The sequence below is a fragment of the Psychromonas sp. SP041 genome (genome assembly GCF_000470315.2).
Lineage (GTDB): Bacteria > Pseudomonadota > Gammaproteobacteria > Enterobacterales > Psychromonadaceae > Psychromonas.
In genome coordinates this window covers 1-53,386 of record NZ_CBRF02000032.1, presented here as the reverse complement: position 1 = coordinate 53,386, position 53,386 = coordinate 1, and the positions used below count along the sequence as shown (strand labels likewise).

43 protein-coding genes and 1 pseudogene are annotated in these 53,386 nt (G+C 36.7%); 22 read left to right on the top strand and 22 right to left on the bottom strand.

Features of this window, described 5'->3' with window-relative positions:
* Positions 1-706: 706 nt before the first annotated feature.
* The gene (locus tag SP041_RS16005) at positions 707-1,219 is read right to left on the bottom strand and encodes a hypothetical protein (RefSeq protein ID WP_025563626.1); all 513 of its coding nucleotides are present in this window, start codon (positions 1,217-1,219) and stop codon (positions 707-709) included.
* 442 nt (positions 1,220-1,661) lie between these two features.
* On the opposite strand from SP041_RS16005, the gene SP041_RS16000 reads away from it, so the two are divergent.
* Positions 1,662-2,048, top strand: a complete 387-nt coding sequence (locus SP041_RS16000) for a hypothetical protein (protein WP_025563627.1) — start codon at positions 1,662-1,664, stop codon at positions 2,046-2,048.
* Between the two features lie 298 nt (positions 2,049-2,346).
* Here SP041_RS16000 and SP041_RS15990 read toward each other — a convergent pair whose 3' ends face one another.
* From SP041_RS15990 to SP041_RS15965, 6 genes and pseudogenes are all read right to left on the bottom strand, one after another.
* Positions 2,347-2,946: a DUF3157 family protein gene (locus tag SP041_RS15990; protein ID WP_025563628.1), complete on the bottom strand. Its 600-nt coding sequence runs from the start codon at positions 2,944-2,946 to the stop codon at positions 2,347-2,349.
* A gap of 247 nt (positions 2,947-3,193) precedes the next feature.
* Positions 3,194-3,442 carry a hypothetical protein gene (locus tag SP041_RS15985; protein WP_025563629.1) on the bottom strand — a complete coding sequence of 83 codons (249 nt, stop codon included), beginning with the start codon at positions 3,440-3,442 and terminating at the stop codon, positions 3,194-3,196.
* A gap of 478 nt (positions 3,443-3,920) precedes the next feature.
* Positions 3,921-4,196: a chlorhexidine efflux transporter gene (locus SP041_RS15980; RefSeq protein ID WP_025563630.1), complete on the bottom strand. Its 276-nt coding sequence runs from the start codon at positions 4,194-4,196 to the stop codon at positions 3,921-3,923.
* 105 nt (positions 4,197-4,301) lie between these two features.
* Positions 4,302-4,940: an SDR family oxidoreductase gene (locus SP041_RS15975; protein ID WP_025563631.1), complete on the bottom strand. Its 639-nt coding sequence runs from the start codon at positions 4,938-4,940 to the stop codon at positions 4,302-4,304.
* A 122-nt stretch (positions 4,941-5,062) separates the two neighbouring features.
* Positions 5,063-5,376 (bottom strand): annotated as a pseudogene (locus SP041_RS21230) (MAPEG family protein).
* A gap of 462 nt (positions 5,377-5,838) precedes the next feature.
* Positions 5,839-7,866: a TonB-dependent receptor gene (locus SP041_RS15965; protein WP_025563633.1), complete on the bottom strand. Its 2,028-nt coding sequence runs from the start codon at positions 7,864-7,866 to the stop codon at positions 5,839-5,841.
* A 135-nt stretch (positions 7,867-8,001) separates the two neighbouring features.
* Here SP041_RS15965 and SP041_RS15960 point away from each other — a divergent pair, with 135 nt between their 5' ends.
* Together SP041_RS15960 and fes are read left to right on the top strand one after the other, a co-directional pair.
* Complete coding sequence (locus SP041_RS15960; protein ID WP_025563634.1) at positions 8,002-9,030, top strand: AraC family transcriptional regulator; 1,029 nt, start codon at positions 8,002-8,004, stop codon at positions 9,028-9,030.
* Positions 9,031-9,108: 78 nt separating this feature from the next.
* Positions 9,109-10,422 carry an enterochelin esterase gene (gene fes, locus SP041_RS15955; protein WP_025563635.1) on the top strand — a complete coding sequence of 438 codons (1,314 nt, stop codon included), beginning with the start codon at positions 9,109-9,111 and terminating at the stop codon, positions 10,420-10,422.
* Between the two features lie 78 nt (positions 10,423-10,500).
* Here fes and SP041_RS15950 read toward each other — a convergent pair whose 3' ends face one another.
* The 6 genes from SP041_RS15950 to SP041_RS15925 form a co-directional block, all read right to left on the bottom strand.
* On the bottom strand, positions 10,501-11,355 hold the full coding sequence (locus SP041_RS15950; protein ID WP_081695360.1) for an ABC transporter ATP-binding protein: 855 nt from the start codon (positions 11,353-11,355) through the stop codon (positions 10,501-10,503).
* Positions 11,355-12,395 carry an iron chelate uptake ABC transporter family permease subunit gene (locus tag SP041_RS15945; protein WP_025563637.1) on the bottom strand — a complete coding sequence of 347 codons (1,041 nt, stop codon included), beginning with the start codon at positions 12,393-12,395 and terminating at the stop codon, positions 11,355-11,357. Before SP041_RS15945 ends, SP041_RS15950 begins: the two co-directional genes overlap by 1 nt.
* Entirely contained in the window at positions 12,392-13,441 is a 1,050-nt protein-coding gene (locus tag SP041_RS15940; RefSeq protein WP_025563638.1) for a Fe(3+)-siderophore ABC transporter permease, read from the bottom strand. Before SP041_RS15940 ends, SP041_RS15945 begins: the two co-directional genes overlap by 4 nt.
* Positions 13,434-14,450, bottom strand: coding sequence for a Fe2+-enterobactin ABC transporter substrate-binding protein (gene fepB, locus SP041_RS15935; protein ID WP_025563639.1), 1,017 nt, complete (start codon positions 14,448-14,450; stop codon positions 13,434-13,436). Before fepB ends, SP041_RS15940 begins: the two co-directional genes overlap by 8 nt.
* Before the next feature lie 446 nt (positions 14,451-14,896).
* Positions 14,897-15,397 (bottom strand): N-acetyltransferase, encoded by a 501-nt coding sequence (locus tag SP041_RS15930; protein WP_240791484.1) that lies wholly within the window; start codon positions 15,395-15,397, stop codon positions 14,897-14,899.
* Between the two features lie 173 nt (positions 15,398-15,570).
* On the bottom strand, positions 15,571-16,068 hold the full coding sequence (locus tag SP041_RS15925; RefSeq protein WP_025563642.1) for a GNAT family N-acetyltransferase: 498 nt from the start codon (positions 16,066-16,068) through the stop codon (positions 15,571-15,573).
* 193 nt (positions 16,069-16,261) lie between these two features.
* Between SP041_RS15925 and SP041_RS15920 the strand changes: the two genes are divergently transcribed.
* The 5 genes from SP041_RS15920 (at position 16,262) to SP041_RS15900 (ending at position 19,066) form a co-directional block, all read left to right on the top strand.
* A complete protein-coding gene (locus SP041_RS15920; protein WP_025563643.1) occupies positions 16,262-16,642 on the top strand; it encodes a VOC family protein in 381 nt (126 codons plus the stop codon).
* 98 nt (positions 16,643-16,740) lie between these two features.
* Positions 16,741-17,163, top strand: coding sequence for a BLUF domain-containing protein (locus SP041_RS15915; protein WP_025563644.1), 423 nt, complete (start codon positions 16,741-16,743; stop codon positions 17,161-17,163).
* 212 nt (positions 17,164-17,375) lie between these two features.
* Positions 17,376-17,672 carry a hypothetical protein gene (locus SP041_RS15910; protein WP_025563645.1) on the top strand — a complete coding sequence of 99 codons (297 nt, stop codon included), beginning with the start codon at positions 17,376-17,378 and terminating at the stop codon, positions 17,670-17,672.
* A 102-nt stretch (positions 17,673-17,774) separates the two neighbouring features.
* Positions 17,775-18,173: a tRNA-binding protein gene (locus tag SP041_RS15905; RefSeq protein ID WP_025563646.1), complete on the top strand. Its 399-nt coding sequence runs from the start codon at positions 17,775-17,777 to the stop codon at positions 18,171-18,173.
* A 554-nt stretch (positions 18,174-18,727) separates the two neighbouring features.
* Positions 18,728-19,066, top strand: coding sequence for a YkvA family protein (locus SP041_RS15900; RefSeq protein ID WP_025563647.1), 339 nt, complete (start codon positions 18,728-18,730; stop codon positions 19,064-19,066).
* A gap of 135 nt (positions 19,067-19,201) precedes the next feature.
* On the opposite strand, the gene SP041_RS15895 is transcribed toward SP041_RS15900, so the two are convergent.
* Positions 19,202-20,431: a multidrug effflux MFS transporter gene (locus SP041_RS15895; RefSeq protein ID WP_025563648.1), complete on the bottom strand. Its 1,230-nt coding sequence runs from the start codon at positions 20,429-20,431 to the stop codon at positions 19,202-19,204.
* Between the two features lie 145 nt (positions 20,432-20,576).
* On the opposite strand from SP041_RS15895, the gene SP041_RS15890 reads away from it, so the two are divergent.
* The 6 genes from SP041_RS15890 (at position 20,577) to SP041_RS15865 (ending at position 30,877) form a co-directional block, all read left to right on the top strand.
* A complete protein-coding gene (locus SP041_RS15890) occupies positions 20,577-21,074 on the top strand; it encodes a MarR family transcriptional regulator (protein WP_025563649.1) in 498 nt (165 codons plus the stop codon).
* 568 nt (positions 21,075-21,642) lie between these two features.
* A complete protein-coding gene (locus tag SP041_RS15885) occupies positions 21,643-23,547 on the top strand; it encodes an ATP-dependent DNA helicase RecQ (protein ID WP_025563650.1) in 1,905 nt (634 codons plus the stop codon).
* A gap of 557 nt (positions 23,548-24,104) precedes the next feature.
* Complete coding sequence (gene yidA / locus SP041_RS15880) at positions 24,105-24,914, top strand: sugar-phosphatase (RefSeq protein WP_025563651.1); 810 nt, start codon at positions 24,105-24,107, stop codon at positions 24,912-24,914.
* Between the two features lie 263 nt (positions 24,915-25,177).
* On the top strand, positions 25,178-25,840 hold the full coding sequence (locus SP041_RS15875; RefSeq protein WP_025564612.1) for an NAD(P)H-dependent oxidoreductase: 663 nt from the start codon (positions 25,178-25,180) through the stop codon (positions 25,838-25,840).
* Between the two features lie 516 nt (positions 25,841-26,356).
* Positions 26,357-27,085, top strand: coding sequence for an isoprenylcysteine carboxylmethyltransferase family protein (locus tag SP041_RS15870; protein ID WP_025564611.1), 729 nt, complete (start codon positions 26,357-26,359; stop codon positions 27,083-27,085).
* Between the two features lie 1,461 nt (positions 27,086-28,546).
* Positions 28,547-30,877 carry an Ig-like domain-containing protein gene (locus SP041_RS15865; RefSeq protein WP_170968565.1) on the top strand — a complete coding sequence of 777 codons (2,331 nt, stop codon included), beginning with the start codon at positions 28,547-28,549 and terminating at the stop codon, positions 30,875-30,877.
* Between the two features lie 81 nt (positions 30,878-30,958).
* Here the strand turns inward: SP041_RS15865 and SP041_RS15860 are convergent, their stop codons facing one another.
* The gene (locus SP041_RS15860; RefSeq protein WP_025565202.1) at positions 30,959-31,738 is read right to left on the bottom strand and encodes a phytanoyl-CoA dioxygenase family protein; all 780 of its coding nucleotides are present in this window, start codon (positions 31,736-31,738) and stop codon (positions 30,959-30,961) included.
* 332 nt (positions 31,739-32,070) lie between these two features.
* Positions 32,071-33,486 (bottom strand): PLP-dependent aminotransferase family protein, encoded by a 1,416-nt coding sequence (locus SP041_RS15855; RefSeq protein WP_025565204.1) that lies wholly within the window; start codon positions 33,484-33,486, stop codon positions 32,071-32,073.
* Positions 33,487-33,793: 307 nt separating this feature from the next.
* Between SP041_RS15855 and SP041_RS15850 the strand changes: the two genes are divergently transcribed.
* The 3 genes from SP041_RS15850 to SP041_RS15840 all read left to right on the top strand — a co-directional run bounded on the left by SP041_RS15850 (position 33,794) and on the right by SP041_RS15840 (position 35,243).
* Positions 33,794-34,054, top strand: coding sequence for a hypothetical protein (locus tag SP041_RS15850; RefSeq protein WP_025565205.1), 261 nt, complete (start codon positions 33,794-33,796; stop codon positions 34,052-34,054).
* A gap of 1 nt (position 34,055) precedes the next feature.
* The gene (locus tag SP041_RS15845; protein WP_025565207.1) at positions 34,056-34,664 is read left to right on the top strand and encodes a LysE family translocator; all 609 of its coding nucleotides are present in this window, start codon (positions 34,056-34,058) and stop codon (positions 34,662-34,664) included.
* Between the two features lie 285 nt (positions 34,665-34,949).
* Complete coding sequence (locus tag SP041_RS15840; RefSeq protein WP_025565208.1) at positions 34,950-35,243, top strand: antibiotic biosynthesis monooxygenase family protein; 294 nt, start codon at positions 34,950-34,952, stop codon at positions 35,241-35,243.
* A 142-nt stretch (positions 35,244-35,385) separates the two neighbouring features.
* On the opposite strand, the gene SP041_RS15835 is transcribed toward SP041_RS15840, so the two are convergent.
* Positions 35,386-35,871 carry a peptide-methionine (S)-S-oxide reductase gene (locus tag SP041_RS15835; RefSeq protein ID WP_025565209.1) on the bottom strand — a complete coding sequence of 162 codons (486 nt, stop codon included), beginning with the start codon at positions 35,869-35,871 and terminating at the stop codon, positions 35,386-35,388.
* Between the two features lie 512 nt (positions 35,872-36,383).
* On the opposite strand from SP041_RS15835, the gene SP041_RS15830 reads away from it, so the two are divergent.
* Complete coding sequence (locus SP041_RS15830; protein ID WP_025565210.1) at positions 36,384-39,185, top strand: bifunctional aconitate hydratase 2/2-methylisocitrate dehydratase; 2,802 nt, start codon at positions 36,384-36,386, stop codon at positions 39,183-39,185.
* A 596-nt stretch (positions 39,186-39,781) separates the two neighbouring features.
* Here the strand turns inward: SP041_RS15830 and SP041_RS15825 are convergent.
* The 4 genes from SP041_RS15825 to SP041_RS15810 form a co-directional block, all read right to left on the bottom strand.
* Positions 39,782-40,456, bottom strand: a complete 675-nt coding sequence (locus SP041_RS15825; protein ID WP_025565636.1) for a haloacid dehalogenase type II — start codon at positions 40,454-40,456, stop codon at positions 39,782-39,784.
* A 60-nt stretch (positions 40,457-40,516) separates the two neighbouring features.
* Entirely contained in the window at positions 40,517-41,701 is a 1,185-nt protein-coding gene (locus tag SP041_RS15820; protein ID WP_025565637.1) for an MFS transporter, read from the bottom strand.
* Between the two features lie 151 nt (positions 41,702-41,852).
* Complete coding sequence (locus SP041_RS15815; protein WP_025565638.1) at positions 41,853-42,425, bottom strand: TetR/AcrR family transcriptional regulator; 573 nt, start codon at positions 42,423-42,425, stop codon at positions 41,853-41,855.
* 277 nt (positions 42,426-42,702) lie between these two features.
* Positions 42,703-43,716, bottom strand: a complete 1,014-nt coding sequence (locus tag SP041_RS15810) for an NADP-dependent oxidoreductase (protein ID WP_025565639.1) — start codon at positions 43,714-43,716, stop codon at positions 42,703-42,705.
* Positions 43,717-43,884: 168 nt separating this feature from the next.
* On the opposite strand from SP041_RS15810, the gene SP041_RS15805 reads away from it, so the two are divergent.
* Entirely contained in the window at positions 43,885-44,793 is a 909-nt protein-coding gene (locus SP041_RS15805) for a LysR family transcriptional regulator (RefSeq protein ID WP_025565640.1), read from the top strand.
* Between the two features lie 51 nt (positions 44,794-44,844).
* A complete protein-coding gene (locus SP041_RS15800) occupies positions 44,845-45,717 on the top strand; it encodes a hypothetical protein (RefSeq protein ID WP_025565642.1) in 873 nt (290 codons plus the stop codon).
* Between the two features lie 164 nt (positions 45,718-45,881).
* Here SP041_RS15800 and SP041_RS15795 read toward each other — a convergent pair whose 3' ends face one another.
* Complete coding sequence (locus SP041_RS15795; RefSeq protein WP_025565644.1) at positions 45,882-47,225, bottom strand: MATE family efflux transporter; 1,344 nt, start codon at positions 47,223-47,225, stop codon at positions 45,882-45,884.
* Positions 47,226-47,399: 174 nt separating this feature from the next.
* Here SP041_RS15795 and SP041_RS15790 point away from each other — a divergent pair, with 174 nt between their 5' ends.
* Positions 47,400-50,117: a bifunctional acetate--CoA ligase family protein/GNAT family N-acetyltransferase gene (locus SP041_RS15790; RefSeq protein ID WP_025565645.1), complete on the top strand. Its 2,718-nt coding sequence runs from the start codon at positions 47,400-47,402 to the stop codon at positions 50,115-50,117.
* A gap of 231 nt (positions 50,118-50,348) precedes the next feature.
* The gene (pepN, locus tag SP041_RS15785) at positions 50,349-52,994 is read left to right on the top strand and encodes an aminopeptidase N (RefSeq protein WP_137297926.1); all 2,646 of its coding nucleotides are present in this window, start codon (positions 50,349-50,351) and stop codon (positions 52,992-52,994) included.
* Positions 52,995-53,386 lie beyond the last annotated feature (392 nt).

Sequence of the window (53,386 nt, the reverse complement as noted above, 5' to 3'; positions counted from 1 at the left end):
GTGTTGTTGTTCTGAAGTGTTCATCGCTTATACTCCTATTATTCATCACGAGGACGTGATGTGGATAATAAGTATGAACGTTATTGGTCTTTTGTTTTTCTGCCGCACAGCGGCTTCGTTCAACAAGTTGCTTAAACGGAATAAAAACAGTTGGCCACCGCTTCGCGATTATAGCCAACCATTTTTATCCGCTTAGCAAGGCGTTGAGGCTGTAGAATTTCTCCGAAAAGAACGTTTTCACGTTCTTTTTTTATAATCTCTCATTGTACAAAAAACAACCTTTATTGAGCTGGTCGTCTGTGATCTAACGTAAAGTATTGAAAGTATTGGACACCCACTAGTTCAACGTAATAAAATCAAAGCTTTAGGATGTAAAGTCGATGGGTATCCAGCACTTTTCCTTATTAGTTTTGATTATAAAAGTAAATTTGGTATTTGCCCTGGTGAAGCAATTAGAATAATACCTAGTAACTGAAGAATAGCGACCATGAGACCAATTAATGCCAGAGAAAACATGCTGAAAATTAATATTTTCATGTAACTACCATATCCTTTCATAATGAAAGGTATGAATGCAGCAATAATAAAATAAATGACTGATAAAAAATGAGGATGTAGCATATTGTTTACAATACACGAGCCTCCCATATAAAAAAGTATCAAATAGGTTAATACAACATAAAAAAATGTAGCTTTATTAATCTTGTTATTCTGGATCATAACGATACACAACTTGTGGTTTGAAAATGCTTTTATTACCATACATTTTCAGATTGACGTTTTGTAAATTGTAAATATCTCTTGCCCAAGGATCACAAATTACGCAATCATCGCCCCATTCGAGTGGGTTATCTAATGGGCTATCTGCTAGGCGCCCAATAACTACAAAAGAATGATCAGCTTGTGTTCGATTGATGTATTCTAATGGGCCTATTTTTCTGTCATATAAATAAAAGAATGCAATAGCAGTTTGCTCTCCGCAGTTCCCACACCCAGATTTTTCAGCTTGTCTGGCGGCTTGTCGTAATCTTGAAAGTCTAGGGCCTTGGTATTTCTGCTCTCTATTTTGAGCAACACAGTCATGTGCACTTTGAGCGCTAAATAAAGTGATAAAATTATTCCATGGTTTATTATCTGCACCAATAGTCATCTTTAGATCAACATATTTAATTGCTTGTTTTGCAAAACCTAAGTTTATTGCTTTTGTTGTTTCAGACATCAAACGAACCTTTTTATTGTTATTATTATCAGATAAATGATACTTAAAATAACTTATTAATCAATTAAACATTTATTTAAAGTGAGGTTTATGTAATGAGTAAATTATTGGATATCCACTAGTTCAACGTAATAAAATTAAAGTTTTAGGATGTAAAGTCGATGGATGTCCTGCACTTTCACAGCTCTTTAATGTACTGTCTCGTTCATAATATAGAGAAGTTAAGGAATAGTTTACATTAACGGAAGGGCTTAGCCCTTTAGCCTGAATAATACAGCCTAATAAGCCTCATAAACGTCTTTACAACTCAATTTAATCAATCATTTATTGGAAACTCAATAATCTATTTGAATCTCAAGTAAATATAAAATACTGTGTTTTTATAATTAAAGTTTGGGCTGAGAGTGAGAAATTCTACAGCCTCGTTATGGTGTTTCGAAATATGTCTAATAATCTATGTAAAAATTTGATTACTGCGATGATTAGTCCTTTGATTACATTACCTGTACTTGGTTTTTGCTATTTTTATGCGGGTATAGAAAACTATACTTCTGTGAGAGTATTAATTTCAGACGTTAGTTTTGGTGTATCAATAGGAATGGGAAGTTTATTTTATTTCTATCCTTTAATGTTTATTTACGGATTACCTATTAGCTTATTACTTCAAAAGTTAAATTTATTTAAACTACCGATAGTTTTAATCTTAAGTATACTTCCTGTCTTCTTATTCAGCCTACTTGGTGAATTTAATCGTGCAATATTGGTTCTTCATTTATTAGTACTTTCAATAGGTTTAACTAGCTGGTTTATATATGATAAATTGAGATAACAGCATAACAAGCCTTTGCCCAGAATGAATAACGAACTGAAAAGCTAGTCCACTCAATAAATTCTTTTCTTAAAAAAGCAGGGAAACTATGCCGCCAATGCGTCCAAAATTTCTTGCCACTACGTTCAATAACAGACGCTATCTCTGCATATTTTTATAGCTCTGATGCATCATGATAACGCGATCTATTACTGTCAAAAGTGACTCATAAACGAGGCGGAAGTTGTGGGCCTGCACCTGGTAAACTATCAAAGATATTTTTATATATAAAAACTAATATGACTTTTTGATAGGGCTCTTAACGAGTTTCAACTTCAACTACCTTCAAACTCAGTAATTTATTGGTCCAATTAGCTTTGTTGATTCCATCAATCCAAACAACTCGACTATTTTTGGGCTCCCCTTTACGTAAGTAGGTATCAGGTAATCTATAGCTTGCTTGCCAAACATTGATGGTTTTTTCAGTTATTTTATTGGCATTATCATCATAAAAACTGACCGCTACCTTAACAATAACAACGCCATCAGAATTATTACTGGATAATTTGAACTTTAAGCCAAGCGCCTGATCCTGCCAAACAGAATCACTATAAGTTACTTTCACGCCATATTTAACCGCAGTATTTAATAACCCAGAGCGTAAAAGTGAGGCTTGCTCGGAATTAGAAGGGGTTACCATGTTCGAATCAGTGATCTCTGATGGAATAGTCTTATTCGTTTCTTTTGCTTCATTCAAAGCATCAGTATTAATGGCGATATATTCCCAAGTGTGATCATCATGCAGTAAAACGGTAGCGCCATTATCAAGCGTAACCGTACCAATGTTAGCAGCGGACAACCCTAAAGTAACAGAGCCGAGTAATAAAAAGAGTGTGTATTGTCGGTAATGAAAAGGCATAAATTTCAACTTTTATAATTTGATTTGATATGAAGCATACAGGATATTTATATAATCAATCAAAGTCTTAGAGAGCAAAATGGGAATCGGAATGTCTTAGGCATCAAACCACTTGATACATTTATCATTCATAAAAATAATGTTAGTAACCCATAACCCATAACCCATAACCCATAAAAAAGACTTTGGAAATAGAGCTAAGCCAGTTGACAGAGCGCCATTAAATTACCCAGAAACGTTACTCGACTTACTCATTATTAATAGATAACTCGATTTGCTCTACGTAGTTTTTTGTTGATAACAATGGTAATGGGCGACCCAAATTAAAGAAAGCATTTACATGTTTGATAGCAGGTATCTTTCCACTTTCTCTAAATACTGCTGTTGTTGTCACTTTAAGCTCAACTAAATCAATGCGATGTTCAGCACCGAACGTTTCAACTGGTTTATATGTCGTTTTTTGTGACAAAATATTTGCGAAATCACTGTATCCCATTTTTATCCCCTTAAATCTCATTATTATTTTTGATTGTTGCGTTAACTCATCTTAATAAGCAAACTTACAAAAAGTAAGCCTGCTAAAACGCCTCGAATTTTGAGACGAGATATTAACAGATTTCCAATTGTTACGTTACTTTTTGAAATACTAAAAACCAATCTGCAGTGATGAAGTGGGGCGTAAATTGTCTTGTTTATTCGACACCATTACATAATGGCTGGCTCAGTTAGTGGTTTAGCTTTTAAACTTGAGACTTAGATACTTAGATACTTAGATACTTAGATACTTAGAGACTTAGAGACTTAGAGATTTAGTGAGTTAGTCAGTGGTCGATGATTGAAATTTATTTGAAAGTGATTTAATCGTTACTTAAAAGTGCCTTTAATAAATTACCTCTTGGATTCAAATAATAAGCTCACATTTTATAAACCGCATCATATTGTCAGTTCCCTTATGATGTTATGTAAATCATTCACTATGCACAGATAATACGTGCTCGGATCACGTCATAACACCAATGGTAAATGATTGCGTATATTAAGAAGAAAATGATTACAAGGAGGTCCATCATCAATGCAGACCAGAAATCTAATTGTAGAAACCACGTAATAATGGGAAGGGTGACACCAATTAGACCCAATTCAAACCCTAGCCCATGCGCTACACGCATTTTAAATGAACGCTTAATTTGATTGTGTCCGAATTTTTTCTCAAAACATAAATATTCTGTTGTATAAGTCTTAATTGTCATTGTGAGAGAGCCTTAATATAGCGACTCTCTCAAATACCATTCTGTTTTACCTTTGCCTGCTATTGACTAAATAATACATATTTACCCATTACAGGCATGGAAACCTTACGAAGGTAAAACGTCATCAACACTTTGACTACCGTTAAATATTTCGGTGATAGTGCTTTTCTTAGGCGGATTTGTCACTGCAAATAACAGTGCTTTCGCCACGTCATCACGCGTGATCGTCGCTTGTTCTTTTTGCTCTGGTCGCTGATTGGTAAACTTGTTTTTACCTGTTTCATTGGTGAGCGAACCTGGGCGAATAATTGAATAATGCAAGCCACTACGTATGAGATGTTCATCTGCCATGTGTTTGGCCACTAAATAGGGTTGCATGTTTTCAGGCCCCTCTGATGGTGCGTCGGCACCAATCGAACTGACCATAATAAAATGCTTCACATCGTTATTTTTTGCATAATCGGCTGCTCTACAGGCTGCCCATAAATCTATCAATATGGTTTTATCTGCGCTAGTGTGGCCGCCAGAGCCTGCCGCAAAAACAACATTTTCACAGTGATTAAAGGCGTGTCCAAAATCTTTGTTAAGATCCTCTTCAACAATGGTTAATTTGTCATCATGAAGATCTGATAGTTTACTTTTATCACGTACAAGCGCGACCACATGCTGATTGTTATCTAGCATCAATTGGGTGAGTTTTTTACCAATTTGACCACTTGCGCCAATAATTAATGTCTGTTTCATTTTATCTCCTGCTAGGTTTTTAAGATTAGGTTTATATCATTAGAAATACTTATTAATTTGGTTATTGTTCACTGGTGACTTATTTTTCTTCTAGTCACGTATATTACTCCTAGTCATTGTGGCTAGATAAGCCCTAGGCCCAATATCACCAACATAACTACATTTGTCGCTACACCAATCAAAAAGAAGTAAGTGCGTGGACTCGAATTTTTCTCGGTTGCAATGGCATAGTACAAAGCCATATACAAATAGCGTACTGTTTTCTAAGGCATTATAAAAGTACGATGTTTTTTTTAAAAAAACTATCCTGAGACAGGTTTTCATCAACTTTCCCAGGGACTGCATTGGGTTTAAAAGTGGCAACTACCTGCTGAATGAGTAACATCACTAAACATAAATAAAAGGCTATATATCCTGTGTAGGCAACGTTGTTCATCTTTATTTTCTTTTTCATCAATTCAGTGACATGAGAGGTGCAACTATTGTTCCATTTTTAACTTATTGATATAAAAGTGTAAAATAATTTTTTACTATAAGGCGCATGTAATAAGTACAGGGGGGTGTAAGATTTACATAGGTAATTTGTTGTTTGCTAATACAAATATTCTATGTAATGGAAAGCACTCTAGAAAATGGATGTTGAAGTTTTAGTTATGCTAATTTTTCATAAGATGGGTCAGCAAACAAACACTTTATAAGGGTATTTATTTAACGGGGATATTGGTATCTGCACAACAAGAATACAAGAAGGTGCATTGTGTATTTGAGTACAAATGAAAGACCTGATGATTTATGGTCATATTGTTTATCGTTATCTTGTTTATGGCTACATTAGTAAAAAGGTGAATCATTGTTGATTCACCTTTAGTCGTTAATGTTATGGGCTGAAAAAGTCGGATTACATGCGGTAAGTTAAGTTTAAACCGACAGTACGGCTTTGACCTACTGATGCTCGGTAACCACCGTTGATTAAGTACACTACATCTTCATCTGTTAAGTTAGTGATGTAACCACTGATTAATAGATCGCCGATAGCGTAATCAACATTTGCCCCTACAATTGCATAATCTCCTGCTTTGTAATCTTCTGTATTATCAAGATCTGAGTAATATTCATTTACATAGGTCACATCAGCGCCGAGTGTTAGGTTTTCACCAATGTATTGAGTTAAAGCCAATGAAGCATTTAGATCCGGTGCATTTGATAGTTCATTGCCACCAAAGGTGTCGTCATTATCAACTTTAGTCTTCAGTAAACCAATAGATGGGCGTACTTCTAAAGTGTCAGTTAACCAGTGCGCTAATTCTACTTCTAAGCCCATGGTATGTGCTTCATCTACGTTAGTTATTTTGTAGTCTGAAATACCTTGGTAGTCTTTGTAATCATTGTAGAATATAGCAGCGTTGATGGTGGTACTTTGGTTAAACGCTGTTTTAGCACTAAATTCATAGGCTGTAACTGACTCACTTTCATAAGTATAAACCTCAGAAGCACCCCCGTAGTTATAGTAACCAAGACCACCTGAGTTATAACCTTGACGTACAGAAAGTCCAAACGTTGTGTTTTCAACCGGGCTGTAAGTGAAAGCTAATTTAGGTAAAAGGTAAGTGTCTTGTATGTCATTATCTATTTCATTAGTCACATAGCTAGCAGAGAATTCTCTATGTTGTTTTTCGCGTTGTACACGCGCGCCTGCAGTAACAGTGAACTGATCATTAATGTAATAGTTCATTTCACCGAAGACACCTAGACGCGTTTCTTCCGTTTTACCTTCAGTAGAGTAACTTTCACTTGATACCGTGTTTTCTCTATCTGCTGCCATGATACCAACAAAGCCATCAACTTTTGAATGGGTTGGCGTGAAGGTCAATTGACTCTCAATTTTGCTGGTTTTATCTTTGAAGTTATAAGTTTGCTCGGTAGGGTACTGGTCAAATATGTTAGTTTGGCTATTAAACGATAGTAGGGTGCTACTTGCAACTTGGCTATTAAATTTATATTTAATTTCAGAAGATATATTATAAACATCAGAATCTTGAATACGGGTATTGTAACTGTAATTACGACCAAGATATTCGTTATAGTTACTACCCAGCGTTAACGTTTCGTCTTCGTAACCTGTTCCGCCATCCCAGTTTGCCCAGTTTAAGTAGTTACCATCGGCTTTACGATAATTACCAGTCAATTTCACTGATAATTTTTCATTGAATGCTGGCGTCCAAAGTAATTTACCGCGAAAGTTTAGGTTTGTTGAATCTTCTGGATCAACGGGGATACTATCGCCATCATAAGTAATATAACTCTGACCATCAGTTCCATCAAATGCAAAACGATATGCTAACTCTTCAGTAATTGGGCCAGATGCCATTAAGGCAACGTTTTTCATTACATTGCCATTTTCATAAATTTCAGCTCCTCCACGGATGGCATATTCTGGTGTAAAAGTAGGGTCGTTTGTTTTAACTGAAACAGCACCACCAATTGAGTTTTCACCCTGTGTTGTTGATTGTGGACCACGTAGTACTTCTATTTGCTGGACATCCCATACACCTGAACCACTAAAGTTATAACCAGTAAATGCATCGGAAACGCCATCGACATTAGTATCAACACGCTGACGAGCACCGCTTCGGATTGCGTAGAATCCGGTGGCAGCACCACTACCGTTAACACCACGGATATTGACACTACCAAAGCCTGATGTCACCACATTAGGGGCTTGGGTGACCACATCATTAATTGTTTTTTCGCCCGTCTTATCGATATCTTCACCCTGTATTACGGTGACCGCAGTGGTGGTTTCTTTGATGTCTCTATCCATCTTCTCACCTGTCACAATCATGACTGCTGTGTGTGAAGGTTCTTCTGCCATGACTTGACCGCTTAACGCGATCATAATGCCTGCATATATTTTGCAATGCTTCATATTACTAGTTCCATTATTATGTTTTTATATTGGTTGGTAATGATATTTATTCGTATTAATGGTAATGTAAATACTATTAAGATCACAGCATAATAGGTTATGCGAAATAGCTATTTGGTTATGGAAAAAAATAATATGAAGTTTAAAGGAAAGTTAAAACAGACTTTACCTAAAGGTACTCTTATCCGAACAATTGGAGGGTTAAAGCAAAAAACTATTTTTTCTGACAGTCATTCTAACGCCAATAATGCAGATAAAAACAAGCCAAGTTTAGCGTTAATAGAAGGCGACCTTATCTCTTATCAAGTGGACAACAGCTTTATTTTATATGGTGGAAAGACTAAAGAGTTAGTGGATTTCCAGGTGTTGACCACTGCCAAAAAATCGCTTTGTATCACCATATTGTTAGCGGGTAAATTAGACTTTGGTTATGATGATTTAAACTTTTTATATGATGCAGAAGAGCAGCAACGCGGTGTTATTGTTAGTTTGACGAGAGCGGTGAGTTTTCGTCGTACGCTATATAAAGGCAACCAAGTTGCTAAACTTAACATTATATTACCCCATCAATGGATCGAAGATCGTATTCGTTGTAATGATAATTTTAGTCAATTTATTAGCCAACATTTAGCTAACTTTGAGTTGAAACTAACGACTGAGGTACTCGCTTTAACAACCGATATTATAAAGTCCAGTGCACCCAGTACGGTAATTGAGCAGATGAACCTTGAGTCATTAACGCAGCAATTATTGATTCAAGTTTTTATGCAACTTAATGATGCCACTAGTGTTATAAATCAACTTGAAAGTACTCGTTTAGTCAATGAATCAACAGAGTACGATCCTGTTTTAAACACCTTGATGTCTTATATTGAAGCTAACTTAAGTCAGGAATTGTCTGTGAGCCATTTGGCAAAGTTTTCTGCAATGAGTGTTTCTAGTTTGCAGCATAAATTTAAAAACTCACTGGGTATCAGTGTATTAAGTTACATTCGTCGTCGGCGCTTAAATATTGCCAAAAAGCAATTAGAGGCGGGTTTAATCACTATTTCTGAAGCCGCATATAATGCGGGGTATCGTCATCCTTCTAATTTCACCAGTGCATTTAAAAAAGTGTTCGGCATACCACCACAGGATCTCATTCTAAAAGCCGATCAGGTATAGTCGCTTTACAATGACGGTTTATTAGATTCTTTATCAATATGTTGACTAACATTTTTTCTAAAAATAAAAAGGTTATTAATGAACAACCCATTACCATTAGACAGTTTATTAACGTATTTTGATCTCTCAAAAAATGCTATTGGTTCTTCTCAATGGTGGAGTAATCTAGCTAAATGTGAAGCTCCTTTTATCAAGGTACAACAGAATGGCATTTGTAGAGTATTATTTATATGGCAAGATCCTGAAGGCGATAAGCACTCATCAACAACCTGCTCGGTTATCTTAAATGTTAACGGATTGACCAACCACAACACATGGCAACCTAACTGTTTAAACAGATATAACAACAGCGATCTATGGTTTGCTTGTTTGGATATTAATGACAAATGGCGCGGCAGTTATTCTTTTATTCCGATTCAAGCTAATCAGTTACCACAACTTGTCAAACAAGGCGACGAAAGTCGAAATGCACAACGCCGCTGGTGGTTAGAAATGGTAAAGCAGCAAGTGCTAGACTCATTGAATAGCGGCGCGTCGATTGCGTCTGGTTGGGGACTGAACTCCTCATTACATTTACCGAATGCGCCACGTGAGTTAGGTTGGCAAGAATGGGATCAAGACAAGCTTACGAACTTGTTTATCGCGGAAAATATAAATTTCACATGGTTGGCGGAACAGCTAGATAATCAACGCCAATGTACGATTTTTTCTACGGCGACGGGTAAAGCACCTTTAGTTATTTTATTAGATGGAGAAAAGTGGGGAGCAGATTCCGGGATGCTATCTGTGCTGCAATACTTAACTAATATTAACAAACTAACACCCGCTCATTACCTGTTAATTCCCTCTATTGACGGGAAAACTCGTTGGCAGGAACTGAGTTGTTCTCAATTATTTTGGCAAGCGATCACTGAACAGTTGTTACCTAAAGTTGCAGATAAGCTGTTGCAATCAGATCAATCAATCTCAGAGGTCATCGTAGCAGGGCAAAGTTTGGGCGGATTATCTGCTGTCTACGCAGGGATACATTTTCCGACGTATTTTACTAAGGTGATCTCATTATCTGGTTCGTTTTGGTGGCCGGAGATTGAAAGGATGCAAGATCCTGATGCTTATAAATCAGAGCATCCAGATTGGAATAAAATAGTACCCAAAAATAGTTTAGCTGACCGGGTATCAAATGGTGAGATGAGCGTTGCTGGTTTACATATTTATCAAACCGTTGGTAATGCTGAAACACAATTAAGCGTTTATAACGATTTACATTATGAAATATTCAAACAACATGGCGCGAAAATTACCTATCAAAAAGTGGATGGTGGCCACGATTGGTTATCATGGCGATCCTCTTTGATAAACGGTTTAGTGTCACTTTTACCCAGTCAGGTTTAGCTTTTTTAGTGTTTAGGTTAGTTTGGATTTAATCTAATCTAATCTAATCTAATTTAGTTTTAGTTTCGTTTAATTGCGTTAACTGGTGGCTGTTGAGGCTCTGCCACGCGGTATAATTAAAGGCGTATTCGAAATAGGATCAGGAAAAATTAAACAGGACAACCCAAATACCTCTTCAATAAGTGTTTCGGTGATGATGTCATTTGGTGAGCCGGTGGCAATTATTTCACCTGATTTTATCATGATCAAATGGTCCGCATAACGACAAGCATGATTAAGGTCATGCAATACCGCGACTAATGTATGACCTTGAATCCGATTGAGATCTTGAAATAGATCCATCAGTTCGATTTGGTGGGCAATATCTAAATAAGTGGTGGGTTCGTCCAATAACAATAAGGATGTTTCTTGTGCTAATGCCATCGCAACCCAGACTCGTTGACGTTGACCGCCAGATAACTGGTCGACATTGAGCTGCGCAAAATCCATTATGCCTGTCGCTTGCATGGCTAACTCCACGGCTTTTTGATCGGCTTCAGACCAAGGTTGAAACCATTTTTGATGCGGGAATCGGCCACGTGATACTAAATCGATTACCTTAATGCCGTCAGGCGCAATGGCAGATTGCGGTAACAAGCCTAATTTTTTAGCCACTTCCCGTGTAGATTGACTGTGTATGTTCTCTCCATTTAATAAAATCTCACCTGATTTAGGCACCAGTAAACGACTTAATGAACGTAATAGGGTCGATTTGCCACAGCCGTTTGGTCCGACTATAACCGTGAATTTACCGTGAGGAATCTCCACTGAGAGGTCTTTGGCAATCACATTGTGTTCGTAGGCTAGGGTTACTGATTTTGTTTCCAGTGCTGCTTGTTCAGTCATTGTTTCTGATGTGCTGACACAACGTGCCTTAAATGATGATTGTGTCATTATTTACCTTCTCGAATAATCAAATAAACTAGATAGAGGCCACCTAAGCTAATGGTGACAAGTCCTACTGGCAAGGTGGTGTTTTGCCAACCGTGTTGAGCAATAAAGTCAGCACTGGTGAGCAACAATGCACCCACTAGCGCAGAGCCAAACAGGGTAATATGGCGTTGTGGATGTAGTCGACGTGCTATTTGTGGGGCGGCCAATGAAATAAAAGAGATTGGGCCGGTGATAGCCGTCGTCACTGCGGTTAGCGACACGCCAACTAACATTAATACCAAGCGTGTTTTATTGACTGAAATACCTAATGCTGCCGCGGTGTCATCGCCCATTTCTAATAATTTCATACGGGTGTTTAATAGCATTGATAGACCGATTAACACCAATATTAATAGGGTCGCTGGCATGATGCGTGACCAAGTCATGCCATTTAATGATCCCGCACTCCATAAAGCTGCAGTCATTGCGGTTTCTAATGAAACGGTTAGTGACAACCATTGATTAAACGCGGTTAACGTGGCACTGATGGCAATACCAACAATAATTAACCTGAAGCCTGAGTGCCCATCACGATAAGCAAAGAGATAAACTAAAACCGCCGCAGCTAAACCACCGATTAATGCACCAATTACACTGTACCAATACAAGTTACCAAATAGGGCGATAGCAATGAGTACGCCAGTGAAAGCACCGACATTGAAGCCTGTAATGTCTGGGCTACCAAGTGGGTTTCTGACCAATGACTGGAAAACGGCACCACTAATGCCTAATGCGGCACCAATGATGAGGGCGCCGAACAACCTTGACGCTCGCCACTGCCACACGACAATCGATTGATATTTATCTGCTTCACCGATGATTAACTGCCAAATACCTTGTAGGTTGTTGGCAATACCATCACCAATACCATTGCCAATAAATAGGGTAAAAAAGATTAAGGCCAAGGCTAAAGTAAACACAAAAGCTCGGCCTAAAATAGAGCGTGTAGGTTTAGGTTTAGGTGTAGGCGTGCGTGAAGAATGGCTGCTATTAGCGATCATAAACTACTCGCACCTTTTCTACGTACCAGATAAATCAGAATAGGTGCCCCGATAAAAGCGGTGACAATAGAGACTCTTAATTCACCAACCACTAAAACTCGGCCAATAATGTCAGCAATAAGTAATAAACAAGGCGTGAGAATAAAACTGAATGGAATGATCCATCGTTGATCAGGGCCAACCATCCAACGCGCAATATGCGGCATCATTAAACTAACAAACCCTATTGGGCCGGCGGCGGCGGTTGCTGCTCCGCATAATAAGGTAATAGTAATTAAACCAATAATTTGCACTCGAATAGGGTTACTGCCCAGCGAAGCCGCTAATGCATCCCCTAAACCAAACGCGTTTAATGCAGGTGTAATGCTTAAGGCTAATAAACATCCGGCAATAACAACAGGCGCGATATATAAAGGGACCGACAGGGTGCGAATATCCAAACTACCTACTGTCCAAAATCGTACTTGGTCAAAGGCCAGAGGATTAAATAGAATTAATGCAGAACTAAGGCCTGCAAATACTGCCCCTAATGCTATACCTGCTAAGGTTAATTTAAGCGGGTCTACTTTACCGGCACTGAGACTGCCAATAGCAAATATCAATAAGCTCGCTACTAATGAACCTAGCGCGGCATAAATGAAAAAGTCACTAAACTGTGTAGCGCCTAAAAACACCACTGCAATGGCGACTGCCAAGCTAGCGCCTAAATTGATGCCGAGTATGCCTGGGTCTGCCAACGGGTTTCGGGTGATTGCTTGTATTAAGGCACCTGAAGTACCTAAGGCCATGCCTACAAATAATCCATTTAATGTTCTTGGTAAACGACCTTCAAAGATAATTGTGCTGGTTAATCCGGGTTGGTCGGAAAATAGAACATGGTAAATATCACTGATGGGTAATGATTTAGCACCAATACATAGGCTGGCGACCATGATCAAGGCCAACAATAATATGCAAAGCATCAGCCATTGAAAACGACTTAATACTAAGCTACGTAAGGATTGATAGCGACTTGTTGAACCGTTATGAGTTTGACCATTAATCATTGTTGCTGTCACCAAACAACGACTGTAATCGTGTTAGCAGGTTGGTTGCGCTGTAATAGTCGAGCCTGAAAGTATCGTTACCAACGGCATACACTTGGTTATTTTGAACTGCTTTATTGTTTTGTAAAAAACTATTGTCGAGTACTAGTTTCTCTGACGCTTGTTCAGTAGCAAATAACAGAATGGATTGACCGGTCACTGCATCTGGGAATCGCTCACCTTTAGCGATAATAATGTCATCGCGAACGCCCATACTAATATCGCCTTTAATTGAATCTGGGATGGTGGCCAGCGTAAAACCTAACTCTTCTAGTAAACGCCCTTGAGCTGATTGGCTTGTCCAAATGCTGGCGCCACTGCCATCAGGGTTATAAACCATCGCAGTAGTCGGTTGTGCAGGCAATGTGATGCTTTTTTTGGTTTGTATGGCTTGTTGTTTGAATGAATCAATGACTGATTTCGCTTGTGCTTCTAACCCAAACAGGTCACCAAATATCTGTGCCAATTGCAGCCAGCTTTTATCATCGTAACGAATGACAAGAGTCGGGGCGATATCTTTAAGTTGATCATACAAACGCATTGCCGAGTCAGCGCCAGTGGTTGAAATGATAATAATATCGGGTTGCGCTTTAATAATAGCTTCGGCATTAGGCTCACTTTGATACAAGGCTTGTACATCTCGTTGCTCTGCAATACTGTCCCATTGACGCATAAAGCCTTTTTCTGAGGCGACGTTGGTGTTTGGCATGGTGGCGCCAGAAGCCACTAAAGGCGCATCTATCGCGAGCAATGTGCCAGATAAAGTCACACTGGTAGACACGATACGTTGAGGTGGTTTATCTAGTGTTAATAGTCCCTGTGAAGTCATGATGCTTCTTGGCCAACCTGAAGGATCTTTTTCTATTTGATCGATTGCTAATGTTGAATTAGTATTTTGTGCATCGCCACAACTTGCTAATAAAAACCCAGTAAAGAGTATTAAGAAAGGGCGGACAAGTAATCGAATCATGTGTAACACCTTGAATAGAAATAAAAATGATTATATCGTTAAACTCACCTTCTTTACACTAATGATAATCATTAATATTAAGGTGTTTGTTTAATCACTTAATAAGGTGAGTACTAATTGTTTGGTAAAACTACAGAGGTAAATAAATTGAACATATATATTCCTTAAAAGTCTAAAAAATTATTGGAATAAATCTTAATGAGAGGAAAGCAGTCAACGGTTTACTATCCTTTTTAATAAAACATTATTTCAGATTATTTATCATGATTTGGTCAAATTATTAAGGGTTCTTAACCCCTTGAATATAAATTCGTTTAGACACTTTATTACTATCATTAACATCAATAAACCCTGCATCTGAATGTAAAAGACTATTGCTGTTCAAAAAGTGATTCATTTTGGAGACGAATAGAACATCTCCAACCATGGTGAACCCATTTATAACGTTATGCACTAACATTTCGGGCAATCATTAATACTTCATCTGCAGAATAAAGGTTCGAAATGGTCGTTTCAACTTCTGCGCCTAATGTCTCTTTGTAAAGTTGCTGAACAACGTTATCTGATCTTGTTGTTACCATGATATGTTTTAAAATTGAGTCGTTATCGGCAAGTTGCTTTTTTACTAATAAAAGCGATTCATTAATTAATTTACGAGCAATTCCTTGCCCTTGAAAATGAGGATGAACAGCTAATTGCTCTAGCTCTATTACTGCTTCGGAGCGAAATCCACTTTTTTGAACCCAAATGATATAACCAACAATATGATGATTAACTACCACTACAAAATTAAGAAAGCGAGGAGTTGCATTTAAATTACATTGCAACCATTCAAGTGAGTTGGGTTGTCTCGGAAAGGTGAGTTGATGTATTTGAGCAGCACTTTTCAGATCAGCTGAATCCATAAAACGTATTATCATTTTTACCTCTGATTTGGAAATAATCATAATACGCCTTAGAAAAACAATACTAGACGGACATTATGTTTGAGTTATTACGTTAGATTTTTGTCATTAGCCATTTTTAAGTGAAAGATATTCAGTTTAAATTCACTTAATTAGTATAAGAATACTGGCATTATGCTAATTAATACATATTCGAAATATGACCACTAATTAGGTCATATATTATATTGTGCCATGATAGTTATATCTTGATATTTGTTTTCAAAAAGGCGAGCGGATTTTTTTATGCCTTCGACTTTAAAATCGCATTTTTTGTATAATTGAATTGCTGCTTCATTGTCAGAAAATACTTCTAACTCTAAACGTGTTAATTTTTGATTCCAAGCGTGCTCCATTGCTTTGTTTAACAATTTAGTCCCAATGCCTAACCCTCTAAATTCAGATAAAACACCCATACCGAGGTGTCCAACATGTGTCATAGTATTTCGTTCTAGTGGAATAATATCAACCCAACCTATTACTTTATCTTTTTGTACGGCAACATATTGAGCATTATTCTTGTCAATATTATTAAGGACAAAATACTGCTTTTTTTCATAAGCTGGTGGGGTTGTTGTTAGTAAATAAATACCTTCACTTGCTACACTACATAAAGCGTCATAGAAACCACGAATGTCTTTATCTGTGATTAGTCTAATGTCAATATCATTCATGTTGGCTCCTTCGATTTGTCGCATATTAAAAATAATTTATGTGTTTTTTAGTTGATTTTTTAGAGTCATGTCTCATTTTAATTTGATATCACAGTAACAAATTACACTTATTATGTGAATCTAGGCGTCGTTATTTTTACATTAGTAATAGTAAATCACTGCCTTTAATAAAACTGACTCTGTAGGATATAAAATGCTTAAATCAATTCATCATGCCGCCATTATTTGCTCTGATTATGTCGTTTCAAAACACTTTTATACTTCAATTTTAAAGTTACAGGTTATTGCTGAAAACTATCAAACACCTCGTGATGCTTATAAGCTTGATCTTGAATTACCTAATGGAGGGCAAATAGAATTGTTCTCTTTTAAAAATGCACCTGAACGTCCAAGTTATCCAGAAGCATTAGGATTGAGGCACTTAGCCTTTAGTGTCGATTCTGTTGAAGTGGTTACTGCTTATCTATTAACAATGGGTGTTAACGTTGAGCCGATCAGAATAGATCCATATACCAATAGGAAATATACCTTTTTTAGTGACCCAGATGGACTTCCATTAGAAATTTATGAATAAATTTTGTTAATTTAAATACTACTTTTTATATATTATTGTTTTAACAAGCTATAGTTAAATTAATTATCTAATAACTTTATCAATGGGTTAAATTAACTATGTTTGAATTGCTTTATACCAGTGTTGCACCTCAACGTTTATCAGAAGATGAGCTAATGGATATTTTAACGAAGGCTCGAATTAAAAATAAGGAGCTCGGGGTCACTGGTTTGTTGATTTATCATGATAGGGAGATTATGCAAATATTGGAAGGCGATAAAAATGTCGTTAAAGCGTTATACCAAACTATTTGTGAAGATTTACGTCATACCAGTATCGGTGTTTTCTATGAAGGCAATATTAAACAACGTGCGTTCTCTGATTGGTCTATGGCATTCCAATCTTTAGATGAAGCGGCATTGAAAGAAATTACACTTGGTTATGAAGGTTTTAATAAAGAGCTATCACCTATCCATATGCTTAAAGAAAGTAACAACCGAGGCAAAAAAGTATTTTTTTCGTTATCGAGTAATTTTAAATAACGCCTATTTATTTAAAATTATATGCACTTTAAGTAATATGCATTTTAAGTAATATCTAAACACTTTAAACGAATACCTTAAGAATATATGTTCTTATACTTAGGTATTGGTTTAGAGTGTTAGCTTCATTCTTTATTAACTTGCTTATTAATGAGTTCTTCGCTGTTAATGGCATATTCTTTAATACATTCTATCCCCCAGAAAGGAAGTCCATGAGTCTTTGTTATGAAGTCGCTATATTTAAAGTAGAAAAACACAATATTTCAAGAGTGATTGAATTGAGTCTTTTAATTTTTAATGAAATTAATGCACATGAAAAGGTGATTACGTCTTACGATATACTGCAAAAAACAGGTGTTGAAGATGAAATCTGCTGGCAGCTGACTTGGGCCGATGAGCAAGCGGTGAAGTCAACGGCGGTAAAATGGCCAACATTTCCAAGTACTAAAGAATTAGAATCACTTGTTGGTGAAAAGATCTATTACGGCCATTTTTTGAGTTCAATTTAATAAGGTCATCGGTACCTTTAGTTAATACAAAAGACATCAAGCATCAATTTTTTAAGATAAAATACTTTAATAACAAATGGCTTAGTAATAAAAGGTTTAAGTATGGATGATTTAAACAGTAAGGGTGTAAACAGCAATACTGCAAAGCAGAATAATTTAAGCGATAACGATTTAGAGTGGAATGAGTTTCAGCGAGTAGAGATGCGTGTTGGTACTATTATTCGCGTTGAAGATTTCCCTAAAGCGAGAAACCCTGCGTACATTTTACATATCGATTTTGGGTCTGAATTAGGCATCAAAAAATCTAGTGCCCAAATTACAGTGTTATATACAAAAAAGTCGTTATTAGGTAAAAAGATCATGGCAGTGACTAATTTTCCTGTAAAGCAAATTGGTCCGATTATGTCTGAGTGTTTAGTCACTGGCTTTCATAGAGAGGATGGTGCTGTCGTCTTAGCAACGCCAGATCTTGATGCGCCAAATGGAACACGACTCGCATAATTCATTAGTGTCATATCCGTTACTGTCCAAGGTGTTTTGTTCAGTCGTTAGCTTGGACTCCAAATCATGGCGTAACATGATGGCAATGGCGAGTCGTTATCGAAGGTTACAACGCAGAGTTAGTTTTTGCTCGCAGGACAAGTCGTGAAACAACCGCCTTCGCTGTTAGAAAGTGTCGATTTAACCCGTTAGATCTTCCTCTTCCTGCCTAGCATCTGTGCACTTCACCGTATGCTGAATGTTACACCTTGAATGATAACGGGTATATATGCAAAGTAGGAGCTGCTTGACACTAACGTTGGGTTTTATGAAGCTGACTGTTATACCAATCACACTAATTAACTGATCTATTTTACTTGTTAAAATAACTTATTTCTTCGTTGTAAATTTCGTAAAGGGAACACCATTTAGCTCGATTTACGCCTTAAACTAAGTCATTTTTCCTGCGTAAAATTTAGATCACTTATTTAATGTAATCGGTATTATATTAATGACGCTAAAAACAGAAAACTTATTTTTTCATTAGTGCTAATAAGAAATCACGAGGTGTTGATATGTCCGATAATATTTATGAAAACGAGTTTACCGAAGATAGCTTTTGGACTAAAACTAAAAAGTTTGCAAAGATAGCCGGTGAAGTGGTTTTAGAGCCTGCCTTAAAACTTTATTATGCAGGCAAAGATAGTGATACGCCTACTTGGGCTAAAACAACTGTTTATAGTGCACTTGGATACTTTATTTCACCGTTAGATGCGATTCCAGACTTTACCCCAATTGTTGGTTATTCAGATGACCTTGGGGTGTTAGTTGCTGCCACTGCTGCGGTGATCACTTACGTTAAACAAGAACATAAAGATAAAGCAAAAGAAACACTTAAACAGTGGTTTGAATGAACTAAGGTTTGAATGATCTAACTTTGCTTTATTTTTAGCCTTTTCTTTTATTACTCACTTTATTATTAACTCAGTCTCACGCTTTCTTTCATTCCTATTCACTCATGAATATCAATCAATTTTGGTGTGCATTTTCTATATTTTTGCTTCTAATTCATCGGCTAAGCGTGCTTGTTTATTACTATGAATAACGGCTGTTAGTGCGATGCTTGATGATATCAACATGATGATTGCCACCGGTTGTAAGTAACCCATACTAATAAAAGCAGCGGATGCACTAATGGTAGCGCCCATTGCACATTGAAAAGCACCTAATACGGCTGAGGCTGTCCCTGCATCTTTTCCAAAATACTTGAGGAAACACGCATTCGAGTTTGCCATCACACCACCATTAGCACTGATCATGATGATAAAACCGATAACAGTAAGTGTTAAACTTTTAGGCTCTAAGAAGCTCGAAAATACTAATAATAAGCCCCCTATGAATTGCATGGTTAAGAAGCAACGTAATAAAAGGGAAGGTTCAAAACTGTTTAATAACACGGTATTTAACCGGTTAATAATAATGATACCAGCAATATTAGCTGCGAATAATATAGAGAACGTGTCAGTACTGACTTTAAAAATTTCCATGTAAATCATTGATGAATTAGTCACAAATGTCATTAATACAGCAAAAGCAAAGGCTTGTGCAATCAAGTAACCTATCGCTTGTTTATGTTTAAATACATCTATAAATTTAATGCCTTTTCGGCGCTCTATGGTTATCGCTAATTCTTTCTTTTGTTTAGAAGATTGGTGTGGAATAAATATTTTTGCCATCAAAATTGCTAAACATGAAAATGCAGCCATAAAGTAAAAGATCCAATCCCAACTATGAATGGATAAAATAAAGTTACCGATAGTTGGTGCAATAGAAGGGGCAATCATCATGATCAAGGAAACTAAGGCAAACAATTTGGCTGCTTCTTTTCCATCTGCATTGTCTCGTATAGTGGCTGGTACACCAACGATCGCAATCCCCCCGCCAATAGCTTGCAATAACCTCCATGACCATAACACGCTAATGTGTGAGCTTGTGGTGAGTAGGACACTCGCAAATGCAAAAATGCCGAGGCCTAACATCATGATCGGTAAACGACCATGTCTATCGGATAAGGGACCACCAATGAGTTGTCCAATCGCAAGACCAAAAATGTATAAGCTAACTGTTACCGATAGCATTGATATATCAACCTGCATTTCATTGGCTATTAATGGCAGAGCAGGTAAATAACTGTCGATTGCAAATGGAGAAACAGCGTATATCGATGATAGTGTCACAATTAAACGCTTACTGACTTTATTTTTACTAGTTTGTGTCATCTTGACCTCTTGTTTATCTTTCGAGTAAGATAATAGGTGGATTTTATCTTACTGGCAAGATATGTTCTTGCGAGAAACAGTGAGAAAGTGTCAGAAGAATATGGCGCCCATGATCAAGCAAAAATTTGACTAAGAGTGAAAGAGAATGAGTGTAAAAAATAGTATGAGAGAAATGCAGCGTGAAGTTCGAGAGAACTGGCCTGAATGTGCTGACACTATCTCATTTTCTTTATTAAAAATGACTCGTATCCATGATTTATTCAAACATGAAATTGAACGTTGTGTAGAGCAATATCAATTGCAACATGCTGATTTTAGTGTGTTAGCCACGTTACGCAGAAATCCTGTTCCTTATTGTCTATCGCCTACCGCTTTATATCGCAGCATGTTTTTCAGCTCAGGCGGTTTAACAAAAATATTAGGCCGTTTAGCTAATGCAGGGTTAATTGTTCGTATAGATAATCCACAAGATAAACGCAGTAAGTTAGTGCAGTTAAATCAAAAAGGTAAACAGTTAGTAGAGACGATCATGCCGGAGTTACATAAACAGAGTAGTTCTTTACTTGAAGTATTATCTGAAGAGGAAATAGCGCAACTAGAAATGTTGCTGCAGAAAGTATTAGATCATAATGAAAAAAACTAACAAGGTTGCTTAGTTTAAATAATTAACACCGAAATTCTACAAGCTGAAAACAGGACTCGCAGTGCTCTTTCGCTCATAACACTAGATTTTTTTATTTGCCTACGACCAGAAATATCAACACATTAACAAACAATACGCACCAAGGTTATTTATTGGTTTTGGGGCGCTGGCTTCAGCCTGCAGTTTTTTTGTGTTGTTTATGCTTTGCATGAAGAGTTGATAAAGTTAAATATTCGTAAGCTGTAGAGTGTGGTAAAGGACAAAACATAAAAGGATTAACACAAATACTGGTAAGTTAGAGAGTGACCGTTAAGTCAAAAGGCTAATCGTATAAATATGTTTGATTTTTTAAGGTTTTGGGGCGCTGGCTTCAGCCTGCAGTTTTTTGTGTGTTAGTAATCAAAACATAAAATAATTAATACAAATAACGGTAGATGTAAAAACAAAACGAACTAAACCATATACAAGATGAAAGTAGAAGTGGCATTCATACAAATACTCTCAACTATACTTCAACTATATTTTAACTATGCTATAAATAAGCATTAACCCTTTTTTAGGTCTTTTTATGTATTCTACCTTACAGCAATATTTTGGATTCGATCAATTCAGACCCGGCCAAGAGCCGGTGATTCAAGCGTTGCTTGATGGCCATAGCGCTGCGGCTATTTTCCCTACTGGTTCAGGGAAGTCTCTTTGTTATCAACTCCCTGCATTACATTTACCGCATCTGACTTTAGTGGTTTCTCCACTGCTCGCGCTGATACAAGACCAACTAGAATTCTTACAAAGTAAGGGGATTAAAGCGGCGAGTATTCAGTCTATGCAAAGCCCTGCGGAGTCTGCACAAGTTTATAAAAGTGTTGCTAATGGTGAGATCAAGATTTTATTTATCTCGGTAGAACGTCTTAATAGCGAACGCTTTAGGGCCTTTTTGAAGAAAGTACCCATTTCATTATTAGTGGTTGATGAAGCCCATTGTATTAGTGAATGGGGGCATAATTTCCGTCCTGATTATTTAAAGTTAGCAAGTTATCGAGAAGAGTTTGCTATCCAGCAAGTGCTTTTATTAACCGCGACGGCCACTTCAAAAGTTATTCACGATATGGCGGCTAAATTCCATATTGATATTAACAACATTACGTTGACAGGATCTTATCGTAGCAACTTAAATTTATCCGTTGTTGGTGTCGATGAAGCTAACAAATTACCCACCTTGCTGCCTTGGTTAAAAGACAGACAGCATAGCGCTGGCATTATTTATGTGACGCTACAGAAAACGGCAGAGCAAGTGGCGGAGTCTTTATTACGACAAGGTGTACAAGCTACAGCTTACCATGCAGGTTTAGATTCTGAAGTAAGACAAGGTATCCAACAACAATTTATGAGTGGGAAGATCCCGTTAATTGTTGCCACTATTGCCTTTGGTATGGGCATTGATAAAAGCGATATCCGTTTTGTTGTACATTATGATTTACCAAAATCCATTGAAAACTATGCGCAAGAAATTGGTAGAGCCGGGCGCGATGGTCAATCGTCAGATTGTTTAGTGTTAGCAAACAAAAACAACTTAAATGTATTAGAAAATTTTGTGTATGCCGATACACCGGAAGGTTCTGCTATTGATTTCATCATTAATGAAATCTACCAAACCCAAGGGCATTGGGAAGTGGTAATGAATAGCCTTTCCACTCAATCTAATATTCGTTTATTAGCCTTAAAAACCTTATTGGTTTATTTAGAATTAGAGCAAGTGATTGAACCTGCTTATAGCTACTACGCGGAATATAAATATAAGTTGTTAGTCCCTGAAAATGAGTTGGTTTCACGTTTTCATGGCGAACGTGCGCAGTTTGTACAAACTATACTCGCCACATCGGACAGAGCACGTACTTGGAGTACGTTAAATTTTGAAAAAATGCAGCAAACTTACCAATGTGAAAGAAGTCGTGTATTAACGGCTATCGATTATTTAGATCTGCAAGGTTTGATTGAACTACAAACAAAGCAAATGACACAAGTCTATAAAGTAGATAAATCTCAGATTACAGGGAATTTATTGGGTGAGCTAACACAACGATTTTCACAGAAAGAAAGTAGTGAAATTCAACGAATTCATCATCTTTTAGCTTTCTTTGCGAGTGAACAATGCCTTAATTTACAATTAGCACAGTATTTTTCAGACGCTAATTTACAAGGTGCTTGTGGGCATTGCTCTGTTTGTGCAGGGCATCCTGCGGTCATGCCTGTCGTTGCTAGTTTACGACCATTACAACAATACGATGCAGCACAACAGTGTATTGAAATCTCGGAAAAGTTAGGTGCGCATGATAGTACAGTGTTAAGAGCGCGCTTTTTTTGTGGATTAACAACGCCTATTTTTACGCGTTTAAAGGTTCGTCAATTAACAGGTTTTGCATCACTGGAAAATTATCGCTTTTCAGATGTGTTAGCGTGGATAGAAGGGCGATAGTTTAAATTTAACTTAACATTGATATATGTTGTGCAACATATTGTAACTTAATGTAAATCGTTGCAACTTGTAGTATTTACATTGTTGAAATAAAGTAAGATCAGGCAATGCAAAATAAACAATGTGTAAAATGAATAATGTACAAAATAAACGATGTATAAAATGAACAATGTTGCGATGCTACTGGGTACGACTCAGAGGGCAAGCTGTGAAGTAAATACCTTCGTTGTTAGAAGTGTCGATTTAACCCGTTAGATCTTCCTCTTCTTGCCTAGAGTCTGTTCACTTCATCGCTTGCTGAATTTTGCACCTTGAATGGTAACGGGTATATCTTGTTATTTAGAAAAGCTATCTGCATATTAACCGTTATATTAATTGAAATGTCACTTAGTGTTGCCGCACAGTGATTTGGTCTTTCTTATAATAGTCAATCGATAATAATTGACTAAGTGATATGTATTAAAAACTTGAATTTGCCAGTATTAAAAGAGATTAATACCAAACCCTTAAAAAACCAAAAGTATGCAATGCACCTTAATTAAAACAGTGGAGTCGGTATGTACAAACTAATTGCCTTAGATATAGATGGCACATTACTTAATTCAGATAAAAAAATGTCGAATGAAAATAAAGATGCAATTGCAGCTGCTCGTGCAAAAGGTGTACGAGTTGTATTGGTGTCAGGACGCCCTACAAGTGGTATGAGACCGTCATTAAAAGAATTAGGAATGGACTCAGATGATGATTATGTTTTAAGTTTCAATGCTTCTGTAGTCCAAAAAGTAAAAAGTGAAACAATCATTCGTAGTCAAATTTTAACGGGCGTAGATGCAAAGAAGTTGGCTAAAGTGGCTCAACAATATGATGTTGATATTCATGCTTTCTCACATGAAAAAGGATTGATTACGCCTGCGCATAATGAATATACTGATCTTGAATCTAGAGTGAATGGTGAGCCCATTACTTTGATTGATTTTGAAACGCTAGAGGATGATGAACTGATATTAAAAGTGATGTTAGTTGATAAACCAGAGAAGCTGACCGCTGCTATTAAACAGCTACCTGCTAGCTTGCATGAAGAGTTTACTATTATGCAAAGTGCTCCTTTTTTCTTAGAATTTTTGAATCTAAACAGTAATAAGGGAATTGGCGTTAAAGCGCTTGCTGAGCATCTATCAATTCCTATGGAACAAGTTATTTGCATGGGCGATGCTGGCAATGATTATCACATGATAAAATACGCAGGTTTAGGTGTCGCAATGGGCAATGCAACCGATGATATAAAAGCCATCGCAGACTATATTACAGCGAGTAATAATGAACATGGTGTTGCAAAAGCCATTCAAAAATTTGTATTAGATGTTTAGTTATACCAATGGAATTAAATAAGTGATCAGAGATTGCGCAGGAAAAATTAACACTAATAAGGCGTGAGTTGTAGGAGATAGTTGTTCTCACTTCAAAACTCACAACGCAGTTAGGGGTGATTTTAACCAGCAAGAATGATCACCTTATTAATTCTTTTGGTATTAACCAAAGGCTTTATTTAGGCTTTAGGTTGCCTATTGTAAGTTTAATTATTGAAGGGCCTGATTTTTATATATGTAATGTCCATTATGGAGGGTTATTAATGAAGTTTTTAGTATTTTTAGGAACAGTTCGCGATAGCACTCCACCGAGACCTGCACGTCTTGGTGAACGAGTAGCTAAAGCGTGTATTGAATGTTTAACTGATCGCTTTGGTGATAATGAATTTGAATTGGTTGATGCTTTAGATTATCCATTAGACACTGTTTTTAAACCGCATTTTTCCTATTCAAAAAGCCAAGTGCCCGTCGCATTAGATCAACTAGCTAAGAAAATTCAAGAGAGCGATGGTTATATCATGATTAGCCCAGAATATAATCACTCGATGAGTCCTGCTTTAACCAACTTATTAAACCATTTTGGTAGTTCTTTATTTTCCTATAAACCGAGTGCGATTGTTACTTACTCTGCTGGTCAATGGGGTGGCATGAAGGCTGCAGTTGGGTTGCGGACTTTTCTTTCCGAGTTAGGTTGTTTGTCGGTTTCATCGATGATTCATATCCCTAAGGCACAGGATGTTTTTACTGAAGCGGGTGAAATGAAAGAAGGGCAAGTAGAAAGTGCTTGGTTTGATTATTTCTCTCAAACATTTAGCCAATTAGTTTGGTGGGCTGAAGCAACTCATCAACATAGAGTGAAGGTAGATCCACAAACAATGACTAAAACCTTTAACACAACACCTGCAGAGAGAAATGCTCCCTCATAATTGTTTCCTACCTTTATCATTTTAAGAGAGTCTATCCCGTTACCGTTCAAGGTGCTTTGTTCAGCCGTTAGCTTGGACTGCAAATCAAGGCGTAACATGACGGCAATGGGGAGTCGTTATCGAAGGTTGCAACGCTGAGTTGGTTTTCAATCTCACTCTCCCAGAGGGAAAGCGGTGATGTAAACACCTTGAATAGTCACGGGGATATATTGTTGCTCTAGTGTATTCACTTTCTTGGACAACTTTTAACTATATTAGAGTCATGGTAAGAGGATTGTTTATTAACATTGATCTGCTCTCTCTGAAAAGGCTGCTTAAATATCATAAAATCATTATAGAAACTCCATAAAAACTGCCTAGTCGATTCGGATTATCATCGTCTTTATACTATAATCAAAATCATACAACTGTTTGATTAAAATACTGCTTTTCATGTAGGGTTTTATTGCCACTTTAAAATAAAGAGGTAAATATTCAAAACAGGTTTAAATGAATAAGCGTGGTTAATAGGGCAATATGACATTTTACGATAGCCAATTAGATATAACAGAATTTACACGCTTTTACTTAGCGGCTTTTTATACCTTTGTGGCTGTTTTTTACACCGTTAAAGTTCTTGTTAATAAGCACCAGAACAATAGGCCGTCTAGCAATCAGGCTGGTATTCAACTTAGTACTCGACATGACAGTCAACTTAACACTCAACATGGCACTCAACATAACCGTCTACGTGAAAATCAAAAAGAGTTAATATTTACCGGAGAGCGTTTTTGTTCTACATGGTGGAATCACATGACATTTCGTGTGTTTAGAGCCACTATCTGGATGATATGTTTAGCTAGATTATTTTTTCCTAGCGTTGATAATTATTTAGGTATGTTATTGCTTTCAGAGTCTTTCTATATCGTACTTTTAGGTAATATATTGCTCACACTAGGGTTCATGATAACTGTTATTATTCATTTTAAAATGGGTAAACAATGGCGTTCAGGTATCGACCCATCTGGTCCTAAAAAACTTATTACTGATGGCTTTTATAAGTTTTCACGTAATCCCATGTTTTTGAGTATCGCACTCTCTCAGTTTGCTTTCTTTCTTGCACTACCTTCTTTATTCTCATTACTTTGTTTGATCATCGGAGTAGTGGTGTTGTATCGACAAATTCTGTCTGAAGAAACGCACTTGCTACAGCAGTTTCCAGAACAATATAATATATATTCAACAAAAGTACGTAGATGGCTGTAAGGCTCTTTAAGGTTTAGGAAAGGTGAGTCTGCGTCGCTCTGTGTGGTTTTATACTACGAAGAACATAATTAATGAGTGTCAGTATTTGGGTCGCTGGCTTTAGCCTGCAGTTTTTTTGTGTATTTGTCTTTTTATGTTTTGAGGTGAAAAAGTTAGATTGAGTCAAAGGTTAAACTAAAAAAGAACTAACACAGAAAACCTGCAAGCTGAAAACAGGACTCGCAGAGCTCTTCCGCTCATAACACTGGGCTTTGCCTAATTAGTCATGCACTTTGAGGTCAAAACATAAAAGCAATTAACGCTGAAATGGATAAGTTCGAAAGTGGCTGGTAAGTTAAGAAAGTTAGCTGTGTAATAGTGTTTAAGATTTTGGGGCGCTAGCTTTAGCCTGCAGTTTTTTTGTGTATTTGTATTTTTATGTTTTGAGGTGAAAAAGTTAGATTGAGTCAAAGGTTAAACTAAAAAAGAACTAACACAGAAAACCTGCAAGCTGAAAACAGGACTCGCAGAGCTCTTCCGCTCATAACACTAGGCTTCGCCTAATTAGTCATGCACTTCGAGGTCAAAACATAAAAGCAATTAACGCTGAAATGGATAAGTTCGAAAGTGGCTGGTAAGTTAAGAAAGTTAGCTGTGTAATAGTGTTTAAGATTTTGGGGCGCTGGCTTTAGCCTGCAGTTTTTTGTGTGTATGTGTATTTTGTGTTTTTAGGCGAAAAGTTAATATTTTCAGTTTGTTTAAACTGGGGATTGAGTGCAAGTCTAAAAGACTTAACACAAAACTCTTCAAGCTAAAGTATGAGCCCCGAAGTCAAAATATAAAAATTAACACTCACTAAGTGACTTCAGTTTTAAATAAAGTGTATTTTTGAATATGATTGGATTGGTTATCTGTTTTAACATCACTTTATTTGGTAAACAGTCATCATCTATATAATAGACAAAGTCACCTGTTGAATCATCTCGGCTGAGGATATTAATAAATTGCCTGCTTTTAATGGAATATTTTTACTTGTCGATAATTTGTCATCACTGATTTTTTATGGCCAAACGAACACCTAACTCTTTTGTGTACCCCAACGTTTGTATGAACAAAGACAAGCTCTTACAGTTTTATAATCGATTTTATTTCCTTTTATTCAATCTTATAACGATTAATACCAATTACACTAATTAACTAACCTATTTTACTGGTTAAAATAACTTATTTGTTCGTTGTAAATTTCGTAAAGGGAACAACCATTTAGCTCAATTTACGTCTTAAACTAAGTCATTTTTCCTGCGCAAAATTTAGATCACTTATTTAATGTAATCGGTATAAATATAACTTCAGTGTTTAATTGTTGATCTTTTTTTGTCTATTTATTGTGCTATTGTTTATGTTGATTGTAATTAATTTTTGTCATATAAAAGGGAAGTAACTATGAATAAAAATCTATTTAACAGCTTACTGATATCAATAATGATATCTCTACTAGCGGCATGTGGGGGGAATGATAATGACTCACCTGAGGATCTTTCAACGAATACTGCACCAATATCTACTTCGATAAGTAACTCTTTATTATATAATACGGCTGCCTATTCCATACCATTGATTGCGGATGATGTGGATAGCGATGAATTAACTTTTATTTTAGTTTCTTTACCTCTTCATGGCACTGCTACTTTAGTTGGTTCAAATGTTAATTATGTACCGAACACTTCTTACATTGGTCTCGACACTTTTACTTACGTTGCAAATGATGGAACGGTTGATTCAAACGTTGCAACAGTTAGTTTAGATGTTTTAGCAACCTCTAACTTTTCTGGCCGATTAACTTCTGCTGATGGTAATACAGTCCCTAATGTGACGATTGAAGTCTTTGATTTAAATGAGACTTTAATAGATACACTTCAGTCAGATGCAAACGGAGAATTTTTTCTGGTTGCTGCTACAGAACAAAAGTTAATATTAAAAAGTTCGTCTGAAGGGTATGCGAATCAAGTCACCCGTGTAAAACTTCCGTCGCTTACTTTAAGTACATTACCTCTCGATATTAATATGATTACTCGTGGAGTTGATCAAATATTAGATATAGATTTAGGTGGTATGTTAAGAGGTAGCAATGGTGCATCAGTTACAGTTAGTGCTGGTAGTTTTATTGATACAGAGGGCGACTTAGTAACGGGTAATATTACAGTCAATATGACGCCAGTAGATGTTTCAAATAGCGCAATCCTCAAATCATTTCCTGGTGAATTCTCTGGAATTTCGGAAGAAACAGGTGAAGAATCACCAATAGCAAGTCTAGGTACCGTAGAGTATATTTTTACTGATGATGATGGAAATGAGATCCAATTAATGGATGGTATGACTGCGGATATTGAAATTCCAATTTATATCGCAACATATCCTGAGACAGGAGTTGCTATTGAAGTTGGTGATGTTATTGCTCTTTGGTCATTGAATGAATTGACAGGGATTTGGACACAAGAGGGAAATGGTACTGTTGTCGTAAATACTTCATCACCTACAGGGTTAGCATTATTAGCGACCGTCTCACATTTTACTTGGTGGAACTGTGATGTTACGACGAATCCCGGTAAAGTCACAGTAACTGTATATGCTGATACTTCATCTGTGGAAGGCATGGCTCAGTTAAATGCGCAGACTGACGCGGATATAGGTTGGCGTCCTAGCTTGGTTAATACAAATATATTAATTGGCCAAACAACACCTCCAATGTATATAGGAAGTAGTGGTGAAACATGTTTGTGGGTTGATTATTATATTGATGCATCGTATGCAAGTACACCTGAACAATGTATCTCACCAGTTGTTCCCGGTGGAGTATATGATCTGACATTTTCTCTTACGAATAGCAATGAGCCGTTGGCAATATCAAATAGCTATATTAGCTCACCATATACATTAATGTTTCCGATTACGCCAATTACTATCTTTCCTTTTACCTTAGAAACAGCTGTTAGTTATGTTATTACTTCAGGTGTTTTACCTACAGGATTATCTTTGGTTCAAACGACAGGAGTTAATGCTCAAATCCAAGGCATACCCAGTGTCGTTGGAAGTTACACTGTTACGATAGAAGCAACTGATAGTGAGGGTAATAACAGCTCGGTTACTTTAACTCTTGAATTTATTAGTCCTCCAGCTCCTACATTAGATGCGTCTTATAACATTGATAATGGTGTAATAGGCGTTGATATTACTAGAAGCTTATTGTCTACTATTCAAGAAAGTAGTACCACTCCAGCCCCTACATCATGGTCAATAACTATGTTGGATGGGAGTTCAGTACCTGCAAATGTTTCACTTTCTAGCACAGGGACATTGTCTATTATTGGTTATGATGGTCTCTCTGCTTCATATAGTGTGATTGCTTATAATACTTCCGGGGCAAGTAATATTTTAGTTGTTAATCTTTCCATGTTGGCCGTTCCTATACTTCCTACTTCTATAGATTATGACTACTTTTATGATAGCTCATATTCATCTGGATATACCACAGAGCCTATATTACTAAGGAGTTACAATACCGGCGGATTAGCTTATTCTTGGAGTATTACACCTATGAATGCAAATATATCTATTAATAATAATGGAGACGTTAATTATATTGAAGGGGCTCCTGGTGCATATTCTGTTATCGCTACAAACCCATCCGGTAGTAGCACTACTCTATTGAATATAACCGATCAACCAGTAGATTGTGTTGGGGATATGGAAAACCCTATATGTGCATATTATTTACCTGATACTTGTGCCGATGATCCTAACCAATGTTATTAATGTAAATTTATTGATTATATATAGAAAGCCATTATTTTAAATAACTCCCTAATAATTAGACAATCAATTATTAGGGAGTATTTATTTTGATTTTAAATATAACGTATTCTTAAATATTTTAGGATCCGTTATTTTCGTTAACATTGTGTCATCGGGCAAACAATCATCATCCACATAGTCGACAAAGTCACCTTCTGAATCAAAAATTAATGTATCGAACGCTAAACGATCTAAGCCGTATAAACCTCGGTGAATCATATCTGCGGAAAATACTAATAAATCACCTGCTTTTAATGGTATTTTTTTCCCTGTTGATAGCTCGTCACTGCTAAATTTACGTTTTCTTGCCAGACGAACATCTAATTCTTCCTGAGTGTCCCAACGTTTGTGAGAGCCGGGAACTAACTCCATACCGGGTTCATTGAATAATGGAACACGAAAGTGCACAACTTGGGTTTCTTGAATGGCTTTTTTCTGGCCTTCAATATGATGGTCGTATTGGCAGTCACGATGCCAGAAGTTTTCTTGTTGTGGGCGTTGCGGGTTGAAAAATAATTGAGTATTCATGAAAGCTGGATCGTTTGTAATTACTGTACTAATTATATCCATCATTTTGATTGAGCTGATGAAGTTAAATAATTTTAAACGATCTTGGCTTTGTAAATACTGAGTGCCGGTTATTAAGGAAGAGTTAAACGCTTCTTTTTGGAAGAAGGTTTCATTGTCAGCTTTCCATGTTTCATGGAAGGTCTGTACTGTTTCTCTTAATGCTGACATTTCAGTTTCAGTAAAGTAGTTTTGAATAACAAAGTAACCTTGTTGATCATATTCGTTTTTTAAGTGATTTAAATTACTAACCATTTACCGTTGCTACCCTTGTTCTCATTTTAAATTGAATGCTTCTAGCTACTCAGTTTACATTTTCTTTTATCTGTTTTTCGACATACGTTTTTAGCTATTTTATGGCTTATTTTGGGAACCATGTTTAGGACTCGGTTTCAGCTTTTTTTTAAAATAGGTACCATCAAATTTAAAATAAGCATGATGTTTTATTTAAGTGATAGCCTTATTATTTGAATCTAATCATTTTTAAATAGCCTTAAAAAAGTCGTTTAATGATCAACAAAATACTCTGTTATTTTTGGTCATGCATAATAGCGGAATATCAGTAAAACACCCATTAAGTTTATTGGTTATTTTTCGATTTGCTGCTCGATATAAAATCCTAATTTACCAATAGCTTGCTCACGCTCTATTTCTGTTTTTTCACTAAAGTTTAAGCGCATACAATGTCGATATTTCCCGGTAGCAGAAAAGAGGGTGCCAGGTGCAATACTGACATCACCCTTTTTGCATTGGGCTGCTAGTTTTACAGCATCAAACTTCTTGTTGAGTTCCACCCATAAAACATAACCACCTTGTGGAAAACTGATACGTGTATCTTGTGGGAAATATTGTTTAATGCATTTTATAAGGTGGTCTCGGCCTTGTTTGTAAAGTAAACGTACTTTACGTGTATGGCGGTTATAAGCCCCTGTTTCGATAAAATCTGCGATGGCGAGTTGTGGTAATGTTGGGCACATTGAACTACTGACGTATTTAACATGGGTTACTTTATCGCGGTAGCGGCCAGGCGCAATCCAACCAACGCGTATTCCTGGTGCGACGGTTTTTGAAAATGAGCTGCATAATAAAACACGACCGTCTTCATCAAAGGACTTTATTGTCTTAGGTCGCGGTGATTGGTAACTAATGTCGCCATAAATGTCATCTTCAATAATACTGATGTCATAACTTTGAGCTAGCTGATAAAGCCGTTTTTTATCAGCTTCAGGCATGCTATATCCCATTGGGTTGTTGGCTGTTGGGGTGACTAAAATAGCTTTAATCGGCCATTGTTCTAGTGCTAGTTCTAATGCTGCTAAGCTTAAGCCATTTTCTGCATTGGTTGGGATTTCAATGGCTTTTAAGTTAGCCGTTTTAATTGCTTGCATCGAACCATAAAAACTTGGTGATTCAATGGCCACTATGTCGCCAGGCTCTGTAACGGAACGTAAGCAGACAGATAAACCTTCTTGGCAACCCGAGGTAATAACGAGATCGTCTGGATGCAATACACAACCGGAACTAGTCGCTAATTTAGCAATTTGTTCGCGCAGTTGTAATGTGCCTTTAATATTGCCATAGGGGAGGCTGAGCGCTACTTGATGGCGCATTAATGATGACATCTTTTTTAATAATGGGTTTAAACTCGGCACACTCATATTCGGCATTGCATGCTGTAATTGGGTAGTCGATACGTTCTCCTTCGCCAGTAACACTTCTAATACATCTTGCCACTGTGATACATCAATTGGACGCTGGGCTGGACGAGAGGTGATAGGCAAGGTCGGTGTTGTGGTTTTATGTGCAACAAAATAACCGGATTTAGGCCGTGCTTCTATTAAACCTTCCATTTCAAGTTGGTGGTAAGCTTGTTGGACGGTTGAGATACTAACGTTATGTTCAGCTACTAATTGACGAATCGACGGTAATTTATCCCTTTCTACAAAGAAACCGCTGTGTATATTTTCACGTAAACTATTTGCTACTTTATCGTATAGCTTCATTTTCCGATCTCCCTTTTAGCACTATCCCCTCGAAGCCTTCGAGTTTCTTTTGCACGTACCTTTTAAAAAATATTTAGGTTATTCCATTTTTAATACAGATTTATATTACAGGTGTTTTATTTATTTTAACCATACAGATAGGTCATAAAATAAACATACAGGGGGTAATTTTACTTTTCTGTATCTAAAAACTAAATAAAATTGAGTCTGTATTGAAAATCAAGCTTATCTACAATGGTTTCTAGTTACTTAGTTCAAGCATCAACTAAGTAAATTAAATAATTATTTAATAAAAGGGATGATTGTTATGAAGGCTAAAAACACGATAAGTAGATTAATAAGGCAATACCAAACTCGACAGCAATTAAGCGATTTACCTTCCTATTTGATTGACGATATTGGAAAAACGCCTGAAGAAATTAAACAAGAATTAAGTAAAAACTCAGTGACATTCGTTTTGAGTAAAACGTTAGCACTATTAATAATGGCTACTCAGGCTAAGTTGAAGATGACTATTTTAAGCCAGCCACTAAATACGTTATTTAATCAGCTATTAAGGAGGGCTTAATATGGATATTTCATTGCTGTTAGCTATCTCTTTATTCGCTTTTGTTATGTCAGTGACGCCGGGACCCAATAACATTATGTTATTAGCATCGGGTGCTCAGTTTGGTTATCAAAAAACATTACCGCATGTCTTTGGTATTTTATTGGGTATTGCTAGTTTATTGGCGTCAGTTTTACTGGGGTTAGGCGCGGTACTTGAACGCTATCCTGATATTTATAATGTATTAAAAGTATTAGGTAGTCTTTATTTGTTTTGGCTCGCTTGGAAAATCACCACTGCATCGACAGATCCCGGCTCAATCAATAACGTACAAACAAAAACCAAACCTATGTCTATATTCGCCGCCGCTTGCTTTCAGTTTGTAAACCCTAAAGCGTGGGCAATGTGTGTCGGGAGTATCAGTACTTTTACGTTAGCTGGCGAACAATACCTTGAGTCAGGTTTATGGATCATGTTGTGTTTTGCTTTAAACGGGTTTATTGCGATCAGTTTATGGGCTTACCTTGGTGTCGGTATTGCACAACAGTTAACGACGATTAAGCGTAAAAAAGTGTTTAATTATACGATGGGTGCAATGACGATTGGTACATTATTTTTTATATTAAATTAGTTTGTTATATCTAATCAGCTTCTTGATATTGAATGAGGTTGTATTTGTAAAGTGACAGCGCAGCCATTGGTAATATTGAGCGCTTCAGAGTTGAATCTACCGGTTAATAAAGTCACGTTAGTAAAAAACACATTAACTAAGGCTATATAACTAAGACTATGTAACTAAGACTATATAACTAACACTACATAACCCATCTTGCACAGCTAAAATGGTACAAGAATGAACACATTAATTAATGAAAAAATAGTTTAACTTACTTCAAATAAGAAGATAGGGATTGAAATGAGCAATGGCATAAAGTTAGTTATATTAATTGAAGTTAAGGCTGGACAAGCAGCTCAACAAATTGCGCTATACAATAAAGTTAAACCTTTAGTATTAGCTGAAGCGGGTTGCTTACAATATGAAATGAACCGAATCACAGGTAGTGATGTTCAATTTGTATTAATAGAGTCATGGACATCACAAGATGCGTTAACTTTACATGATCAAACATTACACATGAAAGAAGCTGATGCTCTAAGCCTTTCATTTAGAGTTGGCCCCGCTAAAGTGATTCAGCTATCTCGGCTTTAATCTCTGATTCGTAAGCTAACAGAGAAAGTAGCCTTTTTATATAGGGATGCTTGTAGCAGTGCTGTTCGTTTATTTTTATGGTGACACAGTTACCTTATAAATGCCTTTTAAGCCTTAATTTAAAAGGCATTTATAATTTATATCACTCTATCTCTACATCTTTGTATTTATAAAGCTTTTCTTTAGGGATATGACAATAGTCGTCTGGGAAGTTTTGCAATCTGTCTTGATGCTCGTCTGCGCTTTTTATATAGTTTGTTAATGGTTGAACTTCTACTGCAATTTTTTCATGATCACTTCTACTGCTAATTATCTCATTAACATCAGCTAAATGAAGTAATGAAATAGAGTAAATACCAGTACGATATTTTTCGCCAATATCAATACCTTGTTTATTAATACTGTATGGGTCAATGACTTCAAAATAGCAGGAAATTAAATGCTCTAAAGAAATGATACTTGGATCAAATTGAGTTCTAACACACTCGGCATAACCATCGTAATCGCCATCTAATTGTTGAGACGTACCATTTGCTCTACCGACTTCTGTAAACTGGATACCGGGTACATGTCGTAAATATTCTTGAACACCCCATAAACACCCGCCAGCTAAGTATATTTCTTCCATTTTTTTTTCCTAAATTAATACTATAAAAAGGTGCTTATATTTTTGCTATTGAAATAATAAATATTGAGAAACTATTTTAGTAATCAAACAGTAAATCTCGATATCACACCATTAATATTACTCAATACGGACAGTTAGTTTATTGAGCAGGTTGATATAAATCAAGTCTCACTGTAATGCTAGGTGCTTTATTAAACAGATTGTTTAATTTAGTATCTGTTTAATTTAGTATCAAAGGATTAGAGTATCCTTTATATTACTAAGGGATTAAGCTTTGCCAATTTTTTAAAAAGCATCAATCAAGCACTAATATATTTGATTTATTAAACATGTTAATCAAATGTTTTATGTTTGTTTTTGTCGGTACTGATAATGATAATCATATCGGGTATTTAGTGCTTCATTTTATTGAATTATATCGTTTTATCTGCGAGCTGAGTGGCTATCTATTATTCATGTTTATGGTATATAATGTTACGTATGTTAAATTATTGTTATTATTAGAGGTATAAATGAGCCTGTATTTAGATTACTTAAATGAAATAGAAGATCGTAAAGTTGAAGGTCTACATCCACTACCAATTGATAAAGGTGACTTGTTAGCTGAGATCATCACTCAAATCAAAGATACTGGTAATGAACATCGTGAAGCTTCACTTAATTTCTTCATCTATAACTCTTTGCCTGGTACTACTAGTGCCGCTGGTGTTAAATCACAATTTTTAAAAGAAATTATTCTTGGTCAATCTGTTGTTGCTGAAATCACAGCAGAGTTTGCTTTTGAATTGTTATCTCACATGAAAGGTGGTCCTTCGGTTGAAGTACTTCTTGATCTAGCACTTTCAGATGACGCTTCAGTAGCAACGCCTGCAGCAGAAGTATTAAAAACTCAAGTATTCCTATATGAAGCGGATACAGAACGTCTTGAAGTAGCATTTAAAGCAGGTAATGCAATCGCTAAAGATATTCTTGAAAGTTATGCGCGTGCTGACTTCTTTACTAAATTACCTGAAATTGCAGAAGAGATTGGTGTTGTTACTTATATCGCTGCTGAAGGTGATATTTCTACCGATTTACTCTCTCCTGGTAATCAAGCACATTCTCGTTCTGACCGTGAGTTACACGGTAAGTGTATGATTACACCAGAAGCACAAGTCGAAATTCAAGATCTACAAAAGCTGCACCCTGGCAAAAAAGTAATGTTAATTGCTGAAAAAGGCACAATGGGCGTAGGTTCATCTCGTATGTCTGGTGTTAATAACGTGGCATTATGGGCCGGTGAGCAAGCAAGCCCTTACATTCCATTTGTTAACTTTGCACCTGTTGTCGCGGGTACTAACGGTATTTCACCCATCTTTTTAACGACGGTTGGTGTAACCGGTGGTATTGGTTTAGATCTTAAAAACTGGGTTAAAAAGCTTGATACAAACGGCAACCCAATTATGAATGAAAGCGGTGACCCTGTCCTTGAACAGACTTATTCTGTTGAAACAGGCACAGTGCTGACTATTAATACAAAAGAGAAAAAACTGTATAACGGCGATAAAGAATTGGCTGATGTTTCTTCTGCTTTCACACCTCAAGCTGTTGAGTTTATGAAAGCGGGTGGTTCTTACGCAATTGTATTTGGTAAGAAACTACAAAACTTTGCTTCTGAAACGCTAGGTGTTCCACTAGAGCTAGTATATGCACCTTCTCAAGAGATCTCTCATGAAGGTCAAGGTCTGACTGCTGTTGAAAAAATCTTTAACAAAAATGCAGTGGGTGTCATGTCTAAAGCGGCTTTACATGCAGGTTCTGATGTTCGTGTTCAAGTTAATATTGTCGGTTCACAAGATACGACTGGCTTAATGACTTCTCAAGAACTTGAGTCTATGGCTGCGACAGTTATTTCTCCTATCGTTGATGGTGCTTACCAATCAGGTTGTCATACAGCATCTGTTTGGGATAACAAAGCGCAAGCAAACATTCCTAAATTAATGGCGTTCATGAATAAGTTTGGTCTTATTACTGCACGTGACCCTAAGGGCGTTTATCGTCCAATGACAGACGTTATTCATAAAGTACTTAATGATATCACTGTTGATGATTGGGCTATTATTATTGGTGGTGATTCACATACTCGTATGTCTAAAGGTGTTGCTTTTGGTGCCGATTCTGGAACAGTTGGTCTAGCACTAGCGACGGGTGAGGCAACAATGCCTATTCCTGAGTCTGTTAAAGTTACTTTTAAAGGCGAGTTGAAAGATTACATGGATTTCCGTGATGTTGTTCATGCGACTCAAGCTCAAATGCTTAAACAGTTTGGTGATAACGTATTCCAAGGTCGTGTTATTGAAGTGCATATCGGTACTTTATTGGCTGACCAAGCGTTTACCTTTACCGATTGGACTGCTGAAATGAAAGCTAAAGCATCAATCTGTATTTCACAAAATGATACGTTAGTTGAGTCTTTAGAAATTTCGAAAAGCCGCATTCAAATCATGATTGATAAAGGTATGGATAACCAAATTGAAACACTTAAAGGCTTAATTGCAATAGCTGATAAGCGTATCAATGAGATTAAATCAGGTGAAAAAGAAGCGTTAGCACCAGATAATAATGCTAAATACTTTGCTGAGTTAGTGGTTGATTTAGACCAACTTGACGAACCAATGATTGCCGATCCTGATGTTAACAATGCTGATGTTTCTAAGCGTTATACTCATGACACCATTCGTCCTGTTTCTTTCTATAAAGGTGAGAAGAAAGTAGATCTTGGTTTTGTTGGATCATGTATGGTTCATAAAGGCGACATGAAAATTATTTCTCAAATGTTGAGAAACTTAGAAGATCAAAATGGCAAAATCCACTTTAAAGCGCCATTAGTTATTGCGCCACCAACATACAACATTGTTGATGAGCTTAAAGCTGAAGGTGATTGGGATGTACTTAAGAAGTATGCTGGATTTGAGTTTAATGATGACGCTCCAAAAGAGTCTGCTCGTACTAAATACGAAAACATTATGTATCTTGAACGTCCTGGATGTAACCTTTGTATGGGTAACCAAGAGAAAGCAGAGAAGGGTGACACTGTAATGGCAACTTCAACGCGTCTTTTCCAAGGCCGTGTTGTTGAAGATACTGAAGGTAAAAAAGGTGAGTCTCTATTATCATCTACGCCAGTTGTTGTACTTTCCACTATCCTTGGTCGTACACCAACGATGGAAGAATACAAAAATGCTGTTAAAGGTATCAAGCTAACTGACTTTGCTCCACCACTAGATGCGATGACAACTGAACCAGTTGAATTCATTCAAGTGAGTAACGTTTAAAGAGTGTAGCAAAATTGGTTTTTGGTCTTTAAAATAGAATGAGCTGTTAATAATATTTAATACTCATTCTACAAAAATTATCTTAAGGCAAACTAAACTCATGTAAATTAAGGATTGTACTCGGAAGAGGCAATCCTTTTTTTGTCGCTATTTTTCAATAAATCATATTGCTCAAACTTATTTATGTTTTACTTATGTGAAAGATTAATTCGATGCAGTTTTTTGATAATGACATATACGAACGTATCTAAATGTCTGTGTGTTGAATTGGTTTCAATACGCCCAACTAGTGTGTTCAGCTAATAATACCAATGGAATTAAATAAGTGATCAGAAATTGCGCAGGAAAAATTAACACTAATAAGGCGTGAGTTGTAGAAGATAGTTGTTCTCACTTCAAAACTCAGAACGCAGTTAGGGGTTATTTTAACCAGCAAGAATGATCACCTTATTAATTCTTTTGGTATAAACATAAATATAAAAAGGAAATCTTAATTGGAAGATGTTTTAGCGAGTAAAGCAGGGTTCATATTCACCACATACGATTAAATATAAAGACTTAATAATATGCGGTGATTTTTGTTATGGGATCAGGCTTTATTTATCGTCATTGATTATTTGGCTAACGATATCATTCATATTCTTTTCGATAATACTTGGTTTTAAATATTGAGGGTTATAAGGCGTGCCTGCTCTATCAATATAAGCGGCTAACATGCCTGAAGACATTGCACCGTGAGTGTCCCAATCATGTGTTGCGACTAAACGAAGCGAGTTGATAGGCTGTTCTAAAAGATCGGCAACAAATTGATATACTTTAGGATCTGGTTTAAAGCTGCCTGTTTCTTCTACTGAAACCACTTTCGTAAAGTAACTGCTTAAACCGGCATTCTCTATCTGTTTTTTAATAAGATCTAATGACGAGTTTGAAAAAGCAATTGTTTGGTAACCGCTATCACGTAACTTAGTTAACGCTGGCTTGATATCATCATGTGCATTTAGGCTTGCAAAGGTCGCTAAAATATCGTCGCGTGTTTGTTCGGATAAAGTCACGCCTTTACGTGCAGCTACATTGTTAAGTATATCGCCTGCTAATGTTGCAAATTCAGTTTTTAAGCCTGTGACTGCACAAACAGTCGAAGAATGTAGCAGTGTTGAGAACCACAGACCTAATACCGATTCATCTCCAAAGGCTTGTTGAAATTTTGGCTTAAGTTTATTTAAGTTAAGTACCGTTTCATTGATATCAAATAATACTGTATTACGTGTCATGGTATTTCCTCTGTAGTGCATTTTAAAAAATGATTGGGCTTTATTATTTATTCTTTTTAGTTAACAACATGCTTTTGCCGTAATAGGTGTCTCAAGTTTATACATCACTGTTTTAGCAATAAATCCTGTGATAAAAATGATCACTGCTGATGTATAAAACATGGTTGTCATGCCCCAAGAGCTAATAATAAAACCATTTAATGTCGTGCCAATTGCGCCACCGGTGAATAAACCAAATGAGGCCATCGACATAATTGAGCCTTTCATGTGTGGTATTTGCTCTTGTATTTTGGCAATAAAAACAGGCTGAAATAAGATAAAACCAGCACCAAACATGAATAGATATAAGCAAAATAGAACAGGGTTGTTGGTTGCAGATAATCCTAGTAACGCCAATGCAATCAAGCTCCCATTAAAGGGCATATAATAGTGTTGTAATTTTATTCTGAGCCTTGGCATCGCTTTGCCTGCCACAATAATACCAAGGCCAAAAGGCGATAGCATTGCGCCGACAATAAAAATGTCATAGCCAAATCGTTCTGTTATTAATTGCCCTGTGTAAGTAAAAATACCAAACACGGTAAAACCCATTAATAGAAATAAAGGCAGTAATGAAAGCACACCTTTGTGGCTTAACACTTTTTTATAGGTGGAAAGAATATTAATTTTATGACTAACTGGTTCATCCCTTTTAATCATCTTTATCATCACTATGGCTAAAATTAATTCCATCACGCCATAGGATAAATAAACTAACTTCCAAGAACCAAGATGAGCAATAGTACCGCCTATGAGTGTTGCTGTAGCGGTTCCTAAGAAACCATAGGACATTATTTTAGTCAGAACTTGAGGTCGTTCACTATCGCTAGTGGCTTGGCCTAAATAAGCGAGTACTACTGGTAACAAACCGGCGGCAAAAGCACCATTGACGGCCCTGAAAAAGATAAGTGAAGGCAAGTCATAGGCGAGTGCACCTAAGATACTAAAGATTGCAGTTCCCATGGTCGATATATGGATAATGAATACTTTGCCATAGCGGTCAGATAGAGGGCCGAATAAGATAGTAAATACACCAAATGCAAGCATATAAGCGGTAACAGAGGATGCCGCTGCATTAACTGAAAAGTCTAAATCTTCTGCTATATTAACGATTAATGGCGCTGCTGCATAGTTGTCACCATTTGCTAAAAATAATAGCGATCCAAACAAAAATATTACCGTGTTAGTTACTAATTTATCCGTCATCGATTTATTCGCTATGTAAGTAAAATGGTTAAAATTTATAAGTGATAATAGCTCTAGGTTTTAAGAGCCTTTTAAATAAAATCTAAATCTTGTTGTTTCTAAACGACTGGTTAGAAATGAGGTGTAGTTTTAGACGCTATTTTATTAATCGTTAGATCGAACTGAAAGTAATATCGATAAAGTCGTTAATTTCATGTAATGAGTGCACTTTAGAGGCGCCCGATATTGCTTGTTTGGCAATGATCAGATAATTTGCTTTTTTGGTGGCTGAGATTATATCTTCCCCATCGGCAAGTAGTTTCTCAATGAAAAGTTGTTTTTGATAATGAACAAAGGATTCTATCTCATTTAATATTTCTGCGTTTGTTTCGCCATTGACATGACTGCTAAGCTCAGCTCGCGTATTAGTCATTAGGCAACCTTTACTACATATCGCATCCGTATAGGTTGCGAGGCAGTCATAAAAATACTGTTTGATTGCTGCACGACCATCATTGCTATGCTTAAGTTTTATCACAACAGGTGACAGCTTATTTCTGTAACACCTTAAACTTCGTAAAAAGACGCCTTGCTTACTGCCGAAGCTAGAGTAGATAGAAAACTTATTAATGCCCATTGTCGATTCTAAAAGACTCATTGATGTATTCTCATAGCCATTACGCCAGAAAAGCTCAGTCGCTTTTTCAATGACGTCATTATCTTCATAATTCTTTTTACGAGCCATGGCTTACACCTAAATAGTGTTGTCTAATGTTATCTAAACAGTCAGTTAGTTATTAAATAGTCTAATCTTGTCAGTGAAATTTTCAAGGTTTTAATTTAACTTTACTCAATAAAGGAAGTTGAGGGGCCTTATATAGCGAAATAATGCTTAGGTTAATGTTTACATTTAACCTTTCATTCAATTTCATATTCTCAAATGCTCAGGGCACAAAAAAGGCGACACAAGCGTCTGTGTCGCGTTAGTAAATCTATAGCTAATTGAGAACCGCTATTCGCTATTATTTTTTATCATCAAATAGCTTAACGATCAATTTACCTTTATTGGCGCCGGTAGAGAATAAATTCAATCCATCAATCGCAGACTCTAAACCTTCAAGTATATGCGAGCGATGTTTAATTTGGCCTGCCATCACGTAAGGTGTTAGTTTTTCTAATAGCTCTGGCACTTTATGAAAGTGGTCTGGCATTGTAAAACCTTGGATAGTGATACGACGTTTAATTACATTTAACCAGCTTGGACCTGGCGCAGGCACATCGCTGTGATAGTCTGAAATCAAACCACAGACTACGGCTCTACCATGAGCATTCATACGATCTATGATCAAGCTTTGAATAGGACCGCCAGTATTTTCAAAGAAAACATCGATACCGTTGGGCGCCGCAATAGCTAATTGTTCATCAAGATCATCACTTTTATAATTGATTGCCGCATCAAACCCAAGCTCATTAACGATCCAATCTGCTTTTTCTTGACTACCAACAACCCCAATAACGCGTAAGCCTTCTGCTTTTGCTAATTGCCCAACAATCGATCCGACTGAACCCGCTGCGCCAGTAACAATCAAGGTTTCACCTTTTTGTGGTTTACCTACATTAAATAGCCCTTGTGTCGCCGTTAAACCAGGTAATGCGAATACAGATAAAATACTTTCATCATCTAATGGGGCGGTGACTTTATTGAGCCCTTTGCCATCACCTACATAATATTGTTGCCATCCCATCATTCCCATGACTCTATCGCCAACAGTAAAGTCAGGGTGATTACTGACAGTGACTTCACCAATACCAGAACTACGCATAACATCACCTAACTCAACGGGAGGGATGTAACTATTGGTATCTGGCGTCATCCAGCCGAACATCGCAGGGTCTAACGACATATAGTTTTGTTTAACCAATATTTGGCCTGGCTCTATATTTGGTATTTCTTTTTCAACAACGTTAAACATTGAATTGTCGACATGGTCACCCATGTGGTGTTTAACTAGGTTTATTGCAGTAAATGTTGTCATTGCTTGTTCCTTTTGTTTAACCCAACACTGGTTAAATGAATGTTGGTTGAAATCGATAAAACCATTATGCAGATTTTATAAGGTAAGATATATTGCCTAATTCGCTAATCTTTATTGTTATAAAAACAATAATAAAAATAAGACTAAAATAGTAAGCTAAGGATTTATATGGATCAGTTACGAGCGCTTAAATATTTTGTTCAAGTTGTTGAAACAGGTAGCTTTACTAAAGCCGCTGCTTTTTTTTCTGTACCGCCTTCTTCATTATCTCGTCGCGTTGCAGACTTAGAGAAGAGTTTAGGCGCTACATTATTAAAAAGAACGACACGCGTGCTGACGTTAACTGAAATCGGTCAAAGCTATTATCAACAAGTTAGTGACATTATTAAAACGTTAGAGGTGACTGATGAATCGGTACGTTCATACCAAACAACCCCCATGGGAATGTTAAAAATTAGCTCAACAGTCGGCTTTGGTGAACAAATTTTATTACCTTTATTAGATGAGTTTTCTGTTTTGTATCCACAGATAACCTTGAATGTGACCTTAAGTGATGAACTAACAACGCTTGGAAGGGATGAGGTCGATTTGGCTATTCGAGGAGGCTATGCACCAGATGAGCGCGTGGTTGCGATTAAATTAATGGATAATAATTTCATCCCCGTTGCAGCAACAAGTTACCTTGAAGAATTTGGTTATCCAATAGATGCTTTACATTTAAAGGAACATCAAGGGTTATATTTTAATACGCCAATGGGGCCTACACCTTGGTTGTGTGAAATAAAAGGGCAGTGGCGTGATGTTTCAGCTGAACCTTATTTAGCGTCTAATAATGGAGGCTGGTTATTGCAAAAAGCCATTGCAGGAAAGGGCATTCTTATGATGCCTCGTTGGGCATTAAGTACTTTTTTAGCGTCAGGGCAGCTAGTTGAATTAGATATTAAACCGAGATTAACCATTACTCAAAACCCTAACTTGGGATTATTTTTATTATATCAAAAGCAACGTTATCAAGTGCCTAAGCTGAAAGCAGCTGTGGATTTTTTAGTGGCGAGAATCAAAGCAATTAATGTATAAGTAGATCAAATTACATGTACGTGAAAATATGATAGACGGATACTCATTAATATGGATTTTAATAGGTTAATAACAGATATAAAAATAGCATTATCTCATCTTCCAGATTCGCCTGAGAAATGGATAAATTGGTTAAGTGAGCAATTGATTGTTTTGGGAAATCATTTTGTTTTATTTTTAATATTAATTCTGACTTTGTTTGTGTTACAACGACTGGTTTTTTCGTTGTCTGCCAACATGCTCAATGGAAAAGTTATCTACCTAAGCGCTTGGTTAGGTACGCCTATTCATGAATTAAGCCATGCTTTATTCTGTTTGGTTTTTGGACATAAAATCCAGCGGATTGTGTTATTTAACCCTGATAAACGTGGCACCTTAGGTTACGTAACTCATTCATATAATAATCATAATTTATGGCAAGTGATGGGCAACTTCTTCATTGGTATTGCGCCTTTATTTGGTGGTTTATTAGGTCTTTATGCGGTGACTTGGATATTCTTAGATGATGCGGCTAATTTGTTTCATTTATTACAGCTATCCACTTTCCAAAACTTAGCCAACATAGAGTTATCTGAGCTGATTGTTCTTAATCATCAGATCCTTCTCCTTATTGAAAATGCTTATACTTTGTCACCAATTAAAGTCATCATTTGGGCTTATTTATGTGCGGCTATTAGTTTGCATTTATCGCCTTCTAAAGAAGATTTAAAAGGAGCTTGGGGTGGATTTTTCATTTTTATTACTCTGTCTCTCTCATTAATGATGTTGAATCAGCTATTACAATTAAGTTGGTTTGCTGATTTTAAAGTCATCATTAATATGACCTCAATGCTTTATTTAATTGGGATTATTCTGGCGAGCTTTTTACTTTTAGGCTTATTTTTTTGTAAAGGAATCTCTTTAATTATTACTGGTAAATGGTAGCGATTATATAAGATGCTAGTAGTGACAAAAGACAAAAGACAAAAGACAAAAGTAAAAAGGCGTTGAATAGATAATTTCTAATTAACGCCTTTAATATTTTAGTGGTGAATACTTAAGTCATCGCCATTTAAATATTAGGTAAATAATACTTAAGAAAATTGTCGCTATGCAAAACGCGTCTTTTGTACAACGTAAAGACGCTGTCCTAACAATATTGCAGCAACCGTTAGCCCCACCGTGATACCAATCCAGAAACCCACTGCGCCTAAAGGCTCGGTTAATAAATCGGTCATCCCTAACACATAACCTAATGGTAAACCTACAATCCAATAAGAGATGAAAGTACGGGTAAAGATAGCATTCATCTCTTTATAACCACGTAAAGCACCGGCTGCAACCACTTGTATTGCATCAACACATTGGTAAATAGCAGATAAAAGAATTAAGGTTATTGCGAGATCAATGACTTCTTTGTGATCCGAATATAACAAGGCAATCTGCTCTTTAAAGATTACCGTGGACAGGGCGGTGATAATAGATGCACTTAAACCAATAGCAAATCCTGCATAACTGGCTTGTTTTGCCCCATTGTTGCTTTTTTTACCTAGATTGAATCCTACTCTAATACTGACGGCATTAGCGATGCTCATTGGTAACATAAAGATCATAGAAGAAAAGTTAATGGCAATTTGATGTGAAGCGACAACATTCGCCCCTAACGGAGCCACTAATATCGCAATAGCTGCAAAAATGGTGACTTCAAAAAACATTGCAACAGCAACAGGCAACCCTAATTTACTGATGGATAATATATGTTTTATATCGGGTTTAGTGAAATTGATAAATAATGGGTAATGTCTTAATTTCTTGGTGTAATAAACGTAGCCCGCTAATGCAATGCTCATGAACCAATACACAATGGCTGTTGCAACACCACAACCAGCGCCACCCATTGCTGGTGCGCCGAACTCGCCGTATACAAACATCCAGTTCAATGGAATGTTCAGCAGTAAGCCTAAAAATCCAATCACCATTGCGGGTTTAGTCAATGAGAGACCTTCAATATAGTTTCTTAATGCTTGGAATAACAAGAACGCTGGAATCGCGAAGATCATCGCATACAGATATTTTATGGTGATCAATGCCAATAAGTCTTCTATATCCATCAATGTCATTAACATACCGGCATTAAATAAGATCACACCGATTGGGATTGATAGCAATAAAGCGAGGTATAAACCTTGTTGCCCTGTTTTAGGAATTTGTTCTAAATCATTGGCACCATGTGCTTGTGCGGTCAATGGGACAACAGCCATTAAAACACCCACACCAAAAAGAATACAAGGTAACCAAATACTGGATGCAATGGCAACTGCAGCCATATCAGTAGAGCTTACTCCACCGGCCATAACAGTATCAACAAAACCCATTGCCGTTTGCGCAAACTGCGCAATAAATAGAGGCACACTGAGTTTGATGATTTTTTTAGATTCAAAAAGAAAAGGCACTACTTACTCCGATAAAGGAAAATTATGGAGTGTATGTCGAGCGTTAACAGGGTGCAATTGAATTCGTAAAGATTATTAAATGATATGCGTCTTATTTTTTTTAAAAAATAAAGCAGGATTTGTTTGAAAGGGTAAACTTAGTGTTCTTTATTATTGATATTAGGCGAGTTTGTTATGAGTTTGCAGCTACTTAAACACTTTTTTAATCCCCAGTCGATCGCCGTTATTGGTGCGTCGGTGAATGTAAAACGTGCGGGTTATTTAGTTATGAATAACTTACTCGCTGCAGGGTTTAATGGCCCTATCATGCCTGTCACGCCTAAATACACTTCTGTACATGGTGTACTTGCTTATAAAAAAGTCTCCGATTTACCAATAGTGCCTGATTTAGCGGTGATTTGTACTAATGAATCTCGTATTCCTGATCTACTTCTTTCTTTGGCTGAAAAGGGCTGCCAAGCTGCAATTATTGTGACCACTGAAAGTGACCCTGACATTTCAAAAAGTATTTATGACATTGCCGCTACGAATAAAATTCGTCTATTAGGGATGAGCAGCTTAGGTATTATCAATCCACATAATTTAGTTAATGCAAGTTTGGCTCATTGCAATGCGTTACCTGGCAATATCGCTTTTATTTCTCAATCTGCTGCAGTGTGTACGACGGTATTGGATTGGGCAACGAGTAAAGGCATCGGCTTTTCTGCTTTTGTTTCATTAGGTGATGCACAAGATATCTCTTTTGCAGAGTTGTTAGATTATTTAGCGCGTGACTCTAAAACTCAGTCCATTTTGTTATATATCGATAACATTGATAATGCTCGTGAGTTTTTATCTGCAGCACGTGCCATTTCACAGCATAAAACTGTATTAGTGATTAAATCTGGTAGCTCTGTATTAGGGGCGAAAGCGGCAGCTTTACATACACGAGGCGCTTTTGGACATGATAGTGTTTATGATGCTGCATTCAAACGTGCCGGTATGTTAAGAGTACATGATTTTCATAAACTGTTTGCTGCAGTAGAAACCTTAGCTTATTCAAATTATTTACACGGAGAACGCCTCGCCATCATCAGTAATGGTGGCGGTTTAGGTATTTTAGCCGTTGATAATTTAGTAGAGGAAGGAGGGCGATTAGCTGAATTAGACGAACCTTTAATGGATAAGCTTAATGCTTGTTTACCGAATAATTGGTCGCACAATAACCCTATTGATATGATTGGAGATGCAGATCCGAAACGCTACGCGACCGCTTTAACGCATTTGATGAACAGCGATAAAGTCGATGCTGTCTTAATTATGCATTCACCTTCTGCGTTATCAGATAGTGAAGAAACGGCGCAAGCGATTGTCGATGCTATTAATAAGCACCCTAAACGTAAACAAATTAATATCTTAACGAATTGGACGGGAGAGGCGGCGGCGAGGCCCGCACGGCAAATATTTGCGAATGCAAAGATTCCAACTTTTAGAACACCCAATGGCGCGATCACGGCTTTTATGCATTTAGTCCAATATCGTCGTAATAAAAAACTATTAATGGAAACACCGACGAGTTTGCCTGACCACCTTATTTACGATGCGCAAGCCGCGGCCGACTATATTCAACAAAACCTTATTGAACGTGGTGATTTTGAGTCAGATAAATCAGTTAAACTAAGCACTTACTGTACTAAACCTTTATTAGATGCTTATCACCTCAATACTATTGATACCCATATTGCTTTGGATATCAGTGAAGCGATTGAAAAAGCTAAGATCATTGGCTATCCATTGGCCGTTAAAATCAACTCGCCCAATATTCAATTTAAATCTCAAGTGCACGGTGTGATGTTGAACATCAATAATGCTCGTGAACTCGATTCTGCATTACGATCTATTACTGACCGTGTAAAATCTGCATTACCTGATGCTGAATTAACAGGTTTTACGCTGCAGAAAATGGTCGCCTCAGGATTGGCTTTAGAATTACGCGTAATGATTAAGCAAGATGCGATTTTTGGTCCTGTTATTGCAATATCCCAAGACAGCGATGGACGAGATCTACAAACCACATTAGAGAACGCTGTTGTTGCTTTACCACCTCTTAATATGGCATTAGCAAGATACCTTGTAATTCAAGGTATTAAAGATAAGAAAATAAAAGTCAAACAGCATGCCAAAGACTTCGATATGCAAGCCGTGTGTTTAATGCTGACACAGCTTTCACAAATGTTATTAGACAATCCGCAAATCAGCGACCTAGATTTAAATCCGGTTTTAGTCTCTGGGGAAGATGTCACCATTGTAGATAGCCAAGTCACACTTGTGCCGACCGAGTTAAATTTACCTTGTCGTTTTTCTATTAGTCCCTACCCAAAACAATTAGAAGAAAGTGTTACTCTAAAAAATGGTATTACGGTGTTATTACGTCCGATTATTGCAGAAGATGAAGCAAGGCATCATGTTTTTGATAATGGCTTAAGTAAAGAAGATCGATATAAACGTTATTTCTCTCAACGCGGCTCAATGACACACGAAGAGATGGCGATGTTAACGCAAATAGATTACGAGCGGGAAATGGCCTTTATTGCGGTACGAATTGATCAACAAGGCGAAGAGCAGGAAATATTGGCGATCGTTCGCGCATCGACCGATCCGGATAATATAGAAGCTGAATTTGGCATGATCGTGAGTGCAGAGTTACAAGGACTTGGATTAGGATCCATTTTGTTGAAAAAGCTAATAAGCTACCAGAAAAATAAAGGGACTCAATATCTTGCAGGGATGACAATGTTAAGTAATACGGGGATGGCGATGTTAGCGAAGAAGGTTGGTTTTAGTATTGAACGAGATATTGAAGAGGGAATTATCAATATGCACATGGAACTAAAAAAAATGCCATCAGTCTGATATTCAAAGAACAATAACCACAGTTATGGTCATTATTGTAATGATAAATATGTTCTACACCATAACCGTAACCACAACGATAATAATGATCATGTTGTAAAACTCATGATCTTAAATAATTATTGTTAATATCAATAAGTGTCGAGGTTTTATGCAAATAAGGCTTAGTAATTATTGAGCCTTCTTGTATATTAACAGTATTAATTTTCCTGATTTAAGAGTGCAAAAATAATGAGCAATTCAGACTCTCTCCTAGAAGAAGTTATTGAAAGAAGTCCACAAGAAAAACACCTTAGCGATTACCGCCCATCAGATTATACGATTTCAACGATTGATCTTGAGTTTGACTTGTTTGACCATCAAACAAAAGTACAAGCAATTTCTCAAGTTCAACGTGTTAGTCAAGAAGTAACGCCATTATTTTTGTTTGGTGAAGCCTTAAATTTAATCTCTATTTTAGTTGATGATGTTAATTACACTGACTTTGAATTAGTTGAAGACGGGGTGGTTATTAACCATTTGCCTGCTTCATTCAAATTAGAAATTAATACTGAAATTGATCCTGCTACAAACCATGCATTTGAAGGCTTATATAAGTCTGGTGACGCATTCTGTACACAATGTGAAGCGGAAGGTTTTCGTCGCATCACTTACTATCTTGACCGTCCTGACGTACTGGCTAAATTCAGTACTAAAGTGATGGCAGATAAAACGCTTTACCCTTATTTATTATCTAATGGTAACCAAGTAGATCAAGGTGATCTAGACGCGGGTCGACATTTTGTAAAATGGGTTGATCCTTTCCCTAAACCTGCTTATTTATTTGCGTTAGTCGCTGGTGACTTTGATTTAGTAGAAGACAATTTTATTACTAAAAGCGGGCGTGATGTTAAGTTAGCGATTTTTGTTGATAAAGGTAACTTAGATAAAACACAGCATGCGATGCTCTCTCTTAAAAAATCAATGCAGTGGGACGAAGAACGTTTTAATTTAGAATATGATTTAGATATTTATATGATTGTGGCCGTTGATTTCTTCAATATGGGCGCAATGGAAAATAAAGGCTTAAATGTCTTTAACTCTAAATTTGTATTAGCGAATCAACAAAGTGCAACAGACCAAGATTACTTAGGTGTGGAAGCGGTTATTGGACATGAATACTTCCATAACTGGACTGGTAACCGTATCACTTGTCGTGACTGGTTCCAGTTAAGCTTGAAAGAAGGGTTAACGGTATTTCGTGATCAAGAATTTAGCTCAGATTTAGGGAGTCGTAGCGTTAACCGTATCGCTAATGTCATGACTATGCGCGATCACCAGTTTGCTGAAGATGCGGGTCCAATGTCACATCCAATTCGTCCTGAAAGTGTGATGGAAATGAACAACTTCTATACCTTAACAGTATATGAAAAAGGATCTGAAGTTATTCGTATGTTGCACACCTTATTAGGTGAAGAGAAGTTCCAAAAAGGGATGCAGCTTTATGTACAGCGTCATGATGGACAAGCAGTGACGTGTGATGATTTTGTGGCTGCGATGCAAGATGCAAGTGAAATCGATTTAACGTTATTTAAACGTTGGTATTCTCAGTCGGGCACTCCGCAGGTATTTGTAACCGACCATTACGACAGTGTTAATCAAACTTACCAAATTACCTTTAAACAAAAAACCTTACCAACGGCTGACCAAAAGAAAAAGTTACCGTTGCATATCCCTATTGATATCGAACTGTTAGACAGTAATGGTAATTCACTTGAGTTATTAGAAGGCAAAAAGAATCGCGTTCTAAGTTTAACGCAAAAAGAACAAACCTTTGTGTTCAAGCATATCTTAAGTAAACCAGTACCTTGTTTATTCCGTGGTTTTTCTGCTCCTGTAAAATACCAATATGCGTACACTGATGAGCAATTGTTAGATATTATGAGTTTTGCTAGCGATGAATTTTCTCGTTGGGATGCAGGTCAAACACTATTCAATAAGTACTTAGTTAAAAATGTAAAAGCATTACAAAACGGTGCTGCACTGTCATTACCTGATATTTTTATTGATGGCTTTAAATCAGTACTGGTTAGCGAAACATTAGACCCTTCTTTAGTAGCTGATATGTTTGCCTTCACTAGTGAAAACGGTGCGCGTGAATTATTTGAACAAGTCGACATTGATGCGATTCATAATGCACGTGATTTTATGTTAAAAGAAATTGCGACACAGTTACATGAATTATTTGTTGATACTTATTTACGTCATAATCAACTTAAAGCTTATCAACCAAACGTCGATGATATTGCTAAGCGTAAGCTAAAAAACAGTGCGTTATCATTTATTGCCCGTGTTGATAAAAAAGTAGCTGATGAATACGTATTAGCACAGATTGCATCATGTAATAACATGACGGATTATCTTGGCGCTTTAAATGCAGCAAATAGCGGTTTATTACCTTGTCGTGCAGCAGTGATGCAAGCTTTTGATGATAAATGGTTTGAAAATGGTTTAGTCATGGATAAATGGTTTGTATTACAAGCGAGTATGCCTTCTGATAATGTGTTAGATAATATTGAAGCGTTATTTAACCATCGTAGTTTTGATTTTAATAACCCTAACCGTTTACGCTCGTTAGTGGGAGCATTTGCACAGGCTAATACTTACCGTTTCCATCATGTTGATGGAAGTGGTTATGCTTTCTTAACGGATCAACTTATTAAATTGAATAGCCAAAATCCACAAGTGGCTTCGCGTTTAATTACACCGTTAATTCAATTTAAAAACTTAGATAAAGTACGTATTACATTGATTAAAGCGCAGTTAAACCGTTTACTTGCATTACCTGATTTAGCGGTTGATTTATATGAAAAAGTAACTAAAGCTTTAGCTCAATAAATGCGTTTATAAACACGACTTTTAGCTCACTTATATTGGGTGTAGTCGCTACTTATAGAGCCGTTATTTTTAAGCCTTTCTAATGTTATTAGAAAGGCTTTTTTGATCGACAATCTTTATACCAACTCCGATAAATAGCTGACCTATTTTGCTTGCTAAAACAACTCACTTCTTTGTTGTAAATTTTGTAAAGGGGGCACCATTTACTTCAATTTTCGCCTCGAATTGAATTGTTTTTTCTGCGCCAAATTTAGAGAAAATGCTTATACCAAAAGAATTAATAAGGTGATCATTCTTGCTGGTTAAAATCCCCCCTAACTGCGTTGTGAGTTTTGAAGTGAGAACAACTATCTCCTACAACTCACGCCTTATTAGTGTTAATTTTTCCTGCA

What these genes read in the sequence shown, in the direction of transcription:
- SP041_RS16005 (WP_025563626.1), bottom strand. Translation starts at nt 1,219, where the DNA reads ATGTCTGAAACAACAAAAGCAATAAACTTAGGTTTTGCAAAACAAGCA.
- SP041_RS16000 (WP_025563627.1), top strand. Translation starts at nt 1,662, where the DNA reads ATGTCTAATAATCTATGTAAAAATTTGATTACTGCGATGATTAGTCCT.
- SP041_RS15990 (WP_025563628.1), bottom strand. Translation starts at nt 2,946, where the DNA reads ATGCCTTTTCATTACCGACAATACACACTCTTTTTATTACTCGGCTCT.
- SP041_RS15985 (WP_025563629.1), bottom strand. Translation starts at nt 3,442, where the DNA reads ATGGGATACAGTGATTTCGCAAATATTTTGTCACAAAAAACGACATAT.
- SP041_RS15980 (WP_025563630.1), bottom strand. Translation starts at nt 4,196, where the DNA reads ATGACAATTAAGACTTATACAACAGAATATTTATGTTTTGAGAAAAAA.
- SP041_RS15975 (WP_025563631.1), bottom strand. Translation starts at nt 4,940, where the DNA reads ATGAAACAGACATTAATTATTGGCGCAAGTGGTCAAATTGGTAAAAAA.
- SP041_RS15965 (WP_025563633.1), bottom strand. Translation starts at nt 7,866, where the DNA reads ATGAAGCATTGCAAAATATATGCAGGCATTATGATCGCGTTAAGCGGT.
- SP041_RS15960 (WP_025563634.1), top strand. Translation starts at nt 8,002, where the DNA reads ATGAAGTTTAAAGGAAAGTTAAAACAGACTTTACCTAAAGGTACTCTT.
- fes (WP_025563635.1), top strand. Translation starts at nt 9,109, where the DNA reads ATGAACAACCCATTACCATTAGACAGTTTATTAACGTATTTTGATCTC.
- SP041_RS15950 (WP_081695360.1), bottom strand. Translation starts at nt 11,355, where the DNA reads ATGACACAATCATCATTTAAGGCACGTTGTGTCAGCACATCAGAAACA.
- SP041_RS15945 (WP_025563637.1), bottom strand. Translation starts at nt 12,395, where the DNA reads ATGATCGCTAATAGCAGCCATTCTTCACGCACGCCTACACCTAAACCT.
- SP041_RS15940 (WP_025563638.1), bottom strand. Translation starts at nt 13,441, where the DNA reads ATGATTAATGGTCAAACTCATAACGGTTCAACAAGTCGCTATCAATCC.
- fepB (WP_025563639.1), bottom strand. Translation starts at nt 14,450, where the DNA reads ATGATTCGATTACTTGTCCGCCCTTTCTTAATACTCTTTACTGGGTTT.
- SP041_RS15930 (WP_240791484.1), bottom strand. Translation starts at nt 15,397, where the DNA reads ATGATTATTTCCAAATCAGAGGTAAAAATGATAATACGTTTTATGGAT.
- SP041_RS15925 (WP_025563642.1), bottom strand. Translation starts at nt 16,068, where the DNA reads ATGAATGATATTGACATTAGACTAATCACAGATAAAGACATTCGTGGT.
- SP041_RS15920 (WP_025563643.1), top strand. Translation starts at nt 16,262, where the DNA reads ATGCTTAAATCAATTCATCATGCCGCCATTATTTGCTCTGATTATGTC.
- SP041_RS15915 (WP_025563644.1), top strand. Translation starts at nt 16,741, where the DNA reads ATGTTTGAATTGCTTTATACCAGTGTTGCACCTCAACGTTTATCAGAA.
- SP041_RS15910 (WP_025563645.1), top strand. Translation starts at nt 17,376, where the DNA reads ATGAGTCTTTGTTATGAAGTCGCTATATTTAAAGTAGAAAAACACAAT.
- SP041_RS15905 (WP_025563646.1), top strand. Translation starts at nt 17,775, where the DNA reads ATGGATGATTTAAACAGTAAGGGTGTAAACAGCAATACTGCAAAGCAG.
- SP041_RS15900 (WP_025563647.1), top strand. Translation starts at nt 18,728, where the DNA reads ATGTCCGATAATATTTATGAAAACGAGTTTACCGAAGATAGCTTTTGG.
- SP041_RS15895 (WP_025563648.1), bottom strand. Translation starts at nt 20,431, where the DNA reads ATGACACAAACTAGTAAAAATAAAGTCAGTAAGCGTTTAATTGTGACA.
- SP041_RS15890 (WP_025563649.1), top strand. Translation starts at nt 20,577, where the DNA reads ATGAGTGTAAAAAATAGTATGAGAGAAATGCAGCGTGAAGTTCGAGAG.
- SP041_RS15885 (WP_025563650.1), top strand. Translation starts at nt 21,643, where the DNA reads ATGTATTCTACCTTACAGCAATATTTTGGATTCGATCAATTCAGACCC.
- yidA (WP_025563651.1), top strand. Translation starts at nt 24,105, where the DNA reads ATGTACAAACTAATTGCCTTAGATATAGATGGCACATTACTTAATTCA.
- SP041_RS15875 (WP_025564612.1), top strand. Translation starts at nt 25,178, where the DNA reads ATGAAGTTTTTAGTATTTTTAGGAACAGTTCGCGATAGCACTCCACCG.
- SP041_RS15870 (WP_025564611.1), top strand. Translation starts at nt 26,357, where the DNA reads ATGACATTTTACGATAGCCAATTAGATATAACAGAATTTACACGCTTT.
- SP041_RS15865 (WP_170968565.1), top strand. Translation starts at nt 28,547, where the DNA reads ATGATATCTCTACTAGCGGCATGTGGGGGGAATGATAATGACTCACCT.
- SP041_RS15860 (WP_025565202.1), bottom strand. Translation starts at nt 31,738, where the DNA reads ATGGTTAGTAATTTAAATCACTTAAAAAACGAATATGATCAACAAGGT.
- SP041_RS15855 (WP_025565204.1), bottom strand. Translation starts at nt 33,486, where the DNA reads ATGAAGCTATACGATAAAGTAGCAAATAGTTTACGTGAAAATATACAC.
- SP041_RS15850 (WP_025565205.1), top strand. Translation starts at nt 33,794, where the DNA reads ATGAAGGCTAAAAACACGATAAGTAGATTAATAAGGCAATACCAAACT.
- SP041_RS15845 (WP_025565207.1), top strand. Translation starts at nt 34,056, where the DNA reads ATGGATATTTCATTGCTGTTAGCTATCTCTTTATTCGCTTTTGTTATG.
- SP041_RS15840 (WP_025565208.1), top strand. Translation starts at nt 34,950, where the DNA reads ATGAGCAATGGCATAAAGTTAGTTATATTAATTGAAGTTAAGGCTGGA.
- SP041_RS15835 (WP_025565209.1), bottom strand. Translation starts at nt 35,871, where the DNA reads ATGGAAGAAATATACTTAGCTGGCGGGTGTTTATGGGGTGTTCAAGAA.
- SP041_RS15830 (WP_025565210.1), top strand. Translation starts at nt 36,384, where the DNA reads ATGAGCCTGTATTTAGATTACTTAAATGAAATAGAAGATCGTAAAGTT.
- SP041_RS15825 (WP_025565636.1), bottom strand. Translation starts at nt 40,456, where the DNA reads ATGACACGTAATACAGTATTATTTGATATCAATGAAACGGTACTTAAC.
- SP041_RS15820 (WP_025565637.1), bottom strand. Translation starts at nt 41,701, where the DNA reads ATGACGGATAAATTAGTAACTAACACGGTAATATTTTTGTTTGGATCG.
- SP041_RS15815 (WP_025565638.1), bottom strand. Translation starts at nt 42,425, where the DNA reads ATGGCTCGTAAAAAGAATTATGAAGATAATGACGTCATTGAAAAAGCG.
- SP041_RS15810 (WP_025565639.1), bottom strand. Translation starts at nt 43,716, where the DNA reads ATGACAACATTTACTGCAATAAACCTAGTTAAACACCACATGGGTGAC.
- SP041_RS15805 (WP_025565640.1), top strand. Translation starts at nt 43,885, where the DNA reads ATGGATCAGTTACGAGCGCTTAAATATTTTGTTCAAGTTGTTGAAACA.
- SP041_RS15800 (WP_025565642.1), top strand. Translation starts at nt 44,845, where the DNA reads ATGGATTTTAATAGGTTAATAACAGATATAAAAATAGCATTATCTCAT.
- SP041_RS15790 (WP_025565645.1), top strand. Translation starts at nt 47,400, where the DNA reads ATGAGTTTGCAGCTACTTAAACACTTTTTTAATCCCCAGTCGATCGCC.
- pepN (WP_137297926.1), top strand. Translation starts at nt 50,349, where the DNA reads ATGAGCAATTCAGACTCTCTCCTAGAAGAAGTTATTGAAAGAAGTCCA.